We start from the raw sequence: 57,054 nt of genomic DNA, 5'->3' as shown, positions 1-57,054 counted from the left end.
CGGGGCGTCGTCGGCAGCAGCTCCAGTCTCGCCACCCGCGCAGTCCCCAGTGACACCCACAGCAAACAGGATCGGCCACGTTTTTGTGATCGTGTTGGAAAACAAGGGCTACACCCAAACCTTCAGCTCCGGCAGTCAGGCACCTTATCTCGCCAACACGCTAACAAGCCAAGGGGCGCTGCTGACTCAGTACTACGGTACCGGCCACAACAGCAACGATAACTACCTGACCATGATCAGCGGGCAGGCACCCAACGCGCAAACACAGACTGACTGCCAGTACTACACCGACTGGCTGGGCACCATGAGCCCCGATGCCAATGGCCAGGTGACCGGTACCGGTTGCGTCTATCCTGCCGCCATCGGCACGATTGCCAGCCAGTTGGATGCCAAAGGCTTGGCTTGGCGCGGCTACATGGAAGACATGGGCAACGATCTAACGCGCGATGGCAGCCCAACCTGCTCTCACCCCGCGCTCAATGGCAAGGACGGCACCCAGACCGCCACCGCGACTGACGGCTACGCAACACGCCACAACCCGTTCATGTATTTCCACTCGGTGATCGATCACCAGTCGTACTGCGATAGTCATGTCGTGCGGCTCGATTCTCTGGCCACCGATCTGAATAGCATTGCGACCACACCCGCGTTCTCGTTCATCGTGCCGAACCTTTGCAACGATGGACATGACGAGCCAACCTGCGCCGACGGCAAGAGCGCGGGCGGCTTGCCGGCGGTCAACCACTTCCTGCAGACCTGGGTACCGCAGATCACCAACTCGCCGGCCTTCCAGTCCGATGGCTTACTGATCATCACTTTCGACGAATCGGATACGAGTGACACCTCCGCCTGCTGCGGTGAGCCCACTGGTCCGAATTCGGTAGCACCGGGCCTCACTGGTCCTGGCGGTGGCCGCGTCGGCGCTGTGGTGCTCTCGCCTTTCATCAAGCCGGGCACGGTCAGCAACACGCCCTACAACCACTATGCGCTGCTCAAGAGCATCGAGGACGTGTTCGGGTTATCGCATCTTGGCTATGCCGGCATGAACGGCTTGCAGGGCTTCGGCAGCGACGTCTATACAGCCGCGCACTGATGTTTTGAGGGTTGTGCGTTCACCCCCAACGCCGGTCAGTTGGAGGGTCAACGTGCCGTCGCAATCGAGATGGTGATGGTCAACATGTCTTCGGCGAGCGCCCTCGGTCGGTGAGGGCATAGGCCGGGTAGTCAGATGGGTGTCTCTCGCTCCTCAACGGATGCCGAGAACCACCGTAGAGCGAGTGCCCGGCCTTCCCGCATGCCTGCGGAAATTGCGGCGTCCATCGAATCAAAGTCGGCAGAGATATGATGGAACCGCTGCATCTTTGGGTACGACATGTCGTCGCCTTTCGGGCCGCAAACAAAACCCGTGTACGCGTACCGAAAATCGGCCCCCCGTCCAAGGACCGCGATCACATGTATCGAGCAGCCCCGAAACTCTTGAATCGACCACGCCTGCATATTGCCCCCACCACGCTTCCCCGTCCGGATATTGTCCCGTGGGTAGCGAGTGCATGGCAATGAGGGGAGGCTCAAATCACATTCGTGACAAATCACGTTTGTGAAAAATTTCCGTCATAACGCGCGTGTAACTTGGCGCCGCGACGAGAGACGCACCCCGCCTTCTCGCCGCGCGCAGCCCGATGGCTGCGTTTTTTTGCCCTCCGCTCTGCCGGCCTGTCCAACAAAGGGAGGGCGCGGCGCGTCAACCCTTTGCTGGCCGCCCGGTCTTTACCGACTCGACGCTGGCGACTGCGGTCAGCAGGCGTTTTGCCGGAAGCGATGCAAGCAAGGCGAGTCCGGCCCGCAGCAGTTCGCTCTTCTTGACCTTCTGCCCGCCTGCGAGACACCGTTCCTTGAGCTCGGCCAGCTTCCGATAGTCCTCTTCCGGCATCGTGAAGCTATCTCGGACCACCTTAGTTTTTTTGGGCTTTTGGCAGGCCGCCGCCTCGGCCGAACCTGCGGCACCATTGGCCGGCTTCACGCTCTTCTGGTTCTTCTCCTGCGCGGCTGGCGCTGCCGCTCGCTTAGTCGAGCTTGGCTTCACCACTCGTGCATCTGCGCCCGCTACGGATTTGGTACGGCGCGCCTTCGTTGTCGCGCTGGTGGACGCAGTCTGATCAGTTGCTGCTTGCTTTGCCATTTCAAGATCCATTTTTTACCCCTCCTTTCTGACGTGTTTGGAAACAGTATATACAGTTTCCGTGGCGCACAAAGTTTGAGCACACCGAGCCGATTCAAGTCCAACGCGGGTTGACAGAGCTCGAAGCGTGCTTTGTTCACAGCTTTTGTGGATAAGTAACGCAACCCCTCAGCCACTGGACGAACAGGTCGTAAGCCGCCGCGTACTCCGGGCTAACCGGGACTTGCCCCAGGTATGCTGCTCCGATGACCACGTCGTTCAATTCTCCGAGCGCGTCTTGAAGCTGTTCAAGCCGTCGAATGCGCTTGCGGTCCTCCTTGCTTAGCACTTCCGCGAAGAACTCAAGGAGGTAACACAAGCGTTTCATCTGGATGAGAGTCTGATGCGATTCCTGCAAGCCACCATTCGACGCGCGGCGAAGCGCCTTGGCAACCTGTCTCGATGCCCCAGCAATGCTGGCGTGGGCGAGTTCTCCGAGAGGCTCACCGCTCTCTGTCTCCGCCTGAATAGCCTGCCCGATGGCCTCGTTGAAAGAAGCTATCAGCCCGTGGGGCTCAAGGCTGCCGAGAGCTATGCGGCTTGCCGTGTGCCGCGCTTGATGCTGTAGGTAGGGCCCGTCGTAGTTTGCTTTTCGAGTAGCGCAATACCGGAGCCAATTGTTTCATTAATAGAAACATTAAATCCACATCCTCGTTGATTGTTTACTTATTGCTGTCACATCACTGACGCATTCTCTCGCCTCAGCGTTAGGGGGCACGTTCAATAGCAGGTCACGACAGGCCCCAACGCAGATTCGTTTGTTCAAACAGCAACTGAGGCTAACAGTGAAAAAAACTCTCCTCGCCGTGACGATGGCAGCCAGCACCTTGCCTGCCGCCGCATTCGCGCAGTCTTCGAATGTCACGCTCTATGGCATTGTTGACGCCGGCATCAGCTATCAAAGCCACGTGAACGGCGGCGCCAACGGGAATGGCTCCGTCACGGGGCTCACCTCCGGGGGGCTGTCCGGATCGCGCTGGGGAATCCGTGGCGTTGAAGATCTGGGGAATAACCTGAAGGGTATCTTCGTATTGGAAAGCGGCTTCGACATCGACACCGGCAAATCTGCGCAGGGTGGTCGGTTGTTTGGTCGCCAGGCCTACGTCGGCTTGCAGGGCGATTTCGGTGCCGTCACGATGGGGCGTCAACAAAACGCACTTTACGACCTGTTCGCGGCTTACGACCCGATGGCCGTTGGGCCAAACTACTCGCTGAATTCGGTGGACAACCAATTCAACGGCCGAGCCGACAACGCAGTCAAATACACAGGCAAGTTCGGCGGCCTGACTGCAACGGGCTTCTATAGCTTCGGGCGTGACAGCAATTCCGGACTTGGCGGTGAAGTCCCCGGCAGGTTCAAGGTGGGCAAGAACTATGGTGCGGGCGTCGCTTACGCAAATGGGCCGCTTTCGGTGGGGGTCGCCTATGACCAGTACCAGGGCAGCACCATCGCCGCATCGGGACTCGATGCCAAACGCGCTGCCATTGGCGCTTCTTACGCGGTGGGCGATGCCAAGGTATTTGCCGGCTACCGCTGGCTGCGCGATGAAGTCACGACCGGCACGGCACGCCACGACAATCTTTACTGGCTCGGCGCGCTCTACAAATTTACCCCTGCCTTCACTCTGACGGGCGCTGCCTACTACACGAACGCACGTACCGACAGCAACAGCTCCTGGATGTTCGTGCTGAACGCGGACTACGCGCTGTCCAAGCGCACCGATGCCTACGCGCTGATTGGTTATGTGAACAACAAGGGAAATGCAACCTATGGCGTGACCGGTACGGCTAACACTATGCCGGGCCAGAACCAGACTGGCGCGATGGTCGGCGTGCGCCACCGCTTCTAGTACATCCCAATCAGGCAGGGCGACGCGTCTAGGGCGCGTCGCCGATAGATCATATCGACCTTGACTTGTCACTGGGTTCAAGGACGTTTGGCCGGCGCTTTCGCCGGCCATTTTTTTGGAACGCCGTGAGTGCCACGCTCTTAACTAGATGAGCTGCAAGACTGCTGCTACGCACCCATCCAGGCAGGACTGCCATCGTTTCGAGCGGTTAAGAGTTGACAACAGATGTCTCGTGAATTTGCTTTCAGGCTGGGAAGAAACCTCTACCCCAGGTAACTTTGCTTCCCGAGAGCTGCCTCTCGTGAATGTCGGTAATTGGCTGCGGATTCAACCGGCCGATGCAACGTATTGATGGAATCGTTCCGCTGACGCATGACGGCGCGTAACAGCGGGCGCTGTGAGGGGATCCGTCGCACAAAGCCATTACAATAGCGCCCCTTCGCCGGTGGCGCCCGCTCCTGATATCCCGTGCAGGCGCATGCCTCCCGCTGTACTCGAGAAGCCACAATCCTATGATGTCAAACGCTTGCGGCGTCGATTTCGGCACGTCCAACTCCACCGTCGGCTGGCTGAGATCGGACGCACCCACCCTGCTGCCGCTCGAAGACGGCAAGGTTACGCTGCCTTCCGTCATCTTCTTTCACGCCGAAGACCCGCTGGTCAGCTACGGCCGTGCCGCGCTGACCGACTATCTTGCCGGCCACGAGGGGCGCCTGATGCGCTCGCTCAAGAGCCTGCTCGGCACGTCGATGATGGACGACAGCACCGAGGTCATGGGCCAGGCCATGCCCTTCCGCAAGCTGCTGGCGCATTTCATCGGCGAACTCAAGAGGCGCGCCGAGCGCGCCGCCGGCCATGAATTCCGCCGCGCCGTGCTGGGCCGCCCGGTGTTCTTCATCGACGAAGATCCCAAGGCCGACCAGCTCGCCGAAGACACGCTGTCGGAAATCGCGCGCGACGCCGGCTTCGACGAGATCGCCTTCCAGTACGAGCCCATCGCCGCCGCGTTCGACTACGAGGCCGGCATCAGCGGTGAAGAACTTGTGCTGGTGGCGGACATTGGCGGCGGTACGTCGGACTTCTCGCTGGTGCGCCTGTCGCCCGACCGCGCGAAACGCCCTGACCGCCGCGAGGACATCCTCGCCAACGGCGGCGTTCACATTGGTGGCACCGACTTCGACCGCGCCTTGAGCCTAGCCAACGTGATGCCGCTACTGGGCCTGAACAGCACGCTGCGCAACGGCAAGGCGATGCCGTCCGGCCAGTATTTCGACCTGGCGAGCTGGCACACCATCAACCACGTGTACACGCGCAAGGCGTGGGCGGTGGTGATGGACAATTACCGAGATGCCGCCGACACCGAAAAACTCGACCGCCTCATCCGCCTGATCCGCGAGCGCGCCGGCCACTGGCTGGCCATCCAGGTGGAAGCCGCGAAGATCGCGCTGTCGGACGCCCCGGTGGCGGAGATCGACCTGCACCGCATCGCGCCCGAGTTGAAGCAGCCCGTCACGCGCGAGGACTTCGACCAGTCGATTGGGAAGCTGGTCGGCAAGACGGTCTCGACGGTGCAGGCGATGCTGAAGACGGCGGGCGTCGCAGCGGAAACGGTCGATACCATTCTCTTCGCCGGCGGCTCCAGCGGGGTGCCGTTGCTGCGCGAGCAACTGGCGCAAGTGCTGCCGTCGGCGCGGCGCGTCGAAGGCGACCTGTTCGGCGGGATCGGTTCTGGCCTGGCGCGCGATGCGGCGCGCAAGTTTAGCTGAGGGGATGAGGGGCGGCGGGACGTTTCGAGCGTATCGAACCATCCGGGCTGGGATATTGCTGTAGACGAGGACCACGCCATGCGCGGCACGGTTTCGCAAAGCTGCAATGGCAGAATTAACCGACACGGAACTCAGAGCAGCACTGTGGGTGACCGTGGCCGATTGGCGATCCTACTGGGAGCAGAAGTAGCGTCGCAAAGTCCGCATCAAGGGGAATGGGCTCTAGCCGGCGCGTAGTGCCGCTTTGATGGACGAAGCAATCTCGTCTTCGGTGCGGCCGCCATTGATTTCGGGTCCATTACCAAAAACGAAGTGAGGAACCGACCGAACGCCCGCAGCGGCGGACCTGGCTGCTTCCATCTCGACACGCTTGTGTTGCGTCATGTCCAAGGCGATGGCGCGAGCCTCTGCGTGATCGAACCCATGGCCGATAGCGATGTCTGCAAGCACATCGACATCGGCAATGTTCTTTGCGTTGAGGAAGTAGGCCTCAGTGATCGCTACCGCGAGACGATGCTGCGTGCCGCGTTCTGCTGCGGCTTGAATGAGCGCATGAGCAGCCTGGGTCGGATAGGCGTAAAGCTGATATCTGAGGTCCAGATTCAGCCCGGAGGCCCGAGCGGCAGCTTCGGGTCTGGCGAAGGCGGCACTGGGGTCGGTGACGCCGTAGCGCGAGCGAAGCAGATCGGGAATAAACAGTCCAGAGGACGGCGCATCCGGCAAAAGCAGCACCGGATGATGATGAATGTCCGCATTCAGCTCTGGGAAGCGTTCTGCAAGAACCTTGTCGAGCCGATGCTGGCCGACAAGGCACCAAGGACAGGTGATCTCGGTATAAAGGTCGATTTTCAGCATGGTGCTTCTGTCGTTCGTCTGCTGTTTGCGATGCCGGGAGCGGCCCGAAGGAATGTCGTGTCCGCCGCTTGGTTCGCGTTCCAATCTACGTCCACGTCGCTATCCGCTGGCCCATCCGTAAGGGTCGGAATCCTCACCAGCGCCCAATCCAGATCGGTGCGGACGATCAAGCAGGCTGGGTCAGCAAGGATTGCAGCGCTTTGCCCGCCGTAGCGATTGCCGCCTCAGCCGCTTCGGGGCCATAAGCTGTCCCTTCGATACGCAGTTGCTCGATGTCGGTCATGCCGAGGAAGCCGAGCAAATGCTTCAGATAGCCGCTCTGGAAATCCATGGGTGCGAAGGGACCCTGGGAGAAGACGCCGCCGCTGGCCGTAACCAGATAAACCTTCTTGCCCCTCACGAGACCCTCGGTGCCATCGCCGCCGTACTTGAAGGTCACGCCCGGCCAGGTCACGTAGTCGAACCATGCCTTCAACTGCGTGGGCGGGCCGAAGTTGATCATGGCCGAACCAATGACAAGGATGTCTGCGGCTGCCAGCTCCGCGATCAGTGCCTCGGCCAGCTTCACGGCTTCGATTTGCGCGGGGGTGCGCGATTCAGGCGGCGTCACGCGACCATCGACGTAGCCGTCATCAATGTGCGGAAGCGGGTCGACCGACAAGTCGCGAACCGTCAGGGTGCTGCCCGGGCGCTGGTCGGCAAGTTGCCGGGCCAGGTCGGCGGCGAAGCGCGTGGACAGGCCGTCGGCACCGCGCGGGCTGGACGTGATCAACAGGATGTGACTCATACAAGCTCCTATGGGCTAAAATCAGAACTAGGTAATCCTTATGAACCTAATTACCTTTGCATAGTTAGGATCGTATGGTTCCTAACTGATCCCCACAAGAAGGCACATGTATGTCACTGAGTCACACCGATCTACCTGGCTCTCCTAAGCCGAACGAACGCGACTGCCAGGCGACGCGGAAGATCCTTGATCGCGTTGCCGACAAGTGGAGCCTGTACGTCATCACCACGCTGCAGGGGGGATCTCGGCGCTTCAATGAGCTCAAGCGAGAGATCGACGGGATCTCGCAGCGCATGCTGACGCTGACTCTACGTGGGCTGGAGCGCGACGGCTTGGTCACGCGGACGGTGTTTCCGACCATCCCCCCGCGCGTCGACTACGAACTTACGGAACTGGGTCGGACGCTCTTGGAGCCAGTGATGGCGCTGGTCGCCTGGGCGGACAAGAACACGCAAGCGATTGCAGAAGCGCAGAGGCGCTTTGACGAAGAACCCAAGCCAGAGCAGGCCACGATTCAAGGTGTCGTGTATCAGCGGCTGTGAACGGCTGCACGCAATGGCCTAACGCCATTGAAGGCGCCGCCCTGGGAGAGATTCGGATCAAAGAAAGAAAAGCGCCACACCGAACGCCACAAGCACGCACCCGCAAACAAGTTGCGCCTGGAGAATGGGCCGCCACCCGGGGTAGCCATATGGAACGGGCGCCGAAAAGCGATGCGGGACAGGCAAGCGCAGCAGCCAGATTCGCCATGCGTCGGATATCGCCATTACGCCGAAACCCTGTGCGAAAAACTGCGGCAACCGAATCGGTTGCCGCTCAATAGGCAGGCGGAAAAGTTGCATCGCAACGAAGGCAATTCCAGCCAGTATCAATAGCCCGCACAAGACCCGGTAGACCAGGGTGACGACCATCTTGAGCCACTGAGGTGCACTGCTATCGCCTTGCGGTACGGCGGTGTGATTCATGGTTAATGGCCGGCTTTATCTGGAGCGCTTGCTCCTCGGCGACCTTCAGCCCGCCTCTATACGTTCTCGGGCTTCCTGATGCAAGGTGATCACGCCTCTAACGCTGCCAAGCACCTCTCTCGGGACACGCTTTCTTATTTCCCGAAGATTGGTTGTCACGAAGGCGACGGCTATGAAGAACCACTCTTGAGTTGGCGCCTACGTAGCAACAAGTAGCCCGCCGGCACGACAAATAGCGACAGCAAGGGGGCGGTCACCATGCCACCGAGCATGGGTGCAGCAATGCGCTGCATCACCTCTGAACCCGTGCCGTGAGACCACATGATTGGAATCAGCCCGGCCAGGATGACCGCGACAGTCATCGCCTTGGGCCGCACCCGCAACGCTGCCCCCTCCTCAATCGCTTCGACAAGGGATTGCACATCCGCAGCACCATTCGCCTCACGCGCTGCCCATGCCTGTTTCAGGTAAAGAAGCATGATGACGCCAAACTCCGCCGCCACACCTGCGAGCGCAAGGAAGCCGACGATGCCGGCAACTGATAGGTTGAATCTAAGCAGGTATAGCAGCCAGAAGCCGCCAATCAGGGCCAGTGGAAGCGTGCCCATGATGAGCAGCGCCTCTTCGAAACGCTGGAAGACCAGGTAGAGCAAAACGAAGATGATGAGCAGCGTGAATGGAACCACGACGCTCAGCTTTGCGGTGGCACGCTCCAGGTATTCGAACTGTCCAGACCAGCTCACGGAGTAGCCGGGAGGCATCGGGACAGCCTTGGCCACAATGCCTTGCATCTCCTTCACGGCCGAGCGCAAGTCGCGCCCCCGGATATCGACATAGACCCAACCGGACAAGCGAGCGTTCTCGCTGCGCAGCATCGGCGGCCCCTGGACGACTCGGATATCTGCAACATCGGACAGTCGAATCTGTTGCCCGCGCTCGGTCACGATGGGTAGCGCTCGCAACTGCTCAATCGAGTCACGGTAATCACGGGGATAGCGCACGTTGATGGGGAAACGTGCCAGTCCGTCGACCACCTCACCGACGTTGTCGCCGCCGATGGCCGAAGACACGATGCTCTGCACATCCTCAATGTTCAGTCCATAGCGACCGGCCGCTGCACGATTGATATCGACGTCGATGTATCGACCACCAGACAGCCGCTCAGCAAGCGCCGAGGTAACGCCGGGAACCTGCTTCACCGCCTCTTCGATTCGGGTCGTGAGCTGGTCAATCTCCTTGAGGTCAGCGCCCGATACCTTGATGCCAACTGGGCTCTTGATGCCGGTGGCCAGCATGTCGATACGGTTGCGGATGGGCGGCACCCAGATGTTCGACAGGCCTGGAACCTTGACCGTGCGATCAAGCTCCTCCACCAACTTGTCCGGGGTCATGCCAGGCCGCCATTGGTCTCGCGGCTTGAACTGAATCGTAGTTTCGAACATCTCCATCGGTGCAGGGTCCGTCGCGGTGTCGGCGCGCCCAGCCTTGCCGAATACCGAAGCGACCTCCGGTACGGTCTTGATAAGCCGGTCGGTCTGCTGGAGCAATTGAGCGGCCTTACCGGCAGACAGACCCGGTAGTGCTGACGGCATGTACAACAAATCGCCCTCGTCCATGGGAGGCATGAACTCCGCACCAATTTTCAGTGCCGGCCACGCTGTCAGCGCCAGCAAGACACCGGCAATCACCAGCGTTGTCTTCGGAAAGGCAAGAACGCGCGCAAGGACCGGCTGATACGCGCGAATCAGCCAACGGCTGAGCGGGTTGGACTGTTCGTGCGGAATCTTTCCTCGAATAAGGTAGCCCATGAGCACCGGGACCAACGTCACTGACAGCCCTGCCGCCGCCGCCATCGAATAGGTCTTGGTAAACGCCAGCGGCGAGAACAGCCGCCCTTCCTGCGCTTCCAGGGTGAAGACCGGGACGAAGGAAAGCGTGATGATCAGCAGTGAGAAGAACAAGGCGGGCCCCACCTCGGAGGCCGATTCTCCAATCACTCTCCAGCGCTCCGCCCCGTCGAGGCCTTGATCCGGATGCTCTTCATGCCAGCGCTCCAGATGCTTGTGCGCGTTCTCAATCATGACGACGGCAGCATCCACCATGGCGCCAATCGCAATGGCAATCCCACCAAGCGACATGATGTTGGCATTGACCCCTTGGTATCGCATCACCAGGAAGGCGGACAGCACGCCAAGCGGCAACGAAACGATGGCGACGAGTGCCGAGCGCAGATGAAACAGGAATGCAAGGCAGACGACGGCAACAACGATGAATTCCTCGATGAGCTTGTGCGTCAGGTTGTCGACTGCTCGATTGATGAGCGACGACCTGTCGTAAGTCGGCACAATCTCCACGCCGGCAGGCAAGCTCTTTTGCAGGGTCGCCAACTTGGCCTTGACCGCCTCAATGGTCTCCAACGCGTTCTTGCCGGACCGCAGGACGATGACGCCACCGGCTACTTCGCCTTGTCCGTTGAGTTCGGCGATGCCCCGACGCATTTCCGGCCCCAGCTGCACCGTAGCGACGTCCCCGAGCCGCACGGGTATGCCGGCATCACTTGTCACTACGGGTATCTGGCGGAAGTCATCGAGGGTCTTCAGGTAGCCACTGGCCCGCACCATGTACTCGGCCTCACCCAGCTCCAGTACCGAACCGCCTGTTTCCTGGTTGGCACCTTTGAGAGCAGCGAGAACCTTGGCCTGCGAGAGGTTGTAGGCTCGCATCCGGTCGGGTTGCAGCACGACCTGGAACTGCTTGACCATCCCGCCAATGGAGGCGACCTCGGCCACGTTGGGCAGTGATTTCAGCTCGAAGCGCAGGAACCAATCCTGCAGCGCACGCAGCTGACTCAGGTCATGGCTGCCGGTCTTGTCGACCAACGCGTACTCGTAGACCCAGCCCACACCGGTGGCGTCCGGGCCCAATGCGGGCTTGGCCCCGGCAGGCAGGCGTGACTGCACCTGGTTGAGATACTCCAGCACGCGCGAGCGCGCCCAGTAGAGGTCGGTGCCGTCCTCGAACAAGACATAAACGAACGAATCGCCGAAGAATGAGTAGCCGCGAACGGTCTTGGCCCCCGGTACCGACAGCATCGTGGTGGTCAGGGGATACGTCACCTGATTCTCCACAATCTGCGGGGCTTGGCCAGGGAACGGCGTCCGGATGATGACCTGCACGTCCGACAAGTCTGGCAGTGCGTCAAGCGGCGTGCTACGGACCGCCCACAAGCCCCACCCAGTGAGCATGACTGTCGCCAGCAACACCAGGAATCGATTGCGAATGGACGCAAGAATGAGTCGGGCAATCACGGTTTGGTCCCTCCCTGTGCGGAGACAGGCTGAACAGAAGACAGAACTGCCATGCCGTCCTCATCCAAATGGAAGCGGAACCGGATTTGCTGCCCGGCCCTCAGGTCCTTAGGCAACCCGGTTGGCGGCGCCATGAATTCCATCGTCATCGCGCGCCAGTTCAGCGTCGGAATCGGCCCATGGGAAATCGTGATGCCGTCCGAAGACACGGCTTCAATGCGGCCAACGCCCTCGTGCTCTTGCGCGGCCACTGCAGCAGCCGGGGCGGATGCGCTTTCCATGCGCGTTGCAGTACCCCGCAGACTGGCCTCCGAATCGAGCAGGAACTGACCCGATGCAACAACCTTTTGGCCCGCCTTCAAGCCTTCGGTGACCTCTGTCTGCCCGTTTGCCTCGGCACCCGTTTTGACCTCGGCGGGACTGAAACCACCATTGCCTGAGTCGACCATGACAATCGTGCGGCTACCCGTGCGAATGAGGGACTCGGTTGGAACCAGCAGCTTGTCTGCACTGCCCTGTGAGCCAAAGCGGACATTGACGAACATCCCGGGCACCAATTGCCGGTTCTTGTTTTGCAGTTCGATTCGGACTTTTAGGGTGCGCGTGGCGGGGTTGACGTCCGGAAGGATGGCGTCGACTTTGCCAGTCAACGTCTGACCGGGAAACGCCGAAGCCGTGGCCGTAATTGGCTGGCCTGGTTTGGCGACAGAAGCCTGACTCTCCGGGACTTCGGCCACGACCCATACCGTTGAAAGGTCCGCCACGCGGAAGAGCGTCATGCCAGGTGTGACTGTCATGCCGTCCCGGACACCGACCTCGGTAATGACACCGTCGACTGAGCTTGCGATGCTCAGCCGAGGCTGAAGCTTGCCCGTGGTTTCAGCGAGCCGAATTTGCCCTTCAGTCATGCCGACTTGCCGCATGCGGGCAAGCGCAGCGTCACGCAGGTTGCCGTGCAGCTCTGAACCCGCTCTGGCGACAGCCAAATACTCCTCCTGAGCCGCGACCCACTCTGGAGCGTAGAGGGTCACCAGGGGCTGGCCTCGCTTGACAGGGTCCAGCGTAGTCTTGGCATAAGCGTGTTCGACAAAGCCCGTCGTACGCGCTTGAATGACCTCGATTCCGCGTTCGTTGATGGCAACGTTACCGGGCGCTTCCAGCACCGAATCCAATTTACCCAACTTCACTTCGACGGTCCGGATACCCAGGTTCTGCGTGATGCGGCTGTCGACGTTGACTGCGGCCGAGCCTGCACCAGCATCCTCATAGACCGGAACCAAGGGCATATCCATGAAGGGCGACTTTCCTGGCTTGTCGAAGCGCTGTGCGGGCACCATAGGGTCGTGCCAGTACAGAATCTTCTTACCTGTCTTAGGGTCAACATCGCCAGCCTTAAGGCTCACGCTTGCACTTGCTGCGGAGGTCTGCGCGGAGTTTGTGCCGTGCTTCAGACCCACTTGGTATGCCCCGTACAGTGCGCCCCCTGCGAGCAGCACGGCTACCGCAGCGCCGATAACATGCTTTTTCATTTGAATTCCTTCGCGTCGATGCCGGACTGCGCGGTGGGTAGCGGAATGAGGTAGGCCAGTTCGGACCAGAGCTTCGCGGTCCGGGCTTCAAGCGTGAGTCGTTCCACCGACGTATCAATCACGCGGTGGTTTGCTTGAGCGACGGCAAGCAACGGCCCGCTGTTCGTTCGATAGGCCGTCAGCGCAGCGTCAACCTGGGCTTTAGCCAACGGAAGCATCTTTTCGTCGTAACGTTGCAGCCTCACGAGATTGCGCTGCAATTCAGCCAGCTTGGCCGCAATCTCGGCCCGCGTCGTGCGCGCCATCACCTCGGACTTGGCTCGCGCTTCCTCCGCGCTAGCCAGCTTTGCAGCAACTTCCCGGTCTTGGCGGTTCGCGCGGTCCCATGGCAAGGGGAAGCTGACGTTAATGGAGGCCATGTTTGCGTAAGCCGGACCGCGCTGGCTGTACATCAACTCAACGGAGACGTCCGGCTTGCGGGCTTCGGTTGCAACGCGCACATCAGCCTCAGCGAGAGCCACATCGCGTTGAGCCGCCTGCAACTCCGGCACCGCGTCCATGTCGGCCTGGCCTAGCCGTTGAATGCGAGGCGGAACAACGATGGGCGGGCGCTCTGAAAGAGGCCGATTGCCGGCTGGTCCAATCCACCGCTCGAGGTTCGCTTTGGCAGCATCAATGGCGGCCTGGTTCTCGTCGCGGCGGTCTTGCAACTTTTGAATCTCCATCTCCGCCGCAAGCACATCGGCGCGTGAGCCACGCCCACTCCTGTAGGCCGCAGTCGCCGCCTGTAATTCGAGTTCAAAAGGACTGCCGTGGTGACTGAGCAGCGCGTCGGTCTGCTCGGCATACCAACGGTCAAGCCACGCAGAAGCGACGCCCCGCTGAACGCTGGCAAGACCCACAGTCCGCTGCGCCTCAGCAGAAGCCGCTTCCGCTTCAAAACGTTCGGAGCGTCTGCGGCGTTTGTCCGCCCGCGTGAACTCTTGCATCACGCTGATGGACCGCATGGTCATGAAGTCCCGACTGACGGAGTACTGGTCTGGACCGCTCAGCGGAACATTGTTGACGCCGTACTTGAGGACGGGATCTGGCAGTTGACCGGCAGCAACCGCCATTTGCGAGGCGGCTTCCACTGAGCCGCGCGAAGTTTCCGCGTTAGCGGACCGGGCGGTGGCAAGCGCAACGGCTTCTTCCAGGGAGAGTGGGAAGTTTGGCTCCGCCTGCGCGACAGCAGGCACAGCCAAACCAATGACGGGCGCAATGATTAGCACCCGCAATAGACGACGGGAAAAACACATAGGACCTCCGCGAGCAACGACGACTGTCTCGATATAAAGAGACAGACCTAAACAGCGTCGCTCAGGAGGCTACGTTCGATAACAACAGTGAAAGATGGCGTGCGGCGGTGGGGGCGCCCTCGCGACGGACCCTTCGCGTAAGGATGCTGCGAAGGCAGACGTGGAAACGGGGGTGGGTTCAATCACACCCAGCAGGACCGGCAGAAACGCTGGGCTTTGGGGGGAGAAATGGTCAGCAGACTTATCGTTGAGCTTGCAATGTTCAAGGCACAGGCCGTCGTGCTCCCCGATGTTCTTGTGCGCCTGCGCCACCATCTCCGGACAGGATTCCATCATGCCAGCCATCTCGTCCATGGCGCTGAACGAATACAGATTTCCCGCGCAGGCGTAGGCTGCCGCTGCCAGTTGGACTGTCAGGAAAGCAACTACGAGAAAGCCGGTCATCCACAGCCGGCGAAGGGGCATGCGCACGCTATCTCTGTCGATTTGGCGGGAACGTTAGCAGCGGTCGTTTTAAGTTGATACGCGATGGCTGACGTCATCGTGTCATGCGATCGCGTCGAGCAGCGACATTCTCATGATGTACTTTTCCCCAACGGGAAGGTGAAGGTCAAGGGTTCACTCTCCACGTTCGCACGGCAGTTGACGAGCATCAATTTGAAATCGGTACGCTGGCCTACATTCGCTACAGGGCACTCGGCCTCATCCAAATTACGAAGGAGCTCGGTCATCATGAAGAAATGCAGCGTATCTCTTTTTATTGCGGCGACCGCTTTGGCTTGGGCACCGCTAGCTTTTTCCGCCACACCGGCTAAAGACGCTGCTCACAACGTCCATCATGCTCCCGAGGTTCCCGAAACACCGGCAGCAGCGCCTCAAGGCAACCCTGAGGCAGACGCCCAGATTGCCCACTTGCGCGCAATCCGCGAACGGATGTCCCGGGCAAATACCCCAGAGGAGCGCCAGGCACTTCAGGCCGAGCGCGCTCAGGTCATGCAGCAAGCCATGACCGGGATGCAGAAGTCCATGGGAATGGCCGGAAGGATGCAACCATCAAACGGCAAAGGCAGAGGCAAAGCCGCGACTACACGGATGCAAGGGTGTCAGGGCATGATGGGCCAAAACATGGCTCTGATGCAGGAGATGATGCAGTCGATGATGGACGGCCAAGGCATGATGGGTGGCCAGGGAATGATGGGGAACGGTATGGGTATGGGCGGCGGCATGATGACGAAGTAGTCCGCTCGGGACCGGGGCGTCGCCGTCCTCCAGATGGAGGAGGCACGGGCAGCGCTTTCGGTTCTCTTGGAAGCGCGCACCGCATTCGCTAAACTGGCGTCTCCAGCTGTCCAGCTGCGGCCGCCGCTCCATGCTTCGTTTCCTTACGCGCTTCCTTCTCCTGCTCTTGATTGTGGCCGTGCCGCTGCAAGGGGCTAGTGCGGCCGCGATGATGGCAAAAGAAGTCCTTGGCGGCCATGGCCCCACTCAAGTGACGACTCAAAGTCACAATGCGAATGACGCCGTTGTAATGGCAGCTGCCGACGACGACGACCATTGCTTGGTACGTTCGCATGCCGCGCCAACGGAATCCTCCGGGAAATCTGCCAAGCACGCTGGCCATGCTTGCTCTGGGTGTGCCGCGTGCGCCCTGTGCTCTGTTGTTCCTTTCTCCTTCCCTCTGTCCATTCACCTTGACGACTCGGTGGTTCGGGCCTCCTTTAGCCTGAACGTCGGCTTCTCCAGCCACGTCCCCGACGGGCTTCAGCGTCCGCCAGCCCTTCGCGTTTGACGCCCAACGTGTGCCCATTTTCTGGGCGGGTAAGTCGCTTAGCCAGAAGAATGTAGCTGGCGCCTCACTTTCACGGGCATCCACCGCCGGTTTCACATGTTTCCGATGCGCTTGCTGGCCCTTGCCAGTTTGGCGGTCCTTGCCATATCGCCCCCCAACCGATGCAAGAACAGGGCGACATGCAAGCCTCCCAAACGCACAGCGGCACGCGCGTGCGCCAGCGCCCTGCTCGGCGATTGAACTAGGCGGTGTGCAGCCCGTTCGCCTCACGATCTTTAATCCGGAGTTATCTCATCATGAAAAAAGCCACCCCGATTCTTGTTGCTGCCACGCTCTTGGCCTCGACACCCTTGTTCGCCGCTGAAGCTGGCGCCACAGCCGCCACAGCGACTGCGCCAGCCAGCGAAAAGATGTCGCACGGCGAAATCAAAAAGGTCGACTCCTCGGCGGGTAAGCTGACCATCAAGCACGGTCCTCTGGAGAACCTCGGTATGGATGCCATGACGATGGTTTTCCGCGTCAAGGACCCTGCCATGCTTCAGCAGGTATCCGTCGGCGATAAGATTGATTTCGTTGCCGAACAGGTCAATGGCGCGCTGACCGTCGTCAAGATGCAGAAGAGCCAGTAAGCATGACCTGTCGGCGCGGCTTGTTGCGTCGGCCCATTTCCCTTAGGCCCTCCATTACATAATCAACATGAACGCACGACTCAAACAATCGCTGTTGAGCCTGACCGCAGCCATCGCTATCGCCCCCACTATCGCCTTTGCCCATGGGAAACTCGAAAGTACGGAACCTGCTGCAGGCAGCACCGTGGCAACGCTCACCAGCCCGCTGCGCATGTCCTTTAACGAAGAACTGGAGCCGGCTTTTAGTACGGCGCACGTGACCGACGCGAAAGGAAAAACCGTCACCACCGAGAAGGCCAAGGTCGACAGCACCAATCCCCGGGTGCTGACCGTGGCCGTACCGAGGCTCGCCGCTGGAACGTATTCGGTCAATTGGGCTGTCATGACGCACGACGGGCACAAAACAAAGGGCCAATACAGCTTCACGGTGAAGTAATGAATGAAGGCGCCCTGAACATAGCGCGCTTTGGACTGACGGCACTGCAAAACCTCGGTTTTGCGGTGCTGGTTGGTACGTTGCTCAGCGATAGCTGGCTCAAGCGCAAGCCGTCAGCGTGGCAGGCCGGTGTCACAGAGATTCTGGGGAGAACATTCCGGATTGCCGCCATTGTTGTCGTGGCGGCCAGCGCTCTGTATTTCTGGATTCACTGCGCTCTGATGGCCGAAACCTCCCTGCTTGAGGCGTGGCCAGCCGTACTGTCCATGCTGCGCTCAACGGAGTTCGGGTACGCGTGGGCAGTCGCAACAGTCCTGATGCTTGTTGTGGCGGCGCTGTCGTTCGTTTCATGGGAGACGCAATCGCCCGGGCTTCGTGCTGCGTTATGGGTTGGGGTTGCTGGAACCGCGCTGGCACGCAGCCACGGCGGACACCCTGTGGATGCTGGGGCGTTCAGCTTGCCGGTTTGGGTAGATTGGATGCACCTGCTGGCAATCAGTACCTGGGTGGGCCTCGTCTATGTCGCCGCATGCGTCGCGGGGCCACAGATACTTGAGGTGCCGCCAGCAGAGCGCCCCAACGGCGCTGACTATGTTCAAACACTGTCGAACGCAGCCACCTATGCGCTTGTCGTGTTGGTGTTCACCGGTGCTTATAGCGGTTGGCGAAGCGTCGGCATGCCTGCGAATCTACTGGGCGCAATCTACGGAAAGCTGCTGCTCCTGAAGCTTGCATTCGTTCTCGTCGCAGCGGCTCTCGGTGGCCACAATCGCTTTTTCGAGATGCCGGTGCTTTTGGCATCGCTCAAACAGCCAGGCGAATTTGACGGGTTGCGGGTTGGCCGGCGATTCGTATCCGTGCTGCGCATTGAAGCCGTTGTCTTGGCGGCTGTGCTCCTTGTGGCAGCCGTTCTTGTTGCAAGTGCCTTACCTGGAACCGAGTGAGTTCTTTCGAACCAAACCCAGCGGTTTCGGCCTGCGCACGGCGCCACAGGCTATTGACCTTCCCGCCATGGGAAGGCTCATCATGTGTTTTGGGTCAAGGAAAGAGACTGTTTGGCTGGGAGCGGCAAAGTACCACCGATACCATGCGTAAAAGGCCACATCGCGTGCGCTGAATCCACTCAGATAGGCGGCCCGAACCGAAAGGAGTACGCGCAATGGAAGAGCAGCGTCATCTTCATGGTGAAGAGCAAGGGCATGACCACATGCATCCTGATCGTCGCTTGCATGTCGTTCATGGTTCATCTGAGCACCACCACCACAATCCCCAAGCGTCCACTGCCGGACTGACCGAGAAAGACCCGGTGTGCGGGATGACTGTCAGCGCCGACTCGCGCTTTCATGCAGCGCATCAAGGGAAGACGTATCGGTTCTGCAGCGAAAAGTGCGAAAGCAAGTTCGTTGCAGACCCTCCGCGGTATGTGGCCGCGTCTGCCGACGTTGCACCTGCTCCCGCAGAGGACGGGACCATCTACACATGCCCGATGCACCCGCAAATCCGGCAGGACCGACCAGGGAACTGCCCCATCTGCGGGATGACGCTAGAGCCGGTCATCCCGGAATTGAGCGAGGAAGAGAATCCCGAACTCGTCGATTTTCAAAGACGTTTTTGGTGGACCCTGCCACTTACGGCAGTCGTTTTCATCCTGGCCATGTTCGGGCATCGGTACAGATGGATGGAGCCTTCTGTTCAAAGCTGGGTGGAACTCGCTCTGGCGACCCCGGTTGTGCTGTGGGCTGGGTATCCGTTCTTCGAGCGCTGCGCTCAGTCCTTCATCCATCGCAGCCCGAATATGTGGACGCTCATCGGTCTCGGTACTGGTGCAGCGTATGTCTATAGTGTCGTTGCCACCATTGCCCCCGGCGTATTCCCAGAAACGTTCGCCGTCCACGGCCGCGTCGGCGTGTATTTCGAAGCAGCCGCAGTCATCATTTCGCTGACTCTCGTCGGGCAGGTACTTGAATTGAGGGCACGGTCTCAAACGTCGGCGGCCATCAAATCCCTTCTCGGCTTGGCTCCAAAAACAGCACGCCGAATCAACCCGGATGGCAGCGAGGAAGACGTTCCGCTGAGCCACGTGCACGTTGGGGACCGCCTACGCGTGCGGCCTGGCGAAAAGGTTCCCGTCGATGGTGTCATCATTGAAGGCACCAGCTCGCTTGACGAGTCCATGATTACAGGCGAGCCCATCCCCATCACCAAACGGGTAGGCGACCATGTGATTGGCGCCACGATGAATGCCTCTGGCAGCCTGGTCATCGAATCCGAGAAGGTTGGCTCCCAAACCGTCCTGTCCCAGATTGTCCAGATGGTCGCTCAGGCGCAGCGGTCCAAAGCGCCGATGCAGCGGATGGCCGACAAGGTAGCTGGCGTTTTCGTGGTTGCCGTGGTCGCTGTTGCTGTGCTGACGTTTTTCGCCTGGGGCCTCTTCGGGCCGCAGCCAAGCTGGGGATACGGACTCATCAACGCCGTCGCCGTGCTCATCATTGCCTGCCCTTGCGCCCTTGGTCTTGCGACACCTATGTCCATCATGGTGGCCAGCGGCAAAGGGGCGACGACCGGCGTGCTGTTCCGCGATGCGGCAGCCATCGAGAACTTGCGCAAGGTCGATACGCTCATTGTCGACAAGACCGGAACGCTTACCGAAGGCAAACCTGCCTTCGAACGAAGTGTCGGTATCAGCGGCTTTTCTGACGTGGAGGTGCTGCGGCTCGCTGCCAGCCTTGACCAAGGCAGCGAGCATCCATTGGCCGCCACGATTGTAGAAGCGGCGCGTCAGCAGAATCTGACGCTCGACAAGGCAGAGGACTTCGAGTCGAGCACAGGCATCGGGGTACGCGGCACGGTGGCCGGGAAGAAGCTTGCGCTAGGCAACACCGTGCTGATGGAAACCGAAGGCGTATCAACAACTGCCATGAGCCAAGCTGGCGATGAACTGCGCGCCCATGGCGCGAGCGTCATGTACCTGGCGGTTGACGGGGCGCTGGCGGGCCTCTTGGCGGTATCCGACCCTATCAAGGCGACCACTGCGGAGGCGCTTGAGCGCCTCAAAGAAAAAGGCATCCGTGTCGTGATGGCAACCGGGGACGGCGTGGTAACTGCCAAGGCTGTCGCGGCAAAACTCGGCATTGACGAGTTCCATGGTGAGGTCAAGCCCGCCGACAAACTCGCTCTGGTCAGCAAATTCCAAAGTGAAGGCCGTGTCGTGGCCATGGCCGGTGACGGCATCAATGACGCCCCTGCGCTAGCCAAAGCCGATGTTGGCATCGCCATGGGAACCGGAACTGACGTTGCAATGAACAGTGCTCAGGTCACGTTGGTGAAGGGCGACTTGCGGGGCATTTCCAGAGCGCGTCAGCTGTCGGAAGCGACTATCGCAAACATGAAGCAGAACCTCGGTTTCGCCTTCATCTACAACGCGTTGGGCGTGCCCCTGGCGGCAGGCGTGCTCTACAGCGCGACAGGTCTGCTTCTGTCGCCGATGATTGCCGCCCTTGCCATGAGCCTGAGTTCAGTATCCGTCGTCTCCAACGCCCTGCGCTTAAGACGCACGGAAGTCTGACCCGTGCTATTTGGCGATGGAGCCGCTCTGCAGGTGCTTCCATTCATAGGGGAAGACGATATCGGCCTGGGGCTGGACCAGGCTGTCGTCCTTGCCAGCATAGTGGAGGCGGTGCAGCATATCCTTGATAACGTTCAGGCGAGCAACGCGCTTGTCGTCAGCCCGAACGACACTCCACGGAACCACCTCGCCAGTTCGTTCGAGCATCTCGTTTCGTGCCTTGCTGTAGTCAGCCCAAAGCGAGACGGCTTGGTCATCGATTGGGCTGACCTTCCACTGCTTCAAAGGGTCCTTACGGCGAGACGCTAGTCGCCGCTTTTGTTCCGCCTTGCTGATGTCGAGGTAATACTTGATGAGCCGGATTCCCGAGCGGACTAGCATCTTCTCGAAGTCGAAGACGCACTCCATGAACTCCTCGTATTCCGCTTCCGTACAGAATCCCATCACACGCTCAACGCCCGCCCGGTTGTACCAACTGCGGTTGAACAGCGTGAACTCGCCGGCGGTTGGCAGTTGCTCCACATAACGCTGGAAGTACCAGGAACCCCGGTCGCGGTCGGACGGCTTACCCAAGGCGACAACGCGCGTTTCGCGAGGGCTCAGATGCTCGACGATACGTTTGATGGTGCCGTCTTTCCCTGCAGCATCTCTACCTTCAAAAACCACCAGTATCTTGTCGTTGCAGCAGAGGAAGTGCTTCTGAAGTTTGACCAACTCTATTTGCAGGACATGGAGCTCCCGTTCGTACTGGTCGTGGGTCAGTTCGCTGGTATCGGCGTCGTTGCCTGTCGAACGTTCTTTGGCTCGCATGATGGAGGTTCCGTGTCGCACACCGTAACCGAAGGTGTCAGGCTTCCTTTTTGGAGCCGAACGCATCGGATAGCCACGAAAAGAACATGGCTGCCAGGAACGCCCAGATACCGAGGATGACGTCGGCATAGATGGTGCCACCCAGTGTCGCTGGCTCGGCTTGGAGGCGATGGAAATCAAGGCCGTGAAACAACTGGCTCATGAATCGCATAAACGGCTCGGGCAGTACGAACCAAACGAGCGCGCACAGGGCATAGAACAGCATGACCGTCACGGCAAAGGTCACGCCTGTTTTGACTGGTTTCATTACAACCTCCCGCAGTTGATGCAGTAGCGGTTAGTGAACCTTGGCGCCCGGTGGGCTGCCAAGATGAGGAAAGAAGGCAGGTGTTCTGCTTCGGTATTCCTCGTATTCACGCCCGAACTCAGCGAGGGCTTCCTTCTCTTCTTCCTTGGCCAACCGAACGTACATCCACACCAGGATGGGGAACATCAGCACGGTAAGTATCGTCGGCCACTGGAGCAGGAAGCCAAACATAATCAACACAAACGCAACGTACTGAGGGTGTCGCATACGGGCATAGAGGCCGGACATCGCCAGACGATGGGCGCACTGCGCGGTGTAGAGAACGCGCCACGCCGACGCGAGCATGATGAAGCCGCCAAAAATCAGGACGTTGCTGACGATATGGAACACCCCGAAATGCGGGTTGGCTCGCCAGCCAAACATCATCTCAAGCAAGTGTCCCGAGTCATGCGCGAGGAAATCGACACCGGGGAACTTGGCAGTGAGCCACGGCAAGAGCAGGTAGATGGTCAACGGTACGCCGTACATCTCGGTGAACAGCGCCACGATGAACGCGGAGAAAGCACCAAACGACCGCCAGTCGCGGCTGGTCTGGGGCTTCGTAAAGCTGAAGGCAAAGATGATAAAGACCGCCGAGTTGATGAACACCAGCGACCACAGACCGTAACCGAAAGAGGCATCGTGTTGCATCACCGCTCTCCTTTGGTGTCGACTTCTTCCGGCTCTTGCTGCCTACCGTGGTGATGACCGTGTCCATGGCCACCATGCATGAACAAGTGCATGAGGGGACACGAGGCGAGCAGAAGGAACGGCAAGAACTGGATGACATGAGCCCGGTGTTCGGTCCACAGAAAGTACGCAATCACCAAGAGAAAACCAATCAACACCAGCTTGGACCGGGAAATGGTTCCATACGGCTCGCCTTGCTGCTCGTGCTCACGGTGGTCCATTTCACGCTCCAACGTTAGGAAGGCGGATTGGCTGGCATTCCGCCAGCCCATTGCAACAACCTCGCATTTTCAGTATTGGCGTTGGGAAATTCCGGAGGTTGACCCTCGTCAACCACCCCACGGCAAATGCTTCTTAGGCCTGGATGAGTGTCAGGCTGGGGGTAACCATGCACGTCGGTTGCCGTCGGGCAGCATGCGCCTTGGCATGATTTCCTCGATCGCAGGCTTGGCTGGTATCGAGATGAGGAGCCGGTGCCGGGCGAGGGATGGCGGACAGAAAGTCGCCCGAGTACCTGCCGCATCTGCTTAAACACTAACGCGGATCAACCCTCCCCCGATATCTCGGCACACCTGTGCAACGAATTTCGGTGCTACGAATGATCGGCCACACCAAACAGCAAATGACCATACGCGTGAGGGCATTTATCCGATATTTGACCTGGCAACATGAAGTTCTGTGAGCGACGGCCGATAACACTATTTTGTCTTCCCCCCAATGTCCCATGTCCGATAGCGCCCCCACTCAAGGCTGTACCACGTGTCGAAACGGTCACCTTTGCCTTTCCCGCGGTTTGAACGCCCGTGAGGCGGCGCTGGTAGAAGACATCGCACAGCGAAAAATCCGGGTAAAGAGAGGCGAGTCAATCTTCCGCTGTGGCGATCCCTTGGATGAAATCTACGCGGTGAAATACGGCACGTTCAAGCTAACGCTTGGTACAGCCGAAGGCCGCGAGATGATTGCCGCCTTCTACCTGAGCGGCGACATATTCGGCACGGACGGATTCGAATCGGATACCCGAACCTCAACCGCAATCGCATTGGAAGACTCGGAGGTATGCGCCGTATCGTGGAAGCGCCTTGCCGAGCTAGCACAGCAAGAAAGTGCCATTCAAAAACTGGTTACGCAGATCTTCAGCACGCGCATCGGCCGCAAACAACGCCTGATGCTCTGCCTCGGTTCCATGCGCTCGGAGGAGCGCGTCGCCGTGTTCTTGCTCGATCTTTCGGAGCGGCTGAAAGAGCGGGGCTTTTCAGATCGGCACATTGTTCTGCGCATGAGTCGGGAAGAGATTGCCGAGCACCTAGCCATGCAGCTCGAGACCGTGAGCCGAATTTTCAGTTCGCTCGCGCGCGAGGGCATTTTGCGAGTCAATCATCGCGAAATTCAGATATTGGACGTACAGGGCTTGGCGACGGTTGCACAGGCGGGTGTTCAGAAAAATCGTGCTTTCTAAGATCGTTTGCTGGCGAGTTACGCCTACGGCGTAATACGGGTCGACGCTTTCCACGAAAAGGGAGCGCGACGACAAATGCGCCATGCGTCGATTCCGCGCCCCCTTTTTCAAACGATGCTCCCGGTAGTGGGACCACACTTGCAAGCGACAAACCACACCACGGCACCTGCCCCCGACGCTAGCTGTTCTCAACGTCGCGAATTGCGCCGACTATGCTGCGGGTCGTGTCCGTTGAAGCGGGGCTTGTCTTGAAGCATGCAAAGTGCGCTGTGTAACGTAGTCATAAAACGCGTAGACCCTGAACACCGACGCAAAGCCGGTCTTGACTTGCGATCGAGCCGTCATGGCCGTTGTGCATCGACGGCTGGACGGAAAATGCCTCCCGGTACAAGCGCGCAGATATCGAAGCCCATCTCGTTGTCGCCAGTCTCTTCTGCGCCCTCAAGCGCCCAGTTCGCCCAATCCTTCAATCGTCGGCACGTACTTGCACGAGCGTCAACGGACTGGTGAAAGTAGACCTGCAGCATCAACTCCGTCAGGTGGAATGAAAATGAATTGACCTGCTTGTCGCCTCGCGGGCCTTCCACTATCCACCACGCGTGTGCATCTATTCCGCCTAGTTCATCGCCTTCAAGCCGCAAGACGGCCCGACGAGGCAGCGTCTCTGTCAGCGCATCTTGGAGTTCCCGTAGACAAGTCCTTTCGGCTTCGTTGATCCGCTCGCGCATAAGACCTCCCGCATTTCCCCGCGCCCACATTGATGGGCCGCCATTCGAAGGTAGCTTCTGCGTAACCCCATGCATTGACGGCGCACAACGAACCGGTGTTTAGAAAGCCAGCCGGAGGAAAGGGCACAACCCAACAGCCGTTGGACAGAGCTTCCACTCACGTCAATGGCGGCACTGATGCGCCCCGATAGAGCGAAAAATCGTGTTCCCGGTCTTCCCGCCCCACGCGAATGGCGTCTCTCTCATCGAGAAAGAAGGCGCTTGGCGCGGTGAGTACCAAGTCGTAGCCCGTGTCTGCGCACTGTTCTCCACCCTGGAATTCCAACTGGACGCTCAACCATTCGCTCACCCGCCGACAAATCTCTTCCCGTCTTGGGTGATTCAATCGGCAGTACGCCTTAGCCTCGTCCAAGCTGAAATGCACCGCTACCGTGCATTCCTGCCGATTGCCACGGACTGTCGACATCGCCCACTTCGCTGCCACGTCATAGCCACCGCAATTGGCACGAGCCGAATTGACGAGCGCTCCTCTGGGCAATGCGCGGGACACTGAGGACTCCAGTTCCCAAAGCGCGGCCGCAACCACCTCGTCTGGTTGTTGTTCAAGCATGACGTTTCCCCGTTTTCAGCCTATTGAATGGCTCTTTCTGATAGCACTCCACGGTAAGCCGATACGGGCCTTCACTGGCTGATACAGATCAACCTCTAAATCTGCCGCGCAGCATTTAGAAATGACGCTCGCGGGTTTTCCAGCGGTCCAAGCCCCTCCCCCGATCGTGCTTTTTTCCCACCATTGAAGAAATGGCCAACCGCCTCCGCTGCCTGGAAGCCAACTGCTCCGCGCCCCCGGCGAGGAACCCTGGCATGCCGGCTGCTTCCGCCCACGGGAGCGCAACGGAGGCCACGCATGCATCACGCATTACGAGTGACAAAGCGAACAGCAGCAGGTTGGCTGTTCTTCCTGGCATCGACGGGCGGCAACGGACTTTCGCTTGCGCAGCCTACTGAGCCCCGCCCGGCGTCGCCAGACGTCGCTCCGGCGGCCCTACCGAAGACCGTAAAACATTCCTTGTCGCGATATCCGGACACCGTGCGGGCCTCCGCGCCTGATCCCTCCACGCCGCAGGCCGCGTCTCCTTCCCCAGGATCGGGCGGGGCTGGGGCATCACTGGGCCTTCGGGCACCAGTGCCGGCGCAGGCCCCGGCGGCCCGGCCGACATGCGTGGCGCGCCTGCGCATAAGCAGCCATTGCGTTAATGTTGTCGCCAAAACCTGATAAGGGTCTCGAATGAGAGCGAGTGATGACCAGCGCAGCGGAACTGATCGTGACAACGCCCAAAGGCCTGTACTGCCCAGTAGGCGACTTCTACATTGACCCTTGGCGGCCGGTTGACCGTGCCGTCATCACCCACGCCCACAGTGACCACGCCCGCATCGGGCACCGGCATTACCTTGCTGCCGCCACTGGTGCGGGTGTGCTGCGTGCGCGCCTGGGTGAGGACATCCCCCTCCAGACGCTGCTGTACGGCGAATCCATCGTCCATCACGGCGTCCGGTTGAGCTTTCATCCGGCGGGGCATGTACTCGGGTCCGCGCAGGTGCGGCTGGAATACGACGGCGACGTATGGGTGGTGTCTGGCGACTACAAGGTCGAGGCGGATCGCACCTGCACGCCGTTCGAGCCGGTGCGCTGCAACACATTCATCACCGAATCCACATTCGGACTGCCGATCTACCACTGGCGGCCGCAGACCGAGATCTTTGCGCAGCTCAACGCATGGTGGCGCGGCAATGCCGAAGCGGGTCGCACGAGCGTCGTGTTCTGCTATGCGTTCGGCAAGGCCCAGCGCATTCTGTCGGGGCTCGATACCGGCATCGGGCCGATTGTTTCGCACGGCGCCATGCTGCAGTTGGACGCCGCCTATCGGCACGCGGGCGTGGCGCTACCACCCACGCAACTGGCGGCAGACGTGCCCCGCGCTGAATTGCGACGCGCTCTGGTGCTGGCGCCGCCCTCCGCCCAACGCACGCCGTGGATGCGCCGTTTTGGCGACTATGCCGATGCCTTTGCCAGCGGTTGGATGCAGCTTCGCGGGGCGCGTCGGCGGCGCGGCGTCGATCGCGGCATCGTGCTGTCAGATCATGCCGACTGGCCCGGCTTGCTGCAGGCCATTGATGCCACGGGTGCCACGCGTGTCTATGTCACGCACGGGCAAGTGGCCCCGATGGTGCGCTGGCTGTGCGAGCGCGGCCTCGATGCACGCGCCTTCGCCACCGAGTACGGCGACGACGGCCAAGAAGGCGATGCAGCCGAGGCACGCGACACGCCCGCGCAAGTGGACACGCCAGCGCCATGAAAGCCTTTGCCGATCTGTACGCGCAGCTCGACGCCACCACATCGAGCAACGGCAAGTTGGCCGCACTGGTGGCCTACCTTCGCACCGCGCCCGATGCCGACGCCGCCTGGGCGGTCTACTTCCTGGCCGGCGGCAAGCCCCGCCAGTTGGTGCCCGTGCGCGTGCTAGCCAGCTTTGCGCAGACCACGTCCGGCTTGCCGGATTGGCTGTTTGACGAGTGCTACCAAGCCGTAGGCGACTTGGCCGAGACCATCGCGCTCGTCCTGCCCGATGCCGATCATGCAGACGACACCAGCCTGGCCGAGTGGATGGAAACGCGTTTGCTGCCATTGCGTGGTCAGCCCCCCGAGCTGGTACTGCCTCGCCTTGCGGAACTGTGCCGGGGCCTCCCGCTGCATGCGCGACTGGCGTTGATGAAGCTGATCACGGGAGCGTTTCGCGTGGGGGTGTCAAAACTGCTGGTCACGCGCGCGCTGGCCGAAGTGGGCGGCACCGACCCCAAGCACGTCGCGCAACGGCTGATGGGCTATACCGACATAGGCCAGGCGCCCACCGCCGAGCGCTATCGCGCGCTGCTGGCCGATGCCAGTGTCGATGGCCACGCACTCGATACCGGGCACCCGTATCCGTTCTTCCTCGCGCATCCGCTGCAGGCCGACGCGCAAGCCTTCGACACACTGCTGGGCCCACCCACTGAATGGCAAATCGAATGGAAATGGGATGGCATCCGCGCGCAGCTCGTACGCCGCGCCGACAGCGCATGGCTGTGGTCGCGCGGCGAGGAACTCATCACCGATCGCTTCCCTGAACTATCCGCCATGGCGGAGGTGTTGCCCTCAGGCACCGTGCTCGATGGCGAGATCGTGGTGTGGCAAGCGGGCCGCGTGCAGCCCTTTGCGCTGCTTCAGCAACGCATCGGTCGCAAGACGCTGAACGCGCGCGTGCTGCGGGAAGCGCCAGCCGTGCTGCTGGCGTATGACCTGCTCGAATGGCAGGGGCAGGACCTGCGCGAGCGCACGCAAAGCGAGCGGCGCGTGCAACTTGAACGCGTGATTGCCGAATGCATCCATCCGGCGCTGGAGCTGTCTCCGTTGCTTCAAGGCGACGACTGGCAGCATCTTGCGCACCAGCGCGAAGCCTCGCGCGAGCTGGGCGTCGAAGGGCTGATGCTCAAGCGGCGCGACGCACGCTACGGCGTGGGGCGCACCAAAGACGTGGGCGTGTGGTGGAAGTGGAAGATCGATCCGTTCTCGGTGGATGCCGTCCTCATCTATGCGCAGCGTGGCCACGGCCGGCGCGCGAGCCTGTATACCGACTACACCTTCGCCGTATGGGATGCACCGCCCGACGTGCCGGAGCGCAAGCTGGTGCCCTTTGCCAAGGCGTACTCCGGCCTGAGCGACGCAGAGATCCGCCAAGTCGACGCGCTCATCCGCAAGACCACGGTGGAGAGCTTCGGCCCCGTACGCAGCGTAGCGCCCACCCTGGTGTTCGAACTAGGCTTTGAAGGCATTGCACGCAGCGCGCGCCACAAGAGCGGCATCGCGGTACGGTTTCCGCGCATGCTGCGCTGGCGCCACGACAAACCCATTGCCGAAGCCGATACGCTGCAGACGCTGGAAAGCCTGCTGCCGCCGTCATGACCGAACCTGCCCTGCCCGATCTTGATGCCTGGTTTGCCGCGCGCGACTGGACGCCAATGCCGTTCCAGCGCGCCGTGTGGTCGGCCATGGCGCGCGGCGAATCGGGCCTGCTGCACGCCACCACGGGTGCGGGGAAAACCTATGCCGTCTGGCTCGGTGCGTTGCAACGGTTGGCGCAAGTGCGCGGGCGCGGCGGCGCGCCGCCGTTGTCGGTACTGTGGCTCACGCCCATGCGCGCGCTGGCGGCCGACACCACGCGCGCATTGACCGACGCCGCACAGGCATTGGCGCCGCATTGGACGCTCGGGCTGCGCACCGGCGACACCGGCAGCGCCGAGCGTGCCGCGCAATCACGCCGTTTGCCCACCGCCCTGGTGACAACGCCCGAGAGCCTGTCGTTGCTGCTCGCGCGCGCCGATGCGCGTGAAGCCCTCGGCTCTGTACGCGTGGTCGTCGTCGATGAATGGCACGAACTGGTGGGCAACAAACGCGGCGTGCAGGTGCAGTTGGCGCTGGCGCGGCTGCGCACGTGGTCACCGGGGCTGGTCGTGTGGGGACTTTCCGCCACGCTGGGCAACCTGGCTGAAGCGATGGATGCACTGGGCGATGCGGCGGCGCCCACCGCCGGCACGCTGGTGCAAGGCCACCTGCCCAAGCGCATGGAGATCGATACGCTGCTGCCCGATGGTGTGGGCCGATTTCCTTGGGCCGGGCACCTGGGTATGGCGATGCTGCCCCACGTGCTGGAAGAGCTGGAAAGTGCCCGCACCGCGCTGGTGTTTCTCAACACGCGCTCGCAAGCGGAGCTGTGGTACCAGGCCGTCATCACTGCGCGACCGGAATGGGCGGGGTTGATCGCGTTGCATCATGGCTCACTGGACCGCACAACGCGTGACTGGGTGGAGACCGGGCTCAAGCAAGGCATGCTCAAGGCGGTGTTCTGCACGTCAAGCCTGGATTTGGGCGTCGACTTTCTGCCAGTGGAACGCGTACTGCAGATTGGCTCGCCCAAGGGCGTGGCGCGGCTCTTGCAGCGTGCCGGGCGATCGGGCCACGCGCCGGGCCGGCCCTCTCGCGTGACGGTGGTGCCCACGCATAGCCTTGAACTCGTGGAAGGTGCAGCCGCACGCGCAGCCGCCATGTCGGGCCAGGTGGAAGCCCGCACCTCACCGCACAAGCCGCTCGATGTGCTGGTCCAGCATCTGGTGACGGTGGCGCTGGGCGGCGGCTTCGTGCCCGACGCGCTGTTGGAGGAAGTGCGCCGCGCATGGGCTTACCGAGATTTGCGCGACGACGAGTGGCAATGGGCGCTCGACTTCGTGCGGCAGGGCGGCCACTCGCTCACCGCATATCCCGACTACCACCGCGTCATGCCGGATGAACATGGCATCTGGCGCGTGCCCGATGCACGGCTCGCACGGCGGCACCGCATGAGCATCGGCACCATCGTCAGCGATGCAACGATGACGGTGCGCTGGTGGCGTGCTTCCGGCGGCGGTGCGTTGGGGTCGATCGAGGAGGGTTTCATTGCGCGGCTGCGCCCCGGCGACAACTTTCTGTTTGCGGGCCGCCTGCTGGAACTGGTGCGCGTGCAGGACATGACGGCCTATGTGCGGCGTGCCACCGGCAAACGCGCTGCCGTGCCGCGCTGGAACGGTGGTCGCATGCCGCTTTCCACCGAGCTGGCGCACGCGGTGGTCGCGCAGCTCGATGCGGCGGCACATGCGCGTTTCGACAGCCCCGAAATGGAAGCCGCACGCCCGCTGCTGGAACTGCAGGCGCGCTGGTCTGCGCTGCCCACCACGGCAACGCTGGTGGCCGAGACTCTGCACTCCCGCGAGGGCTGGCATCTCTTTCTCTACCCGTTTGCCGGGCGGCATGCGCACCTGGGGCTGGCAAGCTTGCTGGGCTGGCGCGCCGCCAATCGCACGCCAGCCACTTTCTCCCTGGCGTTCAACGACTACGGCCTCGAACTCCTGTCGGCCACGCCCATCGACTGGCCCGCGTTGCTGGCCACCGGCGAACTCTTTTCCACCCACACGCTCATGCAGGATGTGCTGGCCAGCCTCAACGCCGGAGAACTGGCGCAACGCCGTTTTCGTGAGATCGCACGCGTATCGGGGCTGGTGTTCCAGGGCTACCCTGGCGCGCACAAGAGCACGCGCCAGTTGCAGGCATCGTCCGGCCTGTTCTATGAAGTCTTCCGGCGCCACGACCCGGGCAACCTGCTGCTCTCGCAGGCGGAAACCGAAGTGCTGCGCCAGGAGCTGGACCTCGACCGCATTGAATCTGCCCTCATCCGCATGCGCGGTTTGCGGCTTGAACTGTGCGCACTGACCCGGCCTTCGCCGTTCGGCTTTCCGTTGATGGTGGAGCGTTTTCGCGAGCAGCTCTCGACCGAGAAACTGGCGGATCGGATCGCGCGCATGCTGGCCGAAGCCGAGCGTGCCGCAGGCCCCGAGCCGTCCGACCCGGATGCCGCAACACGGCCGGCGATTGACGCAGACGTACAGGCCGCGTTGCGCTTGACTGAATCGCCCGACACAGCGGGCAAATCCGGCCGCCGCACCCGCAGGCCACGCAAGACATCGAAGCCGCTCCCACTGCTATGACCGCTCCCCAAGACCTCGTCATCCAGTGCGCGGGCGAGACCGTATGGCTCCTGCCCGAGCGCGCGCTGTGGTGGCCCGCGCAACGCATGCTGATGGTGGCCGATGCGCACTTCGGCAAGGCGGCAACCTTCCGTGCGCGCGGCGTGCCCGTGCCCACCGGAGGCACCGTCCAGGCGATCGCTCGGCTGGATGCCATGCTGGCGCGATTGCCAGTCTCACATATCGCGTGGCTGGGCGATCTGCTCCACGCCCGCGAGGCGCACGCAGCAATCGACGCGCTCGTCGCCTGGCGCACACGACACGCCGACGTAGCCTGCACGCTGGTCCGCGGCAACCACGACCGCCATGCGGGCGACCCGCCTGCGGACCTGCGCTTCAACGTGGTGGAAGAACCGTGGGCAATCGGCCCCTTCGCCCTATGCCATGAGCCGCAAGTGGTGGCCAATCGCTACGTCATCGCCGGCCACGTGCACCCGGGCATTGTCATCAGCGGGCGCGGAAAGGATCGGCTCCGGCTGCCGTGCTTCCGCTTTGGGTCAACCGGCGCACTGCTACCCGCCTTCGGCGAGTTCACGGGCTTGTGGACCGCACCCGTTGCGCCGGGCGAAGCGCTCTATGGGGTGGCTGACAACCGAGTCTGGCCGCTGCCCAGCTAGACGACGCAATTTAGCCGTAGGCCCAGCGCCCAGGCTCAAAACTCAAGGCCGCTCATGCGTGAGCAGCAAGCGGGCCTGTTCCATGCCGTCGCGAATGGCCTCGCCTTCGGTATGCCAGCCGCGCCAGGTCTGGGAAGCGCCGATAGCAGCGTTTGTGCCCGCAGATGGGTGCGGCGCAGCAGATCAGATCAGATCAGATCAGATCAGATCAGATCAGATCAGATCAGATCAATTGGCCCAGGCGCGACAGTGCTCAAGATACTGGCGCTCGTGCAGCCCGAGCAAGTCGACAATCGAAGACCACAGCCAGAACGGCGCATTGATGGACCGTCCGTGACGCGCCTTCAGCTCACGGTGCCAGGCCATGGCGACATCTCGCGGCATCTGGCTGCCGTGTGCGAGGCCCACGATATTGCCCAGATAAGCAGCCAATACCGTGGCGTCCTTGTGCTCCAGCTTGTCGACAGACAGCTTCAGATCTTGCGGTTGAAGTTCGCGCATGAAAAAGCTGCTACCCAGCATGCGCCCCCATGCCATGCGATCGCCCAGGTCGGGAGAGAGACGGCGCGCACCTGTGACCACGCGCTCGCCGTTGATCCGGGGCATCTCGCCTGCTGAGGCACTGGGCGCTGCGGCTTTTCCCGCCTCCTTGATGTCGATCAGCCGATACCGCGGCCCGCGATCCTGGTCGACCGCGAGCAAGGCGGCATAACGCCGCTGCCCGAGCGAGCTGCACCCTTTGACCCAGTACGCCGCATCCACGATGCTGACCGAGGCTTCCCCGGGCATCTCGTAAAGGCGCGCCACCAAGGCAAGCACCTCGTGCTGGCTCACGAGTTGTTTCAATTCGCGCCGTTCTTCGCGAGAGAGCGGCCAAAAATGGCGCCCCAGAGGAATGGACGGAGACGTGCCATCGAGCCGTTCCTGGGCCAACTGTTTCCACGTACGCGCAGTCGCCGCCTTCATGGCGGTACGCACGGAGGCGGGGCGCGGCGGCAGGTGCAGCGCCGCATCCGGATCGATGCCGTGCAGATAGCCCGCCATCAGCGCTTCCACCATTCGTGCGGTCACGATGCCCGGGAGGTCTGACCCGCGAGCGGCCGTCGCCAGCGACACGCCAAGCCGAATCAGGTCGTGCGCGGGATTACCAAGCACCGTCTGGTCCAGATCCCGGATTTGTATGCGCGTGGCGCCGGAGGCATCGCCAATGGGGCCGAGGTTACCGACATGGCAATCGCCGCAAATCCAGATGACGGGCCCCTCCGGGAAGGTGTGCGGCTGCACCTCGCTCAGCCACTCGTAAAACTTCACGGTGCTGCCGCGAACGTACGCATGAGTCGAACGCGTCATCTTGGATTGACGCAGCCGGGCGAGCACGGGCGCGCGGTTTCTGGGACTCACCACGCTCCGCGACGATTTTCGTTGGGGCATGTCTGTGCTGAACCTGGGACGCTTCAGCTGGTTGATGAACGACCAAACCGTATGCAATAAGCGTTCCCTGGCCCCCGAACAGCGTAGATAACGCCTCCACGGTGCCGAACCTTTGCTATGCTTGCTCGAAGCGCGCTGCACAGGCGTCGCTTCCATTGAATGGTCAACTTTACCCAACCATCTATTCTCACTATGGCCACCAAAACCAAGACCGCTGCCAAGACCGCTGCAAAGAAGGCCTCGCCGGCTAAAAAGGCCGCGCCGGCAAAGAAGCCTGCTGCAACGACGCCGACCCTCAAGCCTTTGAAGGACACGTTCACCAAGGCGAGCCTGGTGAGCCATCTGGCTGAACAAGCTGCCGTCGACGCCAAGGCGGTGAAGGCCGTGCTGCTCCATCTGGAGAACACCATCGTGGCTTCGCTGCACAAGAAGGGCGCCGGCGAATTCACGCTGCCGGGCCTGTTCAAGGTGACGTCGGTCAAGGTGCCGGCAACCAAGCGCCGCTTCGGCAAGAACCCCTTTACCGGCGTCGACCAGTGGTTCGAAGCCAAACCGGCAACCGTGCGCGTCAAGGTCCGCGCGCTGAAAAAGGTCAAGGACGCAGCGGTCAACAGCTGATAATCGCAGCAAGAAACCGCCGCAAAGAAAAAGGGAGCCTTGGCTCCCTTTTTTGCGTGCCTGCTGGTCAAAAGAGCCAGCAGTGATACCTATGTCACATATACGACTGATGGACTGCTGGAATTCCTAGCGCGCCTTACCCCGCGCCTTTCCGCCACTGCGAGCAGCCTCGTGGCCACCGGCGGCCCCGTCCCCGCTCATGCGTTCCAGCCAGGAAAGCGCATCGACATACGACAAAAACTGCCGCAGATAATCGGGTGCTACCTCGCGCATCAATAGCAGTGACCGATGCACAAGACTGCTCGAATTCAGCGGACCCGCATTCACCGGCACCTTCTCCAAGGCGTCGCGCAACTGTTTTTCGGCGCTGACGCGGGACCAGGTGTCCCGCACCTCTTCGAGAATCTTCAGGTCCGGCAATGTGTGCAGATGCCGCGCTGAACCGCCATTCGCAGCGTCGCCGACATCCATGCGTTCACGGCTGGCAATGTCACGCAGCAGTTCGGCCAACGCGCTGCCGGCAGGCGCATCTGAGTCGGACGAAACGGACGCCGCCTTCGCGCGATCGACATCGCCCGCATAGGCCGCGACGAGTTCGCCCAACCGCGCTTCGAGCATGCGCCGCGCCTCGCCGGTTTGACCGGACGTGCGCCGATGAAGCGCCTCGATGAAGCAAAAGCGCACGCGGTTCAGCCGGTCCGCGCCGCTTGCGCGCCAACTGTCGAGCATGGCTTGCGTGGACAAATCAGTGCGGCTCACGGCGTCCACCGTTGGAAGCGGCCTGCCTTGGAACCGGCGCGATCTCCACACGCCGGTTCTTCGCACGGCCAACGTCGTCCGCATTGGAACTCACGGGCTGCTGCGAACCAAACGCTGCCGCAAACACGCTGGAGGCGGGAATGCCTTCGTCAATCAGGGCGCGCGTCACGGTCAAGGCGCGCTTGGCGGACAGCTCCCAGTTATCTGCGAACAAGCGGTTGCCGGCACGTACCTGCTGATCGTCGGAAAACCCGCTCACCATCAGGATCTCTTCACGCGACGTGAGATACGCCGCCAACGGCCCCGCGAGGCTCTTCATCAGCGTGCGGCCCTCGGGCTGCAGCTGATCGGAGTTGATCGCGAACAGCACATTGCCATTGATGCCGATACGCCCGTTGACGAGCGTCACGCGCCCGGCCGCCAGCGGGCCAGCAAGCGCCTGCTCCAGCGTCTTGCGGCGCTGCGCCTCGGCCTCGCGCTGCTTGACCTCGCTCTCCAGCTTGGACGACAGCTCCAGCTGCACGCCGATCACGCCCACCAGAATTAGCACAAACGCGCCCAGCAACACCGACATCAGGTCACCAAACGCGGCCCAAACCGGTGCGGTGGCCTCAATGCCACCTGCGCCATCTACGCTGCCGTCAATCTCGTCACTCATGCCGCGTCGGTCCCGGCCAGCGCGCGCTGGTCACCCAGCCTTTGCAGGTTTTCCAGAATCTGCTTTTGGGACAGCATGCTCAGGTCGATCACCTCACGCGCCTGCGCCACGTAGTAGGCAAGCTGTTCGTCGCTGCGCGTGAGCGACTTGTCGAGCGCCGCTTCAATGCGCTGCAGTTGCGCCGCAAGCTTGTCGTTCGACTCGCCAAACAGCTGCACGGCCACACCAAACGCCTCGCCCAGGCTGGCCACCTCGACGGCGCTGCCGGTCACCTGCGCGGCCACCGCGCCGAGCTTGCCGGTCTCGGCTTCCACCCGATCGGTGAACCGCACGCCCACGCGCTCCAGCAGATCCGCCGACGTTTCCACCAGCGCATCCACCGCTGTGCGTTGCTCGGTCGATGCATGGTTGACGGCGTCGAGCAGCGTTTCGAGCGTGCCAAGCAGGCGCGCACGCTCGTCCAGCATCGCGGTATCGCGCACCATGCTGTCGGACAGCTTCTGGCGCAGCTCGGCCACCACTTCGGCCGCAGCCTTGGGCGCTTCCGATGCAGCCTGTACCAGGCGAGAAATCTCGCTGATCGTGTTGTTGGCGTGCGCCTGCGTTTGCGCAGAGATGTCGCGCGCGGTTTGCGCCAGTGCATCGCAAATCTGTTGCTGACGGCTTGCCGTATCGGCGCCTGTTTTTTCCCACACCTCGCTCAGCTTGGCGCCCATCGCGCCAAGTGCATCGGTCCAGGCGGCCAAACGTTGCGCGTCGCGCGCTTCCAGGGCGGCTTGCAGCGTGGCATTCGATTGGCGCGATGCCTCCTGCTGCGAAGCGATATCGCGCGCGGTCTGCGCCAGCGCATTGCAGATGTCCTGTTGACGATTGGCCGTATCGGCGCCCGCTTTCTCCCACGCCTGACTCAGCTTCCCGCCCGTTGCGCTGAGCGCCTCGGTCCAGGCAGCCAGACGTTGCGCGTCTCGTGCTTCCAGCGCGGCTTGCAGCGCGGCATGCGACTGGCGCGACGCATCCTGCAACGACACGGCGTGTTGCTCGAACGTGGCGGCAGCGGCCTCCAGCGCGCGCTGGTTCTGGACGGCCAGTTCGGTGTGGGCGTGTTCTTGCCGGGCAAGCGCATCACGCCAGGCAGCGGCCAAGCCGCCTGCCGTGGCGTCCAGTCGGTCCGTTACGCCATCGAGCAACCGCGCCGAGCGCTGCTCGAATGTTTCAGCAAACCGGTCGAGCGAGGTGCCGACCTGGCCAACCAGCGCTTCGCTGGAGCGTTGATGCGCCGACAAGGCGTTGTTCCAGATGCCGGAAACCGTCTCGGCCGTGGCTTCAAAGCGGGTCGACAGGCCGTCGAGCTGACGCTGCACTGCGTGCGTGACCGTCTCCTGCAGCGCGGCCGATTCACGCGCGAGGCCAGCCATCGTCGTTTCCACCACAGGCTGCAGCGCGGCGCTGGCAACGCGTGCGCTTTCGGCGGCACTGTCCTTCAGGGACTCGCCAACCGAGGAAGCAAGCTGGCTGTAGGCGGCTTCCGTCTTATCGAGAAATGCCTGCTGGGCGGCGATCTGCCGCTCGCTGCTGGCTGCGCCCTGCTGCTCCAGCGACGTCATCATCGCCTGCAGCCGGTCAACCAGCGCGGGCATCACATCGGATTGCCGCTGCAGAAGCTTGAACGTCTCTTCACGCTGATGCGCGTGCGAATAGATGCGCAGCGTGGTCGCGATCTTTGCGTCGAGCGCCTGGACTGCCTGCAACCGCTCGCGCCGGCACAGCGCCGAGAGCAACCCCAGCATGGCGGACGTCGCCACACCGGCAATCGAGGTACCGAACGAGAATCCCAACCCCTTGATCGGGGCAGCAAGCGATGCGCGGATCGCCTGCAAATCCGTCGCGCTCTCCAGCGCCGCGCCCGTGCCCTTGAGCGTCACCACCATGCCAAGCAGCGTGCCCAGCATGCCGAGCAGCACCAGCAGGCCCACCAGATACGGCGTCAACGCGGGCGCAGGCAGTGCAACGCGTTCGCCTTCCACGCGCAGGCGCACGGCATTGCGCAGGCTCGGGTGCAGCTGTTCCAGCCAGGCAGACAGCTTGGGCGGTGGCTCGGACAGCCCCGCCACGGCCTGCGTGACCGTGCCCGTGGCGTGGCGATAGCGGCGCAGCTCCAGGGCGCCGGCCACATAGGCGGCACCAATCACAAGCGTGACAGCCAGCGCCAGCAGATTTCCGCCAACGAGGTAACCGCCGGCAATCCACCCCAAGGCCGCCAGCCCGACAAAGAAAACGATGAGATTCAGGTGAAGTCTGGACATGAATGGTGTCTGTCCCGCTTAGCGGGGGCGAAGGGCTGCAAGCAACCCGTCGACCGGTTGAAAACGAACATCAAGCTCGGCCAGGAGCACGCTCTGCATATCCTTGCGGAACGCATCCAGCCAGGCGCGGGATGTGGATTGGGTGGCTTGGCCCTCTGCGGGCAACTCGGCCTGCCGCTGCTGCTCGGCCGTGCGCAAGCGCTCGAAGTACGGCCCCAGCATCGACGGAATGGTCCCCAGCAACGAACGTTCGCGGCCCGCGAGCGCCTGCTCCATGCTGGCGTCCAATACCGCGAGGCGCGCGAGGTCGGGCGTTCTGGCTGCCAGCAAGCGCCGCAAGCGGCCACGCAGCTCACTGATCTCCAGCTCCATCGTCTGCTGCATCAGCACGTAGCGCTGCCGAAAATCGGCATAGTCGACCACCAGCGGCGCCGAGGGGCTCTGGATCGGCGCGCGTGGGCCCGTCCTGGCATCGGGCGCGCAACTGGACGCGATGGACTTCGTCAGCGCTGCGCGGACACGGCTACCGATGGTCTCGGCGTCCGGGCCGACGGGCCGCGTGCTGGACGCAATGGCGGGCGGTGCCGCGCTCAGTGCCGACGAAAGCGTGATGGCATCCGTCCAACTGAGCCATTGGCTCAACCGGTCTGAGAGGGGCTGCGCGGATGCGGAAACGTCGACGTCCGTCAGGCGAGCAAGAATGCGGATCAGCGCAGGGCCGCTGAGCGCCCTGCGTTGCTGGGCGTGCGCCATGCTACGAGTGCCGAAAAAAGGCTGGAGTTTACACTGCCTGCCCCATCGGACAGTCGTCTTTGGGTGGCAAAAGCGTCACTTCCGAAGAAGAATCAGGGCGATCAATCGGCTCGCCGGCGATATAGTGCCGCATCCTCCAGCGCAGAGCGGGGCATTGGGCCTTTAATGACATGGGGGCTTCGCCGAAACCGAGTCACTCCAGCGCTGCCGCGGAGGGCGTCCGGGTCGCCCCTCCGCATTTGTGCGATCAGGCCGACAGCGGTATTGTGTCGCCCACTACCGCACCCTCCTGGCTTTCCTGCCATTTCCCCCGTGACCGATCACCCCACCCTCACCTGGACCGACGACCGCCCTGAAGCCAGCAGCGACGCCGTCCATACTGTCCTCTGGCGCTCCGAAGCCGGCAATCCGCCGCCCAAGCGCGTGGTCGTTGCGGACGATCGCACCACCGCCGATGCGGCTTACCGCCTCGCCTGCGAAGGCACCGCACTGCTCTGGCAGGGCGATTTCCAGAACGCGCGCCAACTGCTGCAGGCCATGTCCCGCCGCACTGATCGCAAACCCGGCAAGGCGCGCAAGGAAGCCACCTCTGCCATCGATGCGTTCAACCTGCACCGGCAGGCGCAATCGCAGCGCGCACGCACGCTCGGCATGCTGCTGATCCCTCTGGATGCGGACTACGGCATCCCGCTGCGCCGCGCGCCTGACATGCGCGAAGCCTGCACGGAGGCCTACGGCACGAGCAGCGCCGCCTCCGTCGTCTCGCTGCGTGAGCTGCTGGGCCTGATCGGCGCGCATGAGTGGCGCAAGAAAGGTGTCGAGATTCCCGCGCTCGGAGGTGAGCGCATTCACCCGCACTACGGCGTGTTCTCGCCGGTGCGTGGCGAATACATCGATCTGGTGGCGAAGGCGCCGTTGCCTTCAAAAGCGCTGGCGTTCGACATTGGCACGGGCACGGGCGTGCTCGCGGCGGTGCTGGCCAAACGCGGCGTGAAGCGCGTCATCGGCACGGATCAGGACCCACGTGCCCTGGCCTGCGCCCGTGAGAACGTGGCGCGCCTCGGGCTGCAAACCCACGTCGACATTGTTGAAGCCGATCTGTTTCCCGAAGGGCGTGCGCCACTGATCGTGTGCAACCCACCGTGGCTGCCGGCACGGCCCAGCTCGCCCATCGAGCGCGCCGTTTACGACCCTGACAGCCGCATGCTGCGCAGCTTCCTGAATGGGCTGGCCGCACACCTGGAGCCCAACGGCGAAGGTTGGTTGATCCTGTCGGACTTTGCCGAGCACCTGGGCCTGCGCACGCGCGATGCGCTACTGGCGATAATCGACGCAGCCGGCCTTCAGGTCGTGGGCCGTGAAGACATCAAGCCGAAGCACCCGAAGGCGACCGATGAAAACGACCCACTCTATCGCGCCCGCGTTGCCGAGGTGACGTCGTTGTGGCGCCTGAAGGCACGCCAATAGGCCAGTCATTCAGCGCGCCATCGTCGCCAGATAGTCGAGCGCGCCCTGCCCCGCGGCAGCGCCGCTCGCAAAACACGCCGTCAGCAGATAGCCGCCCGTCGGCGCTTCCCAATCGAGCATCTCGCCGGCGCAGAACACGCCCGGCAGACGCTCGATCATCAGCTTCGCATCCAACGCTTCAAACGCGACACCGCCTGCAGTGCTGATCGCCTCGTCAATGGGCCGGGTGCGTGTGAGCCGCAACGGCAGCGCCTTGATGGCCTTGGCCAACTCGGGAAGATCGGCAAATGCCTCCTTGCTCAGGCACTCGCGCAGCAACCCGAGCTTCACGCCCGTGATGTTCAGCTTGCTTTGCAGATGGCTCGACATCGAACGCGCGCCGCGCGGGCGCATCAGTTCATCACTCACACGTTGCGCGCTCCAGCCCGGCGCAAGGTCAAGCCAGATCGTCACGCCGCCCTCTGCGGACAGCGCATCGCGGATGGGCGCCGACAACGCATAGACGAGGCTGCCTTCAATGCCCGTCTGCGTGACGACGAACTCGCCCTGGCGGAATTGCAGCGCGCCGCCATCGCCCGACGGCAAGCCGATGGCGACCGACTTGACCGGCTGCCCCGCAAAGCGCTCCTGGAAATGCGCGCTCCAATCGGCATCGAACCCGCAGTTGGCTGGCCGCAATGGCTGCACCTGCACGCTGCGCGCCTGCAACAAAGGCACCCAGGCGCCGTCAGAGCCCAGGCGCGGCCAACTGCTGCCGCCCATGGCAAGCACCACGGCATCGGCTTGCACGAGGCGTTCAACATCGGTGGTTTCAAAGCGCAGCACCTGCGCGTGGTCCGATGGCTCTGCCCACCCCACCCAGCGATGCCGCATATGCAACTGCACGCCGGCCTCGCGCAGCCGATGCAGCCATGCGCGCAGCAAGGGCGCAGCCTTCATCTCGGTCGGAAACACACGGCCCGAACTGCCGACGAACGTGTCGATGCCAAGCCCGTGAATCCAGGCGCGCAGCGCATCCGGGCTGAAGCGGTCAATAAGCGGCGCCAGCGCATCGCGCCGCGTGCGATAGCGGCCGAGAAACGCGTCGATCGGCTCGGAATGCGTGATGTTCATCCCGCCAATGCCCGCCAGCAGGAATTTGCGTCCGGCCGAAGGCATGGCATCGAACACCTCCACGCGCACACCGTTGCGCGACAGGACTTCAGCGGCCATCAGCCCGGCGGGGCCGGCGCCGATGACGGCAACGAGGGGGGCGTTGGGTGTTTCGGACATGCGGGGGTGGATGGCTTATGCGGGGCAGACAAGCGGGGCGCTATTGTCACATCCTGTCTGAGCGCGGGCAAACGAGGTCGCGCATGGCGCCCATTTAGGGTGCGCTTGCCGTCGCCCACCCCGCTTTTCGGTAAACTGACGCCCTCTTTCCGCTTTTTCTCCGCGCCGCCGCACCGATCCCATTCCGTGCGGCATGTCGCCCAGGCTGTCCTGACGATGTCCAACAAGACCCACGAAATCCGCCCCAACCAGTCGATCGAGCTGCTCAAGGAACTGCACATCCTGACGCGCGACGGCAAGATGAACCAGGACAGCCGCCGCAAGCTCAAGCAGGTCTATCACCTGTTCCAGTTCATCGAGCCGCTGATGGCCGACGTGCAGCAAGCCAAGGGGCACGTCACGCTGGTCGACCACGGCGCGGGCAAGTCTTACCTCGGCTTCATCCTGTACGACCTGTTCTGCAAAGAGCAGCCGGGCGATGGCACCTCGCACATTTACGGCATTGAAACGCGCGAAGAGCTGGTCGCCAAGTCGACCGAGCTTGCCGCGCGGCTGGGCTTCAAGGGGATGTCGTTCCTGAACCTGTCGGTGGCGGAATCGATCACGTCTGACAGGCTGCCGCCCACCATCGACATCGTGACCGCACTGCATGCGTGCAATACCGCCACGGACGATGCAATCCGCTTTGCGCTTGAAAAGCACGCGCAATACATCGTGCTCGTGCCGTGTTGCCAGGCGGAGGTGGCCGGCGTGCTGCGCAAGAACAAGGGCAAGTCGCTCGGCAACGCGCTCACGGAAATCTGGCGCCATCCGCTGCACACGCGCGAATTTGGCAGCCAGGTCACCAACGTGCTGCGCTGTCTGCAGCTTGAAGCGCACGGCTATCAGGTCAGCGTGACGGAACTCGTCGGGTGGGAACACTCGATGAAGAACGAGTTGATCATCGCGCAGTACAAAGACCTGCCGCGCCGCCGCCCGACCGAGCGGCTGAACGAGGTGATCAGCACGCTGGGGCTGGGAGAACTGCACGAACGGTTTTTTGCACCGGCTGACTTCTGAAGAAAGGCGGTGTCAGCGCAGTCTGTCTGTGCATCAGCACCGGGGCCAGATCGTTCGGGCCCCAGGATCGGTGGACAGCGCGCACCGAGCGCCGCGGTTATGCCGGGCGTCCGCCTTCGTGCTGGATCCGCTTGTCTTCGTACATGGCGACATCGGCTTCGCGCAGCGTTTCTTCCAGACGCCCGCCTTCGTGGCAGGTGGCGCAGCCCATGGAAAAGCCGAGCACCGCGCCCGGATAAAACTGGTTGTTGAGTTCGACCAGCTTGCGCAGGCTCTCCACCAGCGCAGCACCGGCCTGGGCGTCGGCGCCGGGCAGTAGCACGGCAAACTCATCGCCGCCAATGCGCGCGGCGTGTGCGGGCTTGTCGATGGCCTTGCTGAGCACCTCGCCGGCGCGGCGCAGCAGCGCGTCGCCTGCGGCGTGGCCGAGTTGGTCGTTCACGTGCTTCAAGTCGTTCAGGTCGATCATGATGACCGTGACCGGAAACGGGCCCTTGCGCTCCAGCCGGTTGATCTCGTCTACGTAGAACGAGCGGTTCTTCAGCTTGGTCAGCACGTCGTGCTTGCCGAGATATTCGAGATACGACTCAGCCTTCTTGCGCGCGGTGATGTCGGTCAGCGCCAGCAGCACCATGTCCCAATCCTTCTCGCGCCCGGGGAAGACAGAGAACTGCAGGTGGATGTTCAGCGTGTTGCCATCGAGCCCATAGTTGACCACCTCGCGCTGCTGGAAGAGCCTGCCTTCCCACAGGTCGATCAACTGCTCGCGAAAGTGCGAGCGCATGTCGTCGCGAAAGATTTCCGGCAAACGGGCAAGCAAGTCGTTGCGGTTGCGTGCCTTGAACATCTCCAGCGTGAAGCCGTTGACGTCGAGCACCTGGATCTCCTGCATGCAGCGCTCGACAAACTCGGGATGCACGTCGGTAAAGGTGCGGAAATCGGTGATGCCCTGCATGCGCACTTCGTCCAGCAGCATCTTGATGGTGCTGAAGTTCTCCACCCACAGCGACACCGGCGCGTGCTCGAACACGCCGCGCGCATAGAGCTGGCTGGCCGCGGCACGGCGGCGGGCGTCTTCGAGTTCGGTGATGTCGTCCACGGCCACCAGCACGCGGTCCCACGGCTGGTCGTGATCGGGCAGGACAACGCCCTTGAGCAGGATGTCGAGGCGGCGGCCATCGAGCGTGTAGTTGACGCTGCGGCTCTCGAACGACGGCTCGCCAGACCAGAGCTGAACGAGTTCGCCCACGTGGGCCTCGAGCATGTCGTCGCGCAGTACGTCGGCCAGGCGCGCGGTGAGGGTTTCGGCATCCGGCGCGGCGTACATGGACAACGTGCGCCGGTTCACACGCAGCACCTTGATGCAGGCGGAACACGCCGCCACGCGTGATGCGTCCTCTTCCAGAAAGCGCTGCAGATCGGTCACGCCGGCGGCGCGCCATTGGGCAAAGAGGCGGTGCAGGTCGCTGTAATCCTCCAGCCACAATGACGTGGGGGTGACATCGAAGAAATCGATCAGGTTGACACCCACAGCCGCCGGGCTGCTGACGCTATCGGACGCGGATTGCATGAATCGCTCTACGGAAAACAGAAAACACTTCGCAAACCTTGCAAGCGTAACGGCTTTGTGTAACACCGCGCACAGCACCAGCCTCATCCGGAAGGATTACCCCCAGGCAAGCGATCGTCACTCAGCTGCTGCAGCGCAATACCTTGCCGAATACCGAGAAAGTTCCCCGACGGGATTTTCCAATCCCGCCCCGCATTTAGTTTTGCTTTATCTGGCGTTGTAAAAATAGCCGCTTCAATTTTTAAGATATTTTCACGAAGCGAGAAACGCATTTCATTTTTTCAACGCGCTTTGCAGATGTCACCAAGCGCCCCGGGAAGTGGCCGCAGCTTTGCGTATGCGCATGCCAAAAATTGCAAATTCTCCGGCATCTTCCCTTGCTCGTGATTTAAAAAACTTCGTCTCGATTCGCAGGCCGTTTCCTCCAGAATCCGTGCATCCCGTGCGCGGGCTGTGATTTGCACCGCGCAAGAAGCGGGTAATTCCTTGTCCCGATTCTGCGGCCTGCCCCCCATTTTCTTTTGAGCCCTGGGCCGCCGATTCGTTTCCACCTCAGGAGAAATGCAATGCGGGATTCGACAACCCACCGTCGTACGGCCACGACACGCACCGGACGCGCCTACAGCGCCCGGACACGTCGTTCGTTCAAGCTGGCACTTGTGGCTCAGGCTGCGGCCGCGCTGATTCTGGCCGCGTGCGGCGGCGGCGGAGATGACGGGCTTACCCCGGCCGGCGGCAAGCTGGACGCAAACGGCTCGCAGCAGCAGGGCAATACCAATACAGGCAACACCAATGCGCAGGCGCCGGCCGTCGATGCATCGGTGCCCCCGGTGGAACTGCCGGACTACATCAAGCCCGTCAACTACAAGCTGTGGTTCCGCCCCAGCGCAGACCTGAACAGCTTCTCGGGCCGCGCCGACGTAGAGATCAAGGTCACCAAGCAGACCGGCGCCGTCACGCTGGCCGTGCGCGACCTGAAGCTCGACGCCTCGCGCCTGACGCTCACGCCCACCTCGGGCAACGGCGCATCGCGCGTGCTGGTGCCGATTCCGCAATCGCAAGGGGCCTTCTACGATCTGCGCGACCCGACCGGAGACATCAAGCCCGGCAACTACGTGCTCCATATGGAATGGACGGGCACGATCAACTTCACCAAGGCTGAAGGCATCTTCAAGCTGGGCCTGCAGGCCGCAACGGGCGAGAGCTCTGACGCCATCGTCACGCAAGGCGAGTCGAACTTCGCGCGCGAGTGGTTCCCGAGCTGGGATGAGCCGGCCTTCCGCAACACCTTCGAGGTGACGGCCGAAATTCCGGGCGACTGGAAGGCCGTGGCCAACGGCAGGCAGACCGGCGCGACCAAACTACCGGATGGCTATCAGCAGGTGTCGTTTGCCAAGACGCCGTCGATGCCTGCTTACCTCCTGTTCTTCGGCGGCGGCAAGTTCGACATCCTGGAAGACCAGTTCACCAACCCGCTCGATGGCAGCAGCATGCGCCTGCGCTGGTGGGTGCCGCCTGGCGAGGCACACTCGGCGGTGGCCGGCATGCAGTTCACGAAGGAAGCGCTGAACCACTATTACAACTACTTCCAGATCCCGCTGCCGTTCGACAAGATGGACACCATCGTCGCCAACGACAGCTACGACAACAAGAATGCCGGCTTTGGCGGCATGGAGAACTGGGGCGCCATCTTCGAGTTTGCCGACCAGGTGCTGGTGCCGCCCGATGGCGCACCGACAACCGTCCACTCGATGGGCAAGGCGCGCTCGTTCGTTGTGGTGTCGCATGAACTGGCGCACCAATGGTTTGGCGACCTCGTCACGCTGGACTGGTGGGACGACATCTGGTTGAACGAATCTTTCGCCAACTGGTTCGAGAACGTCACCAAGATCGCGCTGCATCCCGAGTTCCAGGGCAACACCTGGGCCGACTATGCAGCCGTCAAGCAGCGCGTCTACACGTTGGACCTGCAGCCGACCGCCGTACCGGTACAGCACAACCTGAGCGACGCCGGCTCGATGGACTTCCTCGACCGCTTTGCCTACAACAAGGGCGGCCATGTCTTGCAGATGATCGAGAATTACGTCGGCAAGGATGCCATGCGCAAGGGGCTGCAGAGCTACCTGAACAAGTACAAGTTCGGCAATGGCACGCCGCCGCGCCTGTGGGCGGAGCTGGAAGCCGCCAGCGGCAAGCCCGTCGGCAAGGTAGGCGACAGCTTTGTGCGCCAGACCGGCGTGCCGCTGGTCAGCATCGATGCGCAGTGCAACCCGGCCACCAACCAGAACGTGCTGACGATCACGCAGAAGGCGTTCCCGAACAAGAACGTCTATTCCGGCTATCAATGGAACATCCCGCTCACGATCGCCTACGGCGATGGGCTGGCGCAGACGCAAACGGTGGTGTTGGACCAGCAGACCGCACAGGTCACCCTGCCGACATGCTCGGCCGTGCTGGCGAACCCGACGGGCCTGGACTACTACGTGACCAACTACAGCCCGACGCTGTGGAGCGCGCTGCTGGCGCAGGCCGGCACCATCACCAACAAGGCGACGACGACCAACATCGCCGGCGATGCGACGCAGCTGTACAACGCGCAGATCATCGACAAGGCGCTGTATGACCAGATCGTCGGCATCCAGAACATGCAGCCGGCTGTTGCAACGCTGCGTGCCCAGGCTGTGACGCCGACCGGATCGCTGCGTCCGCAAGCGGTGCAGTTGCAGGAAATGCAGTCGATGGACCGTCCGATCCACAAGTTCCGCTACGAAGGTCTCATGAAGCATCTGACCGACATCAAGCGGTAAGCGCCAAAGCAAATGGGCCGCTTCCCGTGTGTGTTGGGAAGCAGCCCGTTGCAACGTTGGCTCCTGATTTACGGCGGACAGGGTCCGCCGTTTTTCATGCGCGCGTTACACGATTCTCAACCAGTGCGATGCAGGAAAGTGGCCTGCATCACGTCGGTCATCCAGATGGCGCTGTCGCCGGTCTGGCCGTGCTCCAGCACCTTGACGGCACTCTCGAACAGCACGCTGGCCAGCGCATCCGACGCAACGATCTCGATGCGCACGCGCGGCACGAACTCCGTCAGGTCCTCCTTGATGGAATGCGCGCCGGCCTGGGAAGCCGCTGGTGGATAGGCGTTCACCTCACCCACCGTCATGCCCGGAAAACCCGGGCAACTGCGCAGCGCTTCATGCATGCGTTCCAGCAGCTGCGGGCGCACTACGATGCGGATTTCCTTCATGCCTTCGACTCCTCATCAAACCATTTGTACAGCGTGGGCAGCATCACCAGCGTGAGCAGCGTGCAGGTCAGCAGACCGCCGATCACGACGATGGCCAGCGGCCGTTGCACTTCCGAGCCCGGCCCCGTGGCAAACAGGAACGGGATCAAACCCAGCATGGCCACCGTGGCCGTCATCATCACGGGGCGGAAGCGCATGCGCGAGCCAAGCCGCACGGATTCCTCCACCGACATGCCCTGTTCGCGCAAGCTGCGGATCGTGCTGACCAGCACCACGCCGTTGAGCACCGCGATGCCCCATAGCGCCACGAAGCCGACCGATGCCGGCACGGACAGGTATTCACCCGTGACGAACAGCCCGATGATTCCGCCCACCGATGCAAACGGCAGCACCAGGATGATCAGCGTGGCGTAACGCACGGAGTTGAACAGCAGGAAGAGCAGGAAGAAGATGGCGGCCACCGTAATCGGCACGATCACCTTCAAGTGGCCCATGGCGCGTTCCATGTTCTGGAACTGGCCGCCCCACTCCAGGTAGTAACCCTCGGGCAGCTTGACCTTCTGCGCCACGGCTGACTGCAGCTCGGCCACGAAGCCGCCCAGATCGCGGTCACGCACGTTCACGCCCACCACCACGCGGCGCTTGCCCAGTTCGCGGCTGATCTGCGCGGGGCCGTCGGTCACATCAATGCGGGCGATGCTTTCCAACGGCACTTGTGCCCCGTTGGGTGCGGCCACGATCAGGTTGCGGATGGCCTCCACGCTGCCGCGATACGCTTCCGGCAGGCGCACCACCGCGCTGAAGCGGCGCTCGCCTTCGAAGACCTCCGTGGCTTCCTTGCCGCCGATGGCGGTTTCGATCACGTTGTGCACGTCGGCCGCGTTCAGGCCATGACGCGCAATCGCCTGGCGGTCGATTGCGATCTGAAGGTACTGCTGGCCGGTAATGCGCTCGACACGCATGTCCTGCGCGCCCTGGATGCCCTGCGCCACCTTGGCAATCGCCTCGGCCTTTTCGCGCAGCGTGTTCAGGTCGTCGCCAAACACCTTGATGGCCACATCCGAACGCACACCGGTCACCATCTCATCCACGCGGTCGGAGATCGGCTGCGCCATGACGATCTGCACGCCGGGCAGCACCTGCAGCGCCTTGCGCATCGCCTCGGCAATGTCGTCCTGATTCCAGCCCTTGGGCCATTCGTCGCGAGGTTTCAATGACACGATCGGCGTCGATTCATTCTGGCCCTGCGGATCGGCCGGCGATTCACCACGGCCCACACCCGAGACCGCCGACTTCACGCCCGGCACCTGCATCACCAGGCGCATGGCTTCCATCTCCATGCGGATCGACTCTTCCAGCGAGATGTTCGGCGCACGGTTGATGCCAGGCACCACCGAGCCTTCCCTCATCTCGGGAATGAACGCCGTGCCCAGGAACGGCATCAGTGCGCCGGTGGCGAGAAATACCGCCACCGCCACGATGACGGTCTTACGTCCGTTGTTCAGGCTCAGCTCCAGCAACCGCAGATACGGCTTCTTCATCTTGCGAATCAGCCACGTGTCATGCGCGTCGTGTTCGGCGTGTGGGTCGTCACGGTGTTCGCCTTCCACATGCTTGTGCGCTTTGGGCTTGAGCAGATACGACGACAGCACCGGCGTCAGCGTCAGCGACAGCACCAGCGAGAAGAACAGCGCAATGGCAATCGTGAAGGCCAGCGGCGCGAACATCTTGCCTTCCATGCCCTCCAGCGTCATCAGCGGCAGGAACACCAGGATGATGATGCCCACGCCAAAGATCACGGGCGTCGCCACCTCCGTCACGGCATGCAGGATGACGCGCGCGCGGCTCTCGTTCGGGTCGCGCGGCTTGGCCAGGTGTGCAAAGGCGTTCTCGACGACCACCACGGAACCATCGACCATCAAGCCGATGGCGATGGCCAACCCGCCTAGTGACATCAAATTGGCCGAGATGCCGAGCTTGTTCATCGCCATGAACGTCAGCAACGGTGTGAGGATCAGCGTGCCCACCACGATAAGCGACGAACGGATGTCACCCAGAAACAGCAGCAGCACGATCACCACCAGCACCACGCCTTCGGCCAGCACCTTGATGACGGTCTGCAATGCCGAATCCACCAAGTCCGAGCGCTCGTAGTACGGCACGATCTTCAGGCCGTCTGGCAGCATGCCGTCGTTGTTGATCGCCTTGACGCGATCCTGGATGCGGGCGACGACTTCCTTGGCGTTGCCGCCGCGCATCATCATCACGACGCCGCCAACAGATTCCGTCACGCCGTTCTTGACTACCGCCCCCGCGCGCACCGCCGTGCCAATCTTCACCTCAGCCACATCGCGAATCGTCAGCGGCGTGCCGTTGACCTCCTTGAGCACGATGGCGCCGATGTCGTTGGTGTCACGCACCAGGCCCACGCCGCGGATCAGGTACTGCTCGGCAAAGTGCGGCAACACGCCACCGCCGGAGTTGGCGTTGTTGGCGGCCAGCGCCTCGAACACCTGCTTGACCGTCACGTTGTGGTGGCGCAGGCGTTCCGGGTTGACGAGCACCTGATACTGCTTCTCATAGCCGCCCTGCGAGTTGATCTCGGCCACGCCCTGAATCGAACGCAGCAGCGGACGCACCACCCAGTCCTGCGCGATACGGCGCTGGGTGAGTTCCTCGACCGAGAGCTCCTTGTCGCCGTCATCCGGTTTGTCGAGCGTGTATTGATACACCTCGCCCAGGCCCGTAGACACGGGGCCGAGCACCGGCGTCACGCCTGCAGGCATGCGAGACTGCACCTCGATCAATCGCTCCATCACAAGCTGGCGTGCGAAGTACACGTCGGTCTCATCGGTGAAGACGAGCGTGATGAGCGACAGGCCCGGCTTGTTGAGCGAACGCATCTCCGTGAGCGCCGGCAGGCCGGTCATGGCCATCTCCACCGGCACGGTCACAAAGCGCTCGACTTCTTCCGGCGAGCGCCCCGGCGCTTCCGTGGCGATCTGCACCTGCACGTTGGTCACGTCCGGAAACGCGTCAAGCGAGAGCTTGCGTGCGGCGTCAAACCCGAAGAACAGCAGCACGGCGGCGATCACGGCCACCACGAGCCGCTGCTTGAGCGCGCCGCGAATCAATGCGTCGATCATGCGCCCTCCATCTCGGCGCGCTTGCGCTCGTTGTTCAGATGGAAGCCCCCTTCAACGACGATGGGCTGGCCAGCTTGCACGCCGGAGACGACCGGGCGCACGCCGTTCGATTCATCGCCCAGCTTGACCGGCGTGAGCTGGTAGTTCGTATCGCTGGTGCGCACGAACACGTAGTCGCGGTTGTCTTCACGCACCACGGCGGAGGTCGGCACCACCACGCGTTCTTCCGGGCGCGACTGAATGATCAGCGTGGCCAACATCGACGGCTTGAGCGCACGCTCCGCGTTGTCGACTTCAGTGCGCACCGTGACCGTACGCGTTTGCGGGTCAACAATGTCCGACACCCAGATCAGCTTGCCGACAATGCGCTCGCCCGCGCCGGTGTCGATCTCCACGGCCTGGCCCGCGCGCACGCCAGCGGCAGCGTTCTCAGGCACTTCGCCCACCACCCACACGCGCGACAGATCGGCCACGGTGAACAGCTCATCGGCCGGCTGCACCACCTGGCCGCGCGTCACCTTGCGCTCCACCACCGTGCCGCTGATGCTGGCCACCACGGGCGAGATGGACGACATGCCGCCCGTGCGCATTTTCGCCAGCGTCCCAGGCGACACACCCATCACGCGCAATTGGTCGACGGCTGCGCGCACTTCGGCATCGGCCATCGCCAGTTCGCTCTGGCGCTTCTGCAGCTCAGCCGAGCCGATCACGTCGGCGGCCAGCAGCAGCTTGGCGCGTTCCAACGCACGCGCCTGCAAGTCGCGCTGCGCAGCGGCCTTCTGATAGGCGAGCTGCGCGGCACCGAGCTCCGTGCTGTGCAATTGCGCCAGGATGTCGCCCGCCTTGACGCTTTGGCCCGGCGTGGCAACCAGCTCCGTCACGCGGCCCGTGACGGTGGCACCGATGCGGGCAACGCGTTGTTCGTCAAATGCGATCTGCCCCGGCACCCGCAGGCGTTCCGCAATCGGCTGCTTGCCGACCGGCACCACCTTCAGGCGCTGCACCAGCGTGGGTTGCGCAACCACGAGATTCGGGTCGGTGGCCTGTTGCGCGGCCTTGGGATCGTTGCCGGCGTCTTTGCCGCAGGCGCCCAGCAACAGCATCGCCGCCAGGGCAACGCCGGCCAGCCGGATCGAAGAAGAGAAGGAAGAAGGTGCGTTCATGGTGAGGCTGGATTCGTAAGTTCGGGAGGCAACGCGGCAGATCGGGCGTGTCATTGGGCCTCCGGGCGCAGGCGGTCGAGTTCGACGGCCGCGGTGCGCAGGTCGGCGCGTGCGGCAATCAGGTCGTTACGTGCCTGGCGGAAAACGCGCTGGGCGTCGAGGTAGTCGAGAATCCCGCGCTCGCCGTGGCGGTATGCGGCTTCGGCCACGCGCAGCGCCGATTCAGCCTGCTTGATGACGCCGGATTCGAGCGCGCTGACTTGCGACTCCGCAATCTCGTATTGGCGATAGGCGGATTCCACCGCCTGGCGCACACGCAACTCGCGGTCGCGCAACATGGCGCGAGCACGTTCACGGGCGGCCACGGCTTCGCCCACCGGGCCTTCACGTCGGTCGAAGAGCGGAATCGACATCACCAGGCCCACGCGGCTGTCCTGCAGGTCGGGCTGACGATCGACCGACCCGCGCAGCGCAAGCGACGGCCAACGCTGGCTGCGCTCGTGCGCCAGCCGGGCCTCGGCCTCGCGCACGGCGGCGCGGTCGGCTTCCAACTCCGGATGCGTGGCGAGAACCGTACTGACCAGATCGGCCAACGGCGGCAGATGCGCCACAGAGGGCGTCTCTGCTCCGGCATCGACATCGAACGTCAGCGGCAGATCGGCACCCACGGCGCGGCGCAGTTCTGCCAGCGCCTGTTGCACACGCAGTGCGGCGGCCTGTTCGTTGCGCTGCGCGTTGAGCAGCTCTGCGTCGCCACGGATGAGTTCATAGCGCGGGGCTTCGCCGGTTTCCACTCGCACAGCCACGCCACGGCGAATCTGCTCGACCAGCGTCACGTCTTCGCGCGCGTTGCGTTGCTCGGCTTCGCGGCGCACCACGTCGTAGAAACGCAGCTTGAGATCGGCTTCCACATCGCGCGCCTGGGATCGGGCGGTCGCCTGCGACGCTTCGTACGCAGCATCGGCGGCTTGCTTGCGAGCGGCGCGCTGCCACGGCAAATCGAGCTTTTGCGTGATCGACACGCTATTCGTGCGGCCTTCCGCCGCACCCGGCACGCGGGCACGCTGGCGGCCGGCCATGGCTTCCACCTCGGGGTTGGGCCAAGCGCGCGCAGTGGCGATGCCCGCCTGCGCAGCCTGCACCTGGGCCTGCGAAGCGGCGAGCGCCGGGTGGTTGGCGCGGGCCAGCTCCAGCAACTGCGGCAAGGTGTAGCGCGGCTGCGGGAGCGCCTCGTCAGCCCGTGCGGTGCCGGTCTGGGCACCACGTGGCGAAGGTGCCGGGGGCGCGGCGTTGGCGTGGACGGCCATTGCAGCCAGCACAGCGGAAAGAACAGCACGTCGCGACGCGCGCGCACCCGCTGCGGGGCGCGGGGTGGCCGCATCCTGATTGGACAACATCCGAAATCATCCTGAAAAAGAAGAACAGGCAAGCGCGAACGTCCAGCCGGTCAACAGACCAGTTGGCGCAGCACTAGCAACTCAAAGGGATGGTTTCCGGCGAATGCCGGAGATCAGACGCGTGCGGGCGGACGCAGCATGGGGGCCGGCGTGGGGCCAGCCTGGAACGGGGGAAGAGAGACGCGGACGCGCGCGACACGCAAGCCGGGCATCAACGCCATGGGCGGCGGCGGCAGCCAGAGTTCCGGCGCATCGCTGGGGTGATCAGGGGCGGCGGCGCTGCTCGTGGGCATGTCCGGCGCATCGGATGCATGCGCAACCCAATGTTCAACGCTGAAGCACTGGCCGGGCTGCTTGACCGCCTTGCCGAGTGCGACCTTGATGGCGCGCTCGAAACCCTTGTTGGATTTGGCTGCCGGCAGTGCATCGCCCGGGATATCGTCGACCACGGCTTCGATGGCTTCCAGCGCGTCGTCCGCAGCCTGGCCATCAGGAAAATGCGTGGCCGAGAACACCGAGACCGTAAACAACAGGCACCAGATCGTGACGATCCAACGTACGCCGCGCACGCGCGACAGCACGCCCCGCGCAGTGGCGCGAGACAACGTCGGCAAGGCAGAGAAGAGAGTCGTCACAAACATGGGCCCCGAATACTATCGGAAAAATGCTGCATCTGCACACAACGTCAGGCAGATCGCGCAGATGTCAATCGGAATCGACCTGGCTTTTTCGAATCCGTTCCATTTCGGGCCAATGCGCGCGCACCCAGTCGTCCAAGCCGACGAACGTGCGGTTGAGGGATTCGCCCAGCGGGCTGAGCCGGTATTCGACGTGCGGCGGAACGCTGTCGTAGATGGTGCGCAGGATGAGGCCGTTGGCTTCCAGCTCGCGCAGCGTTTGCGTGAGCATTTTCTGCGAGATGCCGTTGCCCACGCGGCGCAGGAGTTCGTTGTTGCGCACGGGGCCGTTTTCCAGTGCCGGGAAGATGCGCAGCGCCCATTTGCCGGCCACCAGTTCCAGCGCGCGCGTGGAAGGGCAAGCGCCAGTGGTGCCTTCAGGGCGGCCTTCCGGCGATGGAGATGAGGACGGGGCCATGTTGTCCGCCATGGGGCCTCCGGAACACGATTGGGATACGCGTGACCGTACCGCCAATCGTGCCGCCCCGCAACGCGGCCGGGGTGAAGCACATGCGCAACGAGGAACGATGGCCCACGCGCCATACCCGCACCGTTCCTAGTGGTTACCTCGAGGTGCGTACTTGTTGCCGCGTCGCCCCATCCTTACTCTGGGTGCATCGCAACGCATCCGCTTGCCGCCCGGGCAGCGGACATTCCCCTGGGAGGCTCCATGCCTCAAACCGCTTGGCTTTGGCTGCTGGCAGCCGGCGCAGTGGAGATCGCCATGGCGATCTCGCTCAAGTTCGCGCAGGGGTGGACGCGCCCCATCCCCAGCGTGCTCGGCATCGTGACGGCGCTTGCCAGCGTCTTCCTGCTTACGCATGCCATGCGCGGCCTGCCCGCCGGCACCGCCTATGCGGTCTGGACGGGCATCGGCTCGGTGGGGGTGACCGTGCTCGGCATCGTGCTGTTTGGCGAGAGCATGCAGCCCGCGCGCCTGGCCTGCATCGGGCTGGTGATTGCAGGCACCGTCGGCCTCAATTTCTTCAACGCGGCGTAAGACCGCACCTGGAGCCCATCATGACCCGCCTGCTCTATATCGAAGCCTCGCCCATGAAAGCGCTGTCCCATTCCATCGACGTGGCAAAGCAGTTTCTCGACGCCTACCGCACCGCGCACCCAGGCCACGAGATCGACACGATCGACTTGTGGAGCAAGGGCATCGACCTGCCCGAATTCGACGCCGACATGATCGGCGCCAAGTTTGCGGTCCTGCGCACCCAGAACGCCACGGCGGAACAGCAGGCGCAATGGCAGCGTGCGGTGGCGCTGTCGCAGCGTTTCAACGCGGCAGACCACTATCTATTCTCTGTACCGATGTGGAATTTTGGAGTGCCCTATCGGCTCAAGCACTTCATTGATGTGGTGACGCTGCCGGGGCAGAACTGGAGTTGGTCGCCGGCGACGGGCTATCAGGCGCTGCTCTCGGGCAAGAAGGCGGCCCTCATCTACGCCAGCGCCGGTGCTTACGCCGCGCACACTGAAGGCGCGAGCGAATCGCCGGACGATTTCCAGAAACCTTATCTGCGCCGCTGGCTGCGCTTCCTGGGCATTGAAGACGTGGCCGAGATCAGTGCAGCGCCCACGCTCATCACGCCCGATGTGCTGGCGGCCGCCAAGGCAGATGCCAAAGCACGGGCCACCGCACTGGCCTCTGCCTTCTGAAGCGCACGCGTGCCACGGGGTTGACCGCGCGTCAAAGTGTATCTACCATGGTTACACTTTTGCATTCACCACCATGTCCACCAGCAGCCGCTTCGCCGTCGCCGTGCATATCCTCACCCTGCTTGCCAGCGCGGAGGGGCCGGTGCCGTCGTCGCTGATCGCGGGCAGCGTGGGAACCAACCCAGCGCTCATCCGGCGTCTGGTGGCGCAGTTGGCCGACGCCGGCTTTGTCACCTCGCAGATGGGCGCGACGGGCGGCGCCACGCTGGCACGACCGGCAGACCGCATCACGCTGCTGGACGTCTTTCGTGTGGTGGAATCTCCGGTGCTGATTGCGCTGCCGCCCAATGCACCCAACCCGGCGTGCGAGGTCGGCCGCGAGATCACCGGCGTGCTGGAGCGCGTGACGGAGCGCGCGCAAGCCGCGTTGGAAGCCGAGCTTGCCGCGCAAACCATCGCCAGCATCCTCAACGAGGTGGGACACGCACAACGCCGTCGCCGTCGAGCCTAGCCAGGCCACTACGTCGGTCTATTTTTTTACCCCTATATGTAACTGCATTAATTACATATAACGTTTCAACCGCTCAAACCATTCCATAAGGAGTTGACTATGAAGATCGCAATCATCGGCGCCACGGGGCGCGTGGGCACCCGCCTGATCGACGAAGCACTGCGCCGCGGCCACCAGGTGACAGCCATTGCGCGCACGGCGTCCAAGCTGCCTGCACGTGCGGGGCTGACCGCCAAAGATGTGGATGTGGCCGACCAGGCTGGCCTCGTGGCCGCACTCGCTGGCAACGATGTGGCCTACAGCACGGTGCGCTTTCTGCAGGCTAGCGCCGACCAGATCGTCGGTGCGGTGAAGAAGGCGGCCGTGCCGCGTCTGCTGGTGGTGGGTGGCGCCGGCAGCCTGGAAGTGGCCCCGGGCGTGGCACTGATCGACACGCCGCAGTTCCCCAAGGAGTACTTTGACGAGGCGTCGGCCGGGCGTGATTTCCTAAACGCGCTGCGCAAAGAAACCGAGCTGAACTGGACGTTCGTGTCGCCGTCGGCCATCTTCGAGCCGGGCGAGCGCACGGGCCACTTCCGCGTCGGCAAGGATTCGCTGCTGGTGGATGCCAATGGCAAGCCGTGGATTTCGATGGAGGACTACGCCATCGCCTTCCTCGACGAAACCGAAAAGCCGGCGCACCCGCGCCAGCGCTTCACGGTCGGTTATTGATCAGCGGCCGGTGGACGGCACGGCCAGTGCGCCAATCAGTGGCTGGGCGTGTCGGCCATGCCGGGAGGCGCATCGTCGGGCTCGATCGGCTCGGGCGCGGAATCCAGCGCCGGCAGGCGGATCACGATCGCGCAGCCTCTGCCGTCCGCATGGGCGAGGCCGTCTTCGATGGCCACCGAGCCATTCCCCAATTCCACGATACGGCGCACGATCGCCAAGCCCAGGCCGCTGCCCTGCGACTGGCTGGTGCGCGGACGGTAGAAACGCTCGAATACGCGATCGCGCTCGTCGGGCGGGATACCGGGGCCGGAGTCTTCAATGCGCAGCTCGACCATCGGCACGCCCGCCTGCTCG

The 57,054-nt window shown here is 62.6% G+C and carries 53 protein-coding genes (2 of these 53 cut by a window edge); 22 read left to right on the top strand and 31 right to left on the bottom strand.

All coding sequences use genetic code 11. The features are described from left to right. Positions 1-1,093 carry the 3' portion of an alkaline phosphatase family protein gene (locus tag M1D44_RS19205; RefSeq protein ID WP_428984662.1) on the top strand. The gene continues 116 nt to the left of window position 1, outside the view, so 1,093 of the gene's 1,209 nt are visible here — the last part of the coding sequence; its start codon lies beyond the left edge, outside the window; its stop codon occupies positions 1,091-1,093. 648 nt (positions 1,094-1,741) lie between these two features. Here M1D44_RS19205 and M1D44_RS19200 read toward each other — a convergent pair. Continuing rightward, entirely contained in the window at positions 1,742-2,191 is a 450-nt protein-coding gene (locus tag M1D44_RS19200) for a hypothetical protein (RefSeq protein WP_112187471.1), read from the bottom strand. A 124-nt stretch (positions 2,192-2,315) separates the two neighbouring features. Further along, positions 2,316-2,723 carry a CHAD domain-containing protein gene (locus M1D44_RS19195; protein ID WP_343228965.1) on the bottom strand — a complete coding sequence of 136 codons (408 nt, stop codon included), beginning with the start codon at positions 2,721-2,723 and terminating at the stop codon, positions 2,316-2,318. A 280-nt stretch (positions 2,724-3,003) separates the two neighbouring features. Between M1D44_RS19195 and M1D44_RS19190 the strand changes: the two genes are divergently transcribed. Continuing rightward, positions 3,004-4,068: a porin gene (locus M1D44_RS19190; RefSeq protein ID WP_024977730.1), complete on the top strand. Its 1,065-nt coding sequence runs from the start codon at positions 3,004-3,006 to the stop codon at positions 4,066-4,068. A gap of 512 nt (positions 4,069-4,580) precedes the next feature. Then, positions 4,581-5,834 carry an Hsp70 family protein gene (locus M1D44_RS19185; protein WP_316853649.1) on the top strand — a complete coding sequence of 418 codons (1,254 nt, stop codon included), beginning with the start codon at positions 4,581-4,583 and terminating at the stop codon, positions 5,832-5,834. Positions 5,835-6,056: 222 nt separating this feature from the next. On the opposite strand, the gene M1D44_RS19180 is transcribed toward M1D44_RS19185, so the two are convergent. Continuing rightward, complete coding sequence (locus M1D44_RS19180; RefSeq protein ID WP_316853648.1) at positions 6,057-6,689, bottom strand: DsbA family protein; 633 nt, start codon at positions 6,687-6,689, stop codon at positions 6,057-6,059. 166 nt (positions 6,690-6,855) lie between these two features. Beyond that, positions 6,856-7,476 carry an FMN-dependent NADH-azoreductase gene (locus tag M1D44_RS19175; RefSeq protein WP_316853647.1) on the bottom strand — a complete coding sequence of 207 codons (621 nt, stop codon included), beginning with the start codon at positions 7,474-7,476 and terminating at the stop codon, positions 6,856-6,858. Between the two features lie 110 nt (positions 7,477-7,586). On the opposite strand from M1D44_RS19175, the gene M1D44_RS19170 reads away from it, so the two are divergent. Next, entirely contained in the window at positions 7,587-8,018 is a 432-nt protein-coding gene (locus M1D44_RS19170; RefSeq protein ID WP_024977726.1) for a winged helix-turn-helix transcriptional regulator, read from the top strand. Positions 8,019-8,075: 57 nt separating this feature from the next. Here the strand turns inward: M1D44_RS19170 and M1D44_RS19165 are convergent, their stop codons facing one another. The 5 genes from M1D44_RS19165 to M1D44_RS19145 form a co-directional block, all read right to left on the bottom strand. After that, positions 8,076-8,441 (bottom strand): hypothetical protein, encoded by a 366-nt coding sequence (locus M1D44_RS19165; RefSeq protein ID WP_024977725.1) that lies wholly within the window; start codon positions 8,439-8,441, stop codon positions 8,076-8,078. A gap of 170 nt (positions 8,442-8,611) precedes the next feature. Then, a complete protein-coding gene (locus M1D44_RS19160; protein ID WP_037032001.1) occupies positions 8,612-11,749 on the bottom strand; it encodes an efflux RND transporter permease subunit in 3,138 nt (1,045 codons plus the stop codon). Next, complete coding sequence (locus tag M1D44_RS19155) at positions 11,746-13,278, bottom strand: efflux RND transporter periplasmic adaptor subunit (protein ID WP_316853646.1); 1,533 nt, start codon at positions 13,276-13,278, stop codon at positions 11,746-11,748. The genes M1D44_RS19160 and M1D44_RS19155 overlap by 4 nt, the downstream gene beginning before the upstream one ends. Then, positions 13,275-14,576, bottom strand: a complete 1,302-nt coding sequence (locus M1D44_RS19150) for a TolC family protein (protein ID WP_316853645.1) — start codon at positions 14,574-14,576, stop codon at positions 13,275-13,277. The genes M1D44_RS19155 and M1D44_RS19150 overlap by 4 nt, the downstream gene beginning before the upstream one ends. A 69-nt stretch (positions 14,577-14,645) precedes the next feature. Continuing rightward, complete coding sequence (locus M1D44_RS19145; protein ID WP_235193209.1) at positions 14,646-15,020, bottom strand: copper resistance protein; 375 nt, start codon at positions 15,018-15,020, stop codon at positions 14,646-14,648. A gap of 84 nt (positions 15,021-15,104) precedes the next feature. On the opposite strand from M1D44_RS19145, the gene M1D44_RS19140 reads away from it, so the two are divergent. Further along, a complete protein-coding gene (locus tag M1D44_RS19140; RefSeq protein WP_316853644.1) occupies positions 15,105-15,815 on the top strand; it encodes a hypothetical protein in 711 nt (236 codons plus the stop codon). Between the two features lie 88 nt (positions 15,816-15,903). Here M1D44_RS19140 and M1D44_RS19135 read toward each other — a convergent pair whose 3' ends face one another. Further along, complete coding sequence (locus tag M1D44_RS19135) at positions 15,904-16,197, bottom strand: hypothetical protein (RefSeq protein ID WP_316853643.1); 294 nt, start codon at positions 16,195-16,197, stop codon at positions 15,904-15,906. A 464-nt stretch (positions 16,198-16,661) separates the two neighbouring features. Between M1D44_RS19135 and M1D44_RS19130 the strand changes: the two genes are divergently transcribed. The 4 genes from M1D44_RS19130 to M1D44_RS19115 all read left to right on the top strand — a co-directional run bounded on the left by M1D44_RS19130 (position 16,662) and on the right by M1D44_RS19115 (position 20,995). After that, positions 16,662-16,994: a copper-binding protein gene (locus tag M1D44_RS19130; protein WP_316853642.1), complete on the top strand. Its 333-nt coding sequence runs from the start codon at positions 16,662-16,664 to the stop codon at positions 16,992-16,994. Positions 16,995-17,061: 67 nt separating this feature from the next. Next, positions 17,062-17,430: a copper homeostasis periplasmic binding protein CopC gene (copC, locus tag M1D44_RS19125; RefSeq protein WP_024977717.1), complete on the top strand. Its 369-nt coding sequence runs from the start codon at positions 17,062-17,064 to the stop codon at positions 17,428-17,430. Further along, positions 17,430-18,374, top strand: coding sequence for a copper resistance D family protein (locus tag M1D44_RS19120; RefSeq protein WP_024977716.1), 945 nt, complete (start codon positions 17,430-17,432; stop codon positions 18,372-18,374). Before copC ends, M1D44_RS19120 begins: the two co-directional genes overlap by 1 nt. A 215-nt stretch (positions 18,375-18,589) precedes the next feature. Then, positions 18,590-20,995 (top strand): heavy metal translocating P-type ATPase, encoded by a 2,406-nt coding sequence (locus tag M1D44_RS19115; RefSeq protein ID WP_316853641.1) that lies wholly within the window; start codon positions 18,590-18,592, stop codon positions 20,993-20,995. Between the two features lie 6 nt (positions 20,996-21,001). Here M1D44_RS19115 and ppk2 read toward each other — a convergent pair whose 3' ends face one another. The 4 genes from ppk2 to M1D44_RS19095 are packed head-to-tail and all read right to left on the bottom strand — an operon-like array spanning position 21,002 to position 22,936. Further along, positions 21,002-21,805, bottom strand: coding sequence for a polyphosphate kinase 2 (gene ppk2 / locus M1D44_RS19110; RefSeq protein WP_024977714.1), 804 nt, complete (start codon positions 21,803-21,805; stop codon positions 21,002-21,004). 37 nt (positions 21,806-21,842) lie between these two features. Further along, a complete protein-coding gene (locus tag M1D44_RS19105; RefSeq protein ID WP_024977713.1) occupies positions 21,843-22,112 on the bottom strand; it encodes a DUF5676 family membrane protein in 270 nt (89 codons plus the stop codon). Positions 22,113-22,142: 30 nt separating this feature from the next. Continuing rightward, entirely contained in the window at positions 22,143-22,802 is a 660-nt protein-coding gene (locus tag M1D44_RS19100) for a methyltransferase family protein (protein WP_316853640.1), read from the bottom strand. Then, on the bottom strand, positions 22,802-22,936 hold the full coding sequence (locus M1D44_RS19095) for a DUF2933 domain-containing protein (protein WP_439013825.1): 135 nt from the start codon (positions 22,934-22,936) through the stop codon (positions 22,802-22,804). The genes M1D44_RS19100 and M1D44_RS19095 overlap by 1 nt, the downstream gene beginning before the upstream one ends. A 791-nt stretch (positions 22,937-23,727) precedes the next feature. On the opposite strand from M1D44_RS19095, the gene M1D44_RS19090 reads away from it, so the two are divergent. Next, positions 23,728-24,297, top strand: coding sequence for a Crp/Fnr family transcriptional regulator (locus M1D44_RS19090; RefSeq protein ID WP_461241627.1), 570 nt, complete (start codon positions 23,728-23,730; stop codon positions 24,295-24,297). A 341-nt stretch (positions 24,298-24,638) separates the two neighbouring features. Here M1D44_RS19090 and M1D44_RS19085 read toward each other — a convergent pair whose 3' ends face one another. Beyond that, positions 24,639-25,025: a hypothetical protein gene (locus M1D44_RS19085; RefSeq protein ID WP_024977709.1), complete on the bottom strand. Its 387-nt coding sequence runs from the start codon at positions 25,023-25,025 to the stop codon at positions 24,639-24,641. A 157-nt stretch (positions 25,026-25,182) separates the two neighbouring features. Beyond that, on the bottom strand, positions 25,183-25,635 hold the full coding sequence (locus tag M1D44_RS19080; RefSeq protein ID WP_316853638.1) for a hypothetical protein: 453 nt from the start codon (positions 25,633-25,635) through the stop codon (positions 25,183-25,185). Between the two features lie 691 nt (positions 25,636-26,326). On the opposite strand from M1D44_RS19080, the gene M1D44_RS19075 reads away from it, so the two are divergent. The 4 genes from M1D44_RS19075 to pdeM are packed head-to-tail and all read left to right on the top strand — an operon-like array spanning position 26,327 to position 32,293. Next, positions 26,327-27,382: a ligase-associated DNA damage response exonuclease gene (locus M1D44_RS19075; RefSeq protein WP_316853637.1), complete on the top strand. Its 1,056-nt coding sequence runs from the start codon at positions 26,327-26,329 to the stop codon at positions 27,380-27,382. Next, positions 27,379-29,025 (top strand): ATP-dependent DNA ligase, encoded by a 1,647-nt coding sequence (locus tag M1D44_RS19070; protein WP_316853636.1) that lies wholly within the window; start codon positions 27,379-27,381, stop codon positions 29,023-29,025. Before M1D44_RS19075 ends, M1D44_RS19070 begins: the two co-directional genes overlap by 4 nt. Next, the gene (locus M1D44_RS19065) at positions 29,022-31,637 is read left to right on the top strand and encodes a ligase-associated DNA damage response DEXH box helicase (protein ID WP_024977704.1); all 2,616 of its coding nucleotides are present in this window, start codon (positions 29,022-29,024) and stop codon (positions 31,635-31,637) included. The genes M1D44_RS19070 and M1D44_RS19065 overlap by 4 nt, the downstream gene beginning before the upstream one ends. Further along, positions 31,634-32,293, top strand: coding sequence for a ligase-associated DNA damage response endonuclease PdeM (pdeM, locus tag M1D44_RS19060; protein WP_024977703.1), 660 nt, complete (start codon positions 31,634-31,636; stop codon positions 32,291-32,293). The genes M1D44_RS19065 and pdeM overlap by 4 nt, the downstream gene beginning before the upstream one ends. A gap of 228 nt (positions 32,294-32,521) precedes the next feature. On the opposite strand, the gene M1D44_RS19055 is transcribed toward pdeM, so the two are convergent. Then, complete coding sequence (locus M1D44_RS19055) at positions 32,522-33,724, bottom strand: DUF2252 family protein (protein WP_316853691.1); 1,203 nt, start codon at positions 33,722-33,724, stop codon at positions 32,522-32,524. Positions 33,725-33,916: 192 nt separating this feature from the next. Between M1D44_RS19055 and M1D44_RS19050 the strand changes: the two genes are divergently transcribed. Continuing rightward, complete coding sequence (locus M1D44_RS19050; RefSeq protein ID WP_004631552.1) at positions 33,917-34,342, top strand: HU family DNA-binding protein; 426 nt, start codon at positions 33,917-33,919, stop codon at positions 34,340-34,342. 126 nt (positions 34,343-34,468) lie between these two features. Here the strand turns inward: M1D44_RS19050 and M1D44_RS19045 are convergent, their stop codons facing one another. Genes M1D44_RS19045 through M1D44_RS19030 form a run of 4 tightly spaced genes read right to left on the bottom strand, consistent with a single transcriptional unit; the run spans position 34,469 to position 38,815 of the window. Further along, positions 34,469-35,086, bottom strand: coding sequence for a DUF2894 domain-containing protein (locus tag M1D44_RS19045; RefSeq protein WP_316853635.1), 618 nt, complete (start codon positions 35,084-35,086; stop codon positions 34,469-34,471). 1 nt (position 35,087) lies between these two features. After that, positions 35,088-35,759 carry an OmpA family protein gene (locus M1D44_RS19040; protein ID WP_024977700.1) on the bottom strand — a complete coding sequence of 224 codons (672 nt, stop codon included), beginning with the start codon at positions 35,757-35,759 and terminating at the stop codon, positions 35,088-35,090. Further along, positions 35,756-38,062 (bottom strand): DUF802 domain-containing protein, encoded by a 2,307-nt coding sequence (locus tag M1D44_RS19035; protein WP_316853634.1) that lies wholly within the window; start codon positions 38,060-38,062, stop codon positions 35,756-35,758. The genes M1D44_RS19040 and M1D44_RS19035 overlap by 4 nt, the downstream gene beginning before the upstream one ends. A gap of 18 nt (positions 38,063-38,080) precedes the next feature. Further along, the gene (locus M1D44_RS19030) at positions 38,081-38,815 is read right to left on the bottom strand and encodes a DUF3348 domain-containing protein (RefSeq protein WP_316853633.1); all 735 of its coding nucleotides are present in this window, start codon (positions 38,813-38,815) and stop codon (positions 38,081-38,083) included. A 312-nt stretch (positions 38,816-39,127) separates the two neighbouring features. On the opposite strand from M1D44_RS19030, the gene M1D44_RS19025 reads away from it, so the two are divergent. Beyond that, positions 39,128-40,282 (top strand): class I SAM-dependent methyltransferase, encoded by a 1,155-nt coding sequence (locus M1D44_RS19025; RefSeq protein WP_316853632.1) that lies wholly within the window; start codon positions 39,128-39,130, stop codon positions 40,280-40,282. Between the two features lie 9 nt (positions 40,283-40,291). Here M1D44_RS19025 and M1D44_RS19020 read toward each other — a convergent pair whose 3' ends face one another. Then, on the bottom strand, positions 40,292-41,554 hold the full coding sequence (locus M1D44_RS19020; RefSeq protein ID WP_316853631.1) for a BaiN/RdsA family NAD(P)/FAD-dependent oxidoreductase: 1,263 nt from the start codon (positions 41,552-41,554) through the stop codon (positions 40,292-40,294). A gap of 216 nt (positions 41,555-41,770) precedes the next feature. Here M1D44_RS19020 and M1D44_RS19015 point away from each other — a divergent pair, with 216 nt between their 5' ends. Next, a complete protein-coding gene (locus M1D44_RS19015) occupies positions 41,771-42,613 on the top strand; it encodes a class I SAM-dependent methyltransferase (RefSeq protein ID WP_316853630.1) in 843 nt (280 codons plus the stop codon). 97 nt (positions 42,614-42,710) lie between these two features. Here the strand turns inward: M1D44_RS19015 and M1D44_RS19010 are convergent, their stop codons facing one another. Next, positions 42,711-44,183, bottom strand: a complete 1,473-nt coding sequence (locus tag M1D44_RS19010; RefSeq protein ID WP_316853629.1) for a sensor domain-containing diguanylate cyclase — start codon at positions 44,181-44,183, stop codon at positions 42,711-42,713. A gap of 83 nt (positions 44,184-44,266) precedes the next feature. Continuing rightward, positions 44,267-44,455, bottom strand: a complete 189-nt coding sequence (locus M1D44_RS19005) for a hypothetical protein (protein ID WP_152543713.1) — start codon at positions 44,453-44,455, stop codon at positions 44,267-44,269. Between the two features lie 294 nt (positions 44,456-44,749). Here M1D44_RS19005 and M1D44_RS19000 point away from each other — a divergent pair, with 294 nt between their 5' ends. Then, on the top strand, positions 44,750-46,990 hold the full coding sequence (locus M1D44_RS19000) for a M1 family metallopeptidase (RefSeq protein ID WP_024977693.1): 2,241 nt from the start codon (positions 44,750-44,752) through the stop codon (positions 46,988-46,990). A 116-nt stretch (positions 46,991-47,106) separates the two neighbouring features. Here the strand turns inward: M1D44_RS19000 and M1D44_RS18995 are convergent, their stop codons facing one another. The 6 genes from M1D44_RS18995 to M1D44_RS18970 all read right to left on the bottom strand — a co-directional run bounded on the left by M1D44_RS18995 (position 47,107) and on the right by M1D44_RS18970 (position 54,243). Next, entirely contained in the window at positions 47,107-47,430 is a 324-nt protein-coding gene (locus M1D44_RS18995) for a P-II family nitrogen regulator (protein ID WP_024977692.1), read from the bottom strand. Continuing rightward, positions 47,427-50,576 carry an efflux RND transporter permease subunit gene (locus tag M1D44_RS18990; protein WP_316853628.1) on the bottom strand — a complete coding sequence of 1,050 codons (3,150 nt, stop codon included), beginning with the start codon at positions 50,574-50,576 and terminating at the stop codon, positions 47,427-47,429. Before M1D44_RS18990 ends, M1D44_RS18995 begins: the two co-directional genes overlap by 4 nt. Then, entirely contained in the window at positions 50,573-51,793 is a 1,221-nt protein-coding gene (locus M1D44_RS18985) for an efflux RND transporter periplasmic adaptor subunit (protein ID WP_316853627.1), read from the bottom strand. The genes M1D44_RS18990 and M1D44_RS18985 overlap by 4 nt, the downstream gene beginning before the upstream one ends. Next, positions 51,790-53,136, bottom strand: a complete 1,347-nt coding sequence (locus M1D44_RS18980; protein ID WP_316853626.1) for a TolC family protein — start codon at positions 53,134-53,136, stop codon at positions 51,790-51,792. Before M1D44_RS18980 ends, M1D44_RS18985 begins: the two co-directional genes overlap by 4 nt. Before the next feature lie 113 nt (positions 53,137-53,249). Next, entirely contained in the window at positions 53,250-53,777 is a 528-nt protein-coding gene (locus M1D44_RS18975) for a hypothetical protein (RefSeq protein ID WP_316853625.1), read from the bottom strand. Positions 53,778-53,841: 64 nt separating this feature from the next. Further along, entirely contained in the window at positions 53,842-54,243 is a 402-nt protein-coding gene (locus M1D44_RS18970) for a winged helix-turn-helix transcriptional regulator (protein ID WP_316853624.1), read from the bottom strand. A 240-nt stretch (positions 54,244-54,483) separates the two neighbouring features. On the opposite strand from M1D44_RS18970, the gene M1D44_RS18965 reads away from it, so the two are divergent. From M1D44_RS18965 to M1D44_RS18950, 4 genes are all read left to right on the top strand, one after another. Next, positions 54,484-54,813, top strand: coding sequence for a DMT family transporter (locus tag M1D44_RS18965; RefSeq protein ID WP_316853623.1), 330 nt, complete (start codon positions 54,484-54,486; stop codon positions 54,811-54,813). A gap of 20 nt (positions 54,814-54,833) precedes the next feature. After that, positions 54,834-55,478 carry an FMN-dependent NADH-azoreductase gene (locus M1D44_RS18960; protein ID WP_316853622.1) on the top strand — a complete coding sequence of 215 codons (645 nt, stop codon included), beginning with the start codon at positions 54,834-54,836 and terminating at the stop codon, positions 55,476-55,478. Between the two features lie 73 nt (positions 55,479-55,551). After that, positions 55,552-55,989, top strand: a complete 438-nt coding sequence (locus M1D44_RS18955) for an Rrf2 family transcriptional regulator (protein WP_045203425.1) — start codon at positions 55,552-55,554, stop codon at positions 55,987-55,989. 99 nt (positions 55,990-56,088) lie between these two features. Then, complete coding sequence (locus M1D44_RS18950; protein WP_024977683.1) at positions 56,089-56,700, top strand: NAD(P)-dependent oxidoreductase; 612 nt, start codon at positions 56,089-56,091, stop codon at positions 56,698-56,700. 35 nt (positions 56,701-56,735) lie between these two features. Here M1D44_RS18950 and M1D44_RS18945 read toward each other — a convergent pair whose 3' ends face one another. Continuing rightward, positions 56,736-57,054 carry the final stretch of an ATP-binding protein gene (locus M1D44_RS18945; RefSeq protein ID WP_024977682.1) on the bottom strand. The gene runs 1,169 nt beyond the window's last position, so the window shows 319 of its 1,488 coding nt (coding positions 1,170-1,488); its start codon lies beyond the right edge, outside the window — the gene reads right to left on this strand; the stop codon is at positions 56,736-56,738.

It is taken from the genome of Ralstonia sp. SA306, from assembly GCF_054792405.1.
Note: the sequence above shows the minus strand (reverse complement) of the source record. Positions and strands in the feature narration are given on the sequence as shown.

Coding starts and splice junctions, on each gene's coding strand:
- M1D44_RS19200 (WP_112187471.1), bottom strand. CDS start 2,191: ATGGATCTTGAAATGGCAAAGCAAGCAGCAACTGATCAGACTGCGTCC.
- M1D44_RS19185 (WP_316853649.1), top strand. CDS start 4,581: ATGATGTCAAACGCTTGCGGCGTCGATTTCGGCACGTCCAACTCCACC.
- M1D44_RS19180 (WP_316853648.1), bottom strand. CDS start 6,689: ATGCTGAAAATCGACCTTTATACCGAGATCACCTGTCCTTGGTGCCTT.
- M1D44_RS19175 (WP_316853647.1), bottom strand. CDS start 7,476: ATGAGTCACATCCTGTTGATCACGTCCAGCCCGCGCGGTGCCGACGGC.
- M1D44_RS19170 (WP_024977726.1), top strand. CDS start 7,587: ATGTCACTGAGTCACACCGATCTACCTGGCTCTCCTAAGCCGAACGAA.
- M1D44_RS19165 (WP_024977725.1), bottom strand. CDS start 8,441: ATGAATCACACCGCCGTACCGCAAGGCGATAGCAGTGCACCTCAGTGG.
- M1D44_RS19155 (WP_316853646.1), bottom strand. CDS start 13,278: ATGAAAAAGCATGTTATCGGCGCTGCGGTAGCCGTGCTGCTCGCAGGG.
- M1D44_RS19150 (WP_316853645.1), bottom strand. CDS start 14,576: ATGTGTTTTTCCCGTCGTCTATTGCGGGTGCTAATCATTGCGCCCGTC.
- M1D44_RS19145 (WP_235193209.1), bottom strand. CDS start 15,020: ATGACCGGCTTTCTCGTAGTTGCTTTCCTGACAGTCCAACTGGCAGCG.
- M1D44_RS19140 (WP_316853644.1), top strand. CDS start 15,105: ATGGCTGACGTCATCGTGTCATGCGATCGCGTCGAGCAGCGACATTCT.
- M1D44_RS19135 (WP_316853643.1), bottom strand. CDS start 16,197: ATGGCCAGCGTGCTTGGCAGATTTCCCGGAGGATTCCGTTGGCGCGGC.
- M1D44_RS19130 (WP_316853642.1), top strand. CDS start 16,662: ATGAAAAAAGCCACCCCGATTCTTGTTGCTGCCACGCTCTTGGCCTCG.
- copC (WP_024977717.1), top strand. CDS start 17,062: ATGAACGCACGACTCAAACAATCGCTGTTGAGCCTGACCGCAGCCATC.
- M1D44_RS19120 (WP_024977716.1), top strand. CDS start 17,430: ATGAATGAAGGCGCCCTGAACATAGCGCGCTTTGGACTGACGGCACTG.
- M1D44_RS19115 (WP_316853641.1), top strand. CDS start 18,590: ATGGAAGAGCAGCGTCATCTTCATGGTGAAGAGCAAGGGCATGACCAC.
- ppk2 (WP_024977714.1), bottom strand. CDS start 21,805: ATGCGAGCCAAAGAACGTTCGACAGGCAACGACGCCGATACCAGCGAA.
- M1D44_RS19105 (WP_024977713.1), bottom strand. CDS start 22,112: ATGAAACCAGTCAAAACAGGCGTGACCTTTGCCGTGACGGTCATGCTG.
- M1D44_RS19100 (WP_316853640.1), bottom strand. CDS start 22,802: ATGCAACACGATGCCTCTTTCGGTTACGGTCTGTGGTCGCTGGTGTTC.
- M1D44_RS19085 (WP_024977709.1), bottom strand. CDS start 25,025: ATGCGCGAGCGGATCAACGAAGCCGAAAGGACTTGTCTACGGGAACTC.
- M1D44_RS19080 (WP_316853638.1), bottom strand. CDS start 25,635: ATGCTTGAACAACAACCAGACGAGGTGGTTGCGGCCGCGCTTTGGGAA.
- M1D44_RS19075 (WP_316853637.1), top strand. CDS start 26,327: ATGACCAGCGCAGCGGAACTGATCGTGACAACGCCCAAAGGCCTGTAC.
- M1D44_RS19070 (WP_316853636.1), top strand. CDS start 27,379: ATGAAAGCCTTTGCCGATCTGTACGCGCAGCTCGACGCCACCACATCG.
- M1D44_RS19065 (WP_024977704.1), top strand. CDS start 29,022: ATGACCGAACCTGCCCTGCCCGATCTTGATGCCTGGTTTGCCGCGCGC.
- pdeM (WP_024977703.1), top strand. CDS start 31,634: ATGACCGCTCCCCAAGACCTCGTCATCCAGTGCGCGGGCGAGACCGTA.
- M1D44_RS19055 (WP_316853691.1), bottom strand. CDS start 33,724: ATGCCCCAACGAAAATCGTCGCGGAGCGTGGTGAGTCCCAGAAACCGC.
- M1D44_RS19050 (WP_004631552.1), top strand. CDS start 33,917: ATGGCCACCAAAACCAAGACCGCTGCCAAGACCGCTGCAAAGAAGGCC.
- M1D44_RS19040 (WP_024977700.1), bottom strand. CDS start 35,759: ATGAGTGACGAGATTGACGGCAGCGTAGATGGCGCAGGTGGCATTGAG.
- M1D44_RS19035 (WP_316853634.1), bottom strand. CDS start 38,062: ATGTCCAGACTTCACCTGAATCTCATCGTTTTCTTTGTCGGGCTGGCG.
- M1D44_RS19030 (WP_316853633.1), bottom strand. CDS start 38,815: ATGGCGCACGCCCAGCAACGCAGGGCGCTCAGCGGCCCTGCGCTGATC.
- M1D44_RS19020 (WP_316853631.1), bottom strand. CDS start 41,554: ATGTCCGAAACACCCAACGCCCCCCTCGTTGCCGTCATCGGCGCCGGC.
- M1D44_RS19015 (WP_316853630.1), top strand. CDS start 41,771: ATGTCCAACAAGACCCACGAAATCCGCCCCAACCAGTCGATCGAGCTG.
- M1D44_RS19010 (WP_316853629.1), bottom strand. CDS start 44,183: ATGCAATCCGCGTCCGATAGCGTCAGCAGCCCGGCGGCTGTGGGTGTC.
- M1D44_RS19005 (WP_152543713.1), bottom strand. CDS start 44,455: ATGCGTTTCTCGCTTCGTGAAAATATCTTAAAAATTGAAGCGGCTATT.
- M1D44_RS19000 (WP_024977693.1), top strand. CDS start 44,750: ATGCGGGATTCGACAACCCACCGTCGTACGGCCACGACACGCACCGGA.
- M1D44_RS18995 (WP_024977692.1), bottom strand. CDS start 47,430: ATGAAGGAAATCCGCATCGTAGTGCGCCCGCAGCTGCTGGAACGCATG.
- M1D44_RS18990 (WP_316853628.1), bottom strand. CDS start 50,576: ATGATCGACGCATTGATTCGCGGCGCGCTCAAGCAGCGGCTCGTGGTG.
- M1D44_RS18985 (WP_316853627.1), bottom strand. CDS start 51,793: ATGACACGCCCGATCTGCCGCGTTGCCTCCCGAACTTACGAATCCAGC.
- M1D44_RS18980 (WP_316853626.1), bottom strand. CDS start 53,136: ATGTTGTCCAATCAGGATGCGGCCACCCCGCGCCCCGCAGCGGGTGCG.
- M1D44_RS18975 (WP_316853625.1), bottom strand. CDS start 53,777: ATGTTTGTGACGACTCTCTTCTCTGCCTTGCCGACGTTGTCTCGCGCC.
- M1D44_RS18970 (WP_316853624.1), bottom strand. CDS start 54,243: ATGGCGGACAACATGGCCCCGTCCTCATCTCCATCGCCGGAAGGCCGC.
- M1D44_RS18965 (WP_316853623.1), top strand. CDS start 54,484: ATGCCTCAAACCGCTTGGCTTTGGCTGCTGGCAGCCGGCGCAGTGGAG.
- M1D44_RS18960 (WP_316853622.1), top strand. CDS start 54,834: ATGACCCGCCTGCTCTATATCGAAGCCTCGCCCATGAAAGCGCTGTCC.
- M1D44_RS18955 (WP_045203425.1), top strand. CDS start 55,552: ATGTCCACCAGCAGCCGCTTCGCCGTCGCCGTGCATATCCTCACCCTG.
- M1D44_RS18950 (WP_024977683.1), top strand. CDS start 56,089: ATGAAGATCGCAATCATCGGCGCCACGGGGCGCGTGGGCACCCGCCTG.